The organism is Microbacterium sp. CFBP 8794 (genome assembly GCF_014841235.1).
In the GTDB taxonomy this organism is placed as follows: domain Bacteria; phylum Actinomycetota; class Actinomycetes; order Actinomycetales; family Microbacteriaceae; genus Microbacterium.
Genome location: NZ_JACYTT010000005.1, coordinates 1 through 55,693, shown reverse-complemented (window position 1 = coordinate 55,693; position 55,693 = coordinate 1). Strand labels below are relative to the sequence as shown.

General features: G+C 70.6%; 57 protein-coding genes (1 of these 57 cut by a window edge). 15 read left to right on the top strand and 42 right to left on the bottom strand.

The genetic code is table 11. The features are described from left to right. The 10 genes from pheT to infC all read right to left on the bottom strand — a co-directional run. Nucleotides 1-1,504, bottom strand: the 5' portion of a protein-coding gene (pheT, locus tag IFU19_RS14265) for a phenylalanine--tRNA ligase subunit beta (protein ID WP_192212019.1). The gene continues 1,007 nt to the left of window position 1, outside the view; only the first 1,504 of its 2,511 coding nucleotides appear in the window; its start codon is at nt 1,502-1,504; its stop codon lies beyond the left edge, outside the window. Further along, nucleotides 1,504-2,544, bottom strand: coding sequence for a phenylalanine--tRNA ligase subunit alpha (gene pheS / locus IFU19_RS14260; RefSeq protein ID WP_055835237.1), 1,041 nt, complete (start codon nt 2,542-2,544; stop codon nt 1,504-1,506). The genes pheT and pheS overlap by 1 nt, the downstream gene beginning before the upstream one ends. Before the next feature lie 55 nt (nt 2,545-2,599). Beyond that, nucleotides 2,600-3,499, bottom strand: a complete 900-nt coding sequence (locus tag IFU19_RS14255; RefSeq protein WP_191915358.1) for an amino acid ABC transporter permease — start codon at nt 3,497-3,499, stop codon at nt 2,600-2,602. After that, entirely contained in the window at nt 3,496-4,152 is a 657-nt protein-coding gene (locus tag IFU19_RS14250) for an amino acid ABC transporter permease (protein WP_055835234.1), read from the bottom strand. The genes IFU19_RS14255 and IFU19_RS14250 overlap by 4 nt, the downstream gene beginning before the upstream one ends. A 60-nt stretch (nt 4,153-4,212) precedes the next feature. Continuing rightward, nucleotides 4,213-5,112 carry a glutamate ABC transporter substrate-binding protein gene (locus tag IFU19_RS14245; protein WP_055835231.1) on the bottom strand — a complete coding sequence of 300 codons (900 nt, stop codon included), beginning with the start codon at nt 5,110-5,112 and terminating at the stop codon, nt 4,213-4,215. A gap of 134 nt (nt 5,113-5,246) precedes the next feature. Further along, the gene (locus IFU19_RS14240; RefSeq protein WP_055835228.1) at nt 5,247-6,005 is read right to left on the bottom strand and encodes an amino acid ABC transporter ATP-binding protein; all 759 of its coding nucleotides are present in this window, start codon (nt 6,003-6,005) and stop codon (nt 5,247-5,249) included. A 76-nt stretch (nt 6,006-6,081) separates the two neighbouring features. Further along, nucleotides 6,082-6,879: a TrmH family RNA methyltransferase gene (locus IFU19_RS14235; RefSeq protein WP_055835225.1), complete on the bottom strand. Its 798-nt coding sequence runs from the start codon at nt 6,877-6,879 to the stop codon at nt 6,082-6,084. Between the two features lie 102 nt (nt 6,880-6,981). Continuing rightward, a complete protein-coding gene (rplT, locus tag IFU19_RS14230; RefSeq protein WP_055835222.1) occupies nt 6,982-7,365 on the bottom strand; it encodes a 50S ribosomal protein L20 in 384 nt (127 codons plus the stop codon). Between the two features lie 29 nt (nt 7,366-7,394). Continuing rightward, a complete protein-coding gene (gene rpmI / locus IFU19_RS14225; RefSeq protein WP_055835219.1) occupies nt 7,395-7,589 on the bottom strand; it encodes a 50S ribosomal protein L35 in 195 nt (64 codons plus the stop codon). Between the two features lie 47 nt (nt 7,590-7,636). Next, complete coding sequence (infC, locus tag IFU19_RS14220; RefSeq protein ID WP_374754282.1) at nt 7,637-8,287, bottom strand: translation initiation factor IF-3; 651 nt, start codon at nt 8,285-8,287, stop codon at nt 7,637-7,639. Nucleotides 8,288-8,532: 245 nt separating this feature from the next. Here infC and IFU19_RS14215 point away from each other — a divergent pair, with 245 nt between their 5' ends. After that, the gene (locus IFU19_RS14215) at nt 8,533-8,958 is read left to right on the top strand and encodes a DUF1844 domain-containing protein (protein WP_374754276.1); all 426 of its coding nucleotides are present in this window, start codon (nt 8,533-8,535) and stop codon (nt 8,956-8,958) included. Between the two features lie 308 nt (nt 8,959-9,266). Here IFU19_RS14215 and IFU19_RS14210 read toward each other — a convergent pair whose 3' ends face one another. From IFU19_RS14210 to IFU19_RS14185, 6 genes are read right to left on the bottom strand one after another with little or no spacing between them, the layout of a single operon-like run. Then, nucleotides 9,267-10,121, bottom strand: coding sequence for an SseB family protein (locus tag IFU19_RS14210; protein ID WP_192212018.1), 855 nt, complete (start codon nt 10,119-10,121; stop codon nt 9,267-9,269). Continuing rightward, nucleotides 10,105-10,851, bottom strand: coding sequence for a bifunctional 1-(5-phosphoribosyl)-5-((5-phosphoribosylamino)methylideneamino)imidazole-4-carboxamide isomerase/phosphoribosylanthranilate isomerase PriA (gene priA / locus IFU19_RS14205; RefSeq protein WP_055835208.1), 747 nt, complete (start codon nt 10,849-10,851; stop codon nt 10,105-10,107). Before priA ends, IFU19_RS14210 begins: the two co-directional genes overlap by 17 nt. Before the next feature lie 46 nt (nt 10,852-10,897). After that, a complete protein-coding gene (hisH, locus tag IFU19_RS14200) occupies nt 10,898-11,548 on the bottom strand; it encodes an imidazole glycerol phosphate synthase subunit HisH (protein WP_191926162.1) in 651 nt (216 codons plus the stop codon). Then, nucleotides 11,545-12,159, bottom strand: coding sequence for an imidazoleglycerol-phosphate dehydratase HisB (hisB, locus tag IFU19_RS14195; protein ID WP_192212017.1), 615 nt, complete (start codon nt 12,157-12,159; stop codon nt 11,545-11,547). Before hisB ends, hisH begins: the two co-directional genes overlap by 4 nt. After that, nucleotides 12,156-13,250: a histidinol-phosphate transaminase gene (locus IFU19_RS14190; RefSeq protein ID WP_192212016.1), complete on the bottom strand. Its 1,095-nt coding sequence runs from the start codon at nt 13,248-13,250 to the stop codon at nt 12,156-12,158. Before IFU19_RS14190 ends, hisB begins: the two co-directional genes overlap by 4 nt. 45 nt (nt 13,251-13,295) lie before the next feature. Next, nucleotides 13,296-13,646, bottom strand: coding sequence for a LysM peptidoglycan-binding domain-containing protein (locus IFU19_RS14185; protein WP_055835195.1), 351 nt, complete (start codon nt 13,644-13,646; stop codon nt 13,296-13,298). Between the two features lie 257 nt (nt 13,647-13,903). Between IFU19_RS14185 and lexA the strand changes: the two genes are divergently transcribed. The 3 genes from lexA to IFU19_RS14170 are packed head-to-tail and all read left to right on the top strand — an operon-like array spanning nt 13,904 to nt 17,549. After that, nucleotides 13,904-14,593: a transcriptional repressor LexA gene (gene lexA, locus IFU19_RS14180; protein WP_055835192.1), complete on the top strand. Its 690-nt coding sequence runs from the start codon at nt 13,904-13,906 to the stop codon at nt 14,591-14,593. 38 nt (nt 14,594-14,631) lie between these two features. Further along, nucleotides 14,632-15,663 carry a hypothetical protein gene (locus IFU19_RS14175; protein WP_192212015.1) on the top strand — a complete coding sequence of 344 codons (1,032 nt, stop codon included), beginning with the start codon at nt 14,632-14,634 and terminating at the stop codon, nt 15,661-15,663. Next, the gene (locus IFU19_RS14170; protein WP_192212014.1) at nt 15,663-17,549 is read left to right on the top strand and encodes a S9 family peptidase; all 1,887 of its coding nucleotides are present in this window, start codon (nt 15,663-15,665) and stop codon (nt 17,547-17,549) included. The genes IFU19_RS14175 and IFU19_RS14170 overlap by 1 nt, the downstream gene beginning before the upstream one ends. A 175-nt stretch (nt 17,550-17,724) precedes the next feature. Here the strand turns inward: IFU19_RS14170 and hflX are convergent, their stop codons facing one another. Continuing rightward, nucleotides 17,725-19,242: a GTPase HflX gene (hflX, locus tag IFU19_RS14165; RefSeq protein WP_192212013.1), complete on the bottom strand. Its 1,518-nt coding sequence runs from the start codon at nt 19,240-19,242 to the stop codon at nt 17,725-17,727. A 99-nt stretch (nt 19,243-19,341) separates the two neighbouring features. On the opposite strand from hflX, the gene IFU19_RS14160 reads away from it, so the two are divergent. Continuing rightward, nucleotides 19,342-19,986, top strand: a complete 645-nt coding sequence (locus IFU19_RS14160; RefSeq protein ID WP_191915352.1) for a class I SAM-dependent methyltransferase — start codon at nt 19,342-19,344, stop codon at nt 19,984-19,986. Between the two features lie 85 nt (nt 19,987-20,071). Here IFU19_RS14160 and dapF read toward each other — a convergent pair whose 3' ends face one another. Next, nucleotides 20,072-20,926, bottom strand: a complete 855-nt coding sequence (gene dapF / locus IFU19_RS14155; RefSeq protein ID WP_192212012.1) for a diaminopimelate epimerase — start codon at nt 20,924-20,926, stop codon at nt 20,072-20,074. A 138-nt stretch (nt 20,927-21,064) separates the two neighbouring features. Between dapF and IFU19_RS14150 the strand changes: the two genes are divergently transcribed. Further along, on the top strand, nt 21,065-21,727 hold the full coding sequence (locus IFU19_RS14150; RefSeq protein WP_192212011.1) for a pentapeptide repeat-containing protein: 663 nt from the start codon (nt 21,065-21,067) through the stop codon (nt 21,725-21,727). A 77-nt stretch (nt 21,728-21,804) separates the two neighbouring features. Here IFU19_RS14150 and IFU19_RS14145 read toward each other — a convergent pair whose 3' ends face one another. The 3 genes from IFU19_RS14145 to miaB are packed head-to-tail and all read right to left on the bottom strand — an operon-like array spanning nt 21,805 to nt 24,730. Continuing rightward, entirely contained in the window at nt 21,805-22,254 is a 450-nt protein-coding gene (locus tag IFU19_RS14145) for a GNAT family acetyltransferase (RefSeq protein ID WP_342343431.1), read from the bottom strand. After that, nucleotides 22,251-23,186: a tRNA (adenosine(37)-N6)-dimethylallyltransferase MiaA gene (miaA, locus tag IFU19_RS14140; protein WP_192212009.1), complete on the bottom strand. Its 936-nt coding sequence runs from the start codon at nt 23,184-23,186 to the stop codon at nt 22,251-22,253. The genes IFU19_RS14145 and miaA overlap by 4 nt, the downstream gene beginning before the upstream one ends. Beyond that, nucleotides 23,183-24,730, bottom strand: a complete 1,548-nt coding sequence (gene miaB, locus IFU19_RS14135; RefSeq protein ID WP_070408220.1) for a tRNA (N6-isopentenyl adenosine(37)-C2)-methylthiotransferase MiaB — start codon at nt 24,728-24,730, stop codon at nt 23,183-23,185. Before miaB ends, miaA begins: the two co-directional genes overlap by 4 nt. Before the next feature lie 398 nt (nt 24,731-25,128). On the opposite strand from miaB, the gene IFU19_RS17085 reads away from it, so the two are divergent. Then, nucleotides 25,129-27,567: a LuxR C-terminal-related transcriptional regulator gene (locus IFU19_RS17085; RefSeq protein WP_192212008.1), complete on the top strand. Its 2,439-nt coding sequence runs from the start codon at nt 25,129-25,131 to the stop codon at nt 27,565-27,567. A gap of 190 nt (nt 27,568-27,757) precedes the next feature. Here the strand turns inward: IFU19_RS17085 and IFU19_RS14125 are convergent, their stop codons facing one another. From IFU19_RS14125 to IFU19_RS14075, 11 genes are all read right to left on the bottom strand, one after another. After that, complete coding sequence (locus tag IFU19_RS14125; protein WP_192212007.1) at nt 27,758-28,711, bottom strand: regulatory protein RecX; 954 nt, start codon at nt 28,709-28,711, stop codon at nt 27,758-27,760. Then, nucleotides 28,711-29,766 carry a recombinase RecA gene (recA, locus tag IFU19_RS14120; protein ID WP_191915344.1) on the bottom strand — a complete coding sequence of 352 codons (1,056 nt, stop codon included), beginning with the start codon at nt 29,764-29,766 and terminating at the stop codon, nt 28,711-28,713. The genes IFU19_RS14125 and recA overlap by 1 nt, the downstream gene beginning before the upstream one ends. A gap of 250 nt (nt 29,767-30,016) precedes the next feature. After that, on the bottom strand, nt 30,017-30,241 hold the full coding sequence (locus IFU19_RS14115) for a DUF3046 domain-containing protein (protein ID WP_055835152.1): 225 nt from the start codon (nt 30,239-30,241) through the stop codon (nt 30,017-30,019). Nucleotides 30,242-30,262: 21 nt separating this feature from the next. Continuing rightward, complete coding sequence (locus tag IFU19_RS14110) at nt 30,263-30,571, bottom strand: helix-turn-helix domain-containing protein (protein WP_055835145.1); 309 nt, start codon at nt 30,569-30,571, stop codon at nt 30,263-30,265. A 202-nt stretch (nt 30,572-30,773) separates the two neighbouring features. Next, a complete protein-coding gene (locus tag IFU19_RS14105; RefSeq protein ID WP_055835141.1) occupies nt 30,774-31,301 on the bottom strand; it encodes a CinA family protein in 528 nt (175 codons plus the stop codon). Then, a complete protein-coding gene (pgsA, locus tag IFU19_RS14100) occupies nt 31,298-31,885 on the bottom strand; it encodes a CDP-diacylglycerol--glycerol-3-phosphate 3-phosphatidyltransferase (RefSeq protein WP_055835138.1) in 588 nt (195 codons plus the stop codon). The genes IFU19_RS14105 and pgsA overlap by 4 nt, the downstream gene beginning before the upstream one ends. Beyond that, nucleotides 31,885-34,620 carry a DNA translocase FtsK gene (locus tag IFU19_RS14095; RefSeq protein WP_192212006.1) on the bottom strand — a complete coding sequence of 912 codons (2,736 nt, stop codon included), beginning with the start codon at nt 34,618-34,620 and terminating at the stop codon, nt 31,885-31,887. The genes pgsA and IFU19_RS14095 overlap by 1 nt, the downstream gene beginning before the upstream one ends. A gap of 50 nt (nt 34,621-34,670) precedes the next feature. Next, nucleotides 34,671-35,162: a GNAT family N-acetyltransferase gene (locus tag IFU19_RS14090; RefSeq protein WP_192212005.1), complete on the bottom strand. Its 492-nt coding sequence runs from the start codon at nt 35,160-35,162 to the stop codon at nt 34,671-34,673. Between the two features lie 100 nt (nt 35,163-35,262). Continuing rightward, nucleotides 35,263-36,939: a ribonuclease J gene (locus IFU19_RS14085; RefSeq protein WP_055835128.1), complete on the bottom strand. Its 1,677-nt coding sequence runs from the start codon at nt 36,937-36,939 to the stop codon at nt 35,263-35,265. A gap of 76 nt (nt 36,940-37,015) precedes the next feature. Next, entirely contained in the window at nt 37,016-37,993 is a 978-nt protein-coding gene (dapA, locus tag IFU19_RS14080; protein ID WP_055937074.1) for a 4-hydroxy-tetrahydrodipicolinate synthase, read from the bottom strand. A 108-nt stretch (nt 37,994-38,101) separates the two neighbouring features. Further along, nucleotides 38,102-39,082, bottom strand: a complete 981-nt coding sequence (locus tag IFU19_RS14075; protein WP_192212004.1) for a DUF559 domain-containing protein — start codon at nt 39,080-39,082, stop codon at nt 38,102-38,104. Between the two features lie 80 nt (nt 39,083-39,162). Between IFU19_RS14075 and IFU19_RS14070 the strand changes: the two genes are divergently transcribed. After that, complete coding sequence (locus tag IFU19_RS14070) at nt 39,163-39,699, top strand: NUDIX domain-containing protein (RefSeq protein WP_055937069.1); 537 nt, start codon at nt 39,163-39,165, stop codon at nt 39,697-39,699. A gap of 51 nt (nt 39,700-39,750) precedes the next feature. Here the strand turns inward: IFU19_RS14070 and IFU19_RS14065 are convergent, their stop codons facing one another. From IFU19_RS14065 to IFU19_RS14055, 3 genes are read right to left on the bottom strand one after another with little or no spacing between them, the layout of a single operon-like run. After that, entirely contained in the window at nt 39,751-40,506 is a 756-nt protein-coding gene (locus tag IFU19_RS14065) for an SDR family NAD(P)-dependent oxidoreductase (RefSeq protein WP_191926178.1), read from the bottom strand. A 1-nt stretch (nt 40,507) separates the two neighbouring features. After that, nucleotides 40,508-41,008: a dihydrofolate reductase gene (locus tag IFU19_RS14060; RefSeq protein WP_192212003.1), complete on the bottom strand. Its 501-nt coding sequence runs from the start codon at nt 41,006-41,008 to the stop codon at nt 40,508-40,510. After that, on the bottom strand, nt 41,005-41,865 hold the full coding sequence (locus tag IFU19_RS14055) for a thymidylate synthase (protein WP_249404162.1): 861 nt from the start codon (nt 41,863-41,865) through the stop codon (nt 41,005-41,007). Before IFU19_RS14055 ends, IFU19_RS14060 begins: the two co-directional genes overlap by 4 nt. A 93-nt stretch (nt 41,866-41,958) precedes the next feature. On the opposite strand from IFU19_RS14055, the gene IFU19_RS14050 reads away from it, so the two are divergent. The 4 genes from IFU19_RS14050 to IFU19_RS14035 all read left to right on the top strand — a co-directional run bounded on the left by IFU19_RS14050 (nt 41,959) and on the right by IFU19_RS14035 (nt 44,365). After that, nucleotides 41,959-42,396: a TlpA family protein disulfide reductase gene (locus tag IFU19_RS14050; RefSeq protein ID WP_342343430.1), complete on the top strand. Its 438-nt coding sequence runs from the start codon at nt 41,959-41,961 to the stop codon at nt 42,394-42,396. Continuing rightward, on the top strand, nt 42,389-42,922 hold the full coding sequence (locus IFU19_RS14045) for a DUF4395 domain-containing protein (RefSeq protein ID WP_192212001.1): 534 nt from the start codon (nt 42,389-42,391) through the stop codon (nt 42,920-42,922). The genes IFU19_RS14050 and IFU19_RS14045 overlap by 8 nt, the downstream gene beginning before the upstream one ends. Nucleotides 42,923-43,026: 104 nt before the next feature. Then, entirely contained in the window at nt 43,027-43,452 is a 426-nt protein-coding gene (locus IFU19_RS14040) for an OsmC family peroxiredoxin (protein WP_055835097.1), read from the top strand. Beyond that, nucleotides 43,445-44,365 (top strand): TIGR01777 family oxidoreductase, encoded by a 921-nt coding sequence (locus IFU19_RS14035; protein ID WP_192212000.1) that lies wholly within the window; start codon nt 43,445-43,447, stop codon nt 44,363-44,365. Before IFU19_RS14040 ends, IFU19_RS14035 begins: the two co-directional genes overlap by 8 nt. 72 nt (nt 44,366-44,437) lie before the next feature. On the opposite strand, the gene IFU19_RS14030 is transcribed toward IFU19_RS14035, so the two are convergent. The 5 genes from IFU19_RS14030 to IFU19_RS14010 form a co-directional block, all read right to left on the bottom strand. Next, nucleotides 44,438-44,890, bottom strand: a complete 453-nt coding sequence (locus tag IFU19_RS14030; protein ID WP_070408228.1) for a hypothetical protein — start codon at nt 44,888-44,890, stop codon at nt 44,438-44,440. After that, the gene (dapB, locus tag IFU19_RS14025; protein WP_192211999.1) at nt 44,887-45,699 is read right to left on the bottom strand and encodes a 4-hydroxy-tetrahydrodipicolinate reductase; all 813 of its coding nucleotides are present in this window, start codon (nt 45,697-45,699) and stop codon (nt 44,887-44,889) included. Before dapB ends, IFU19_RS14030 begins: the two co-directional genes overlap by 4 nt. 65 nt (nt 45,700-45,764) lie before the next feature. Further along, complete coding sequence (locus IFU19_RS14020; RefSeq protein ID WP_055835084.1) at nt 45,765-46,367, bottom strand: histidine phosphatase family protein; 603 nt, start codon at nt 46,365-46,367, stop codon at nt 45,765-45,767. A gap of 78 nt (nt 46,368-46,445) precedes the next feature. After that, on the bottom strand, nt 46,446-47,471 hold the full coding sequence (locus IFU19_RS14015) for an aldo/keto reductase (protein ID WP_055835081.1): 1,026 nt from the start codon (nt 47,469-47,471) through the stop codon (nt 46,446-46,448). Between the two features lie 225 nt (nt 47,472-47,696). Continuing rightward, nucleotides 47,697-49,994, bottom strand: a complete 2,298-nt coding sequence (locus tag IFU19_RS14010; RefSeq protein ID WP_191926181.1) for a polyribonucleotide nucleotidyltransferase — start codon at nt 49,992-49,994, stop codon at nt 47,697-47,699. Between the two features lie 301 nt (nt 49,995-50,295). Between IFU19_RS14010 and IFU19_RS16715 the strand changes: the two genes are divergently transcribed. Beyond that, nucleotides 50,296-51,621, top strand: coding sequence for a hypothetical protein (locus IFU19_RS16715; RefSeq protein WP_192211998.1), 1,326 nt, complete (start codon nt 50,296-50,298; stop codon nt 51,619-51,621). Nucleotides 51,622-51,730: 109 nt separating this feature from the next. On the opposite strand, the gene IFU19_RS14000 is transcribed toward IFU19_RS16715, so the two are convergent. Next, nucleotides 51,731-53,695 carry a glycosyltransferase gene (locus IFU19_RS14000; protein ID WP_055835072.1) on the bottom strand — a complete coding sequence of 655 codons (1,965 nt, stop codon included), beginning with the start codon at nt 53,693-53,695 and terminating at the stop codon, nt 51,731-51,733. A 133-nt stretch (nt 53,696-53,828) separates the two neighbouring features. Between IFU19_RS14000 and IFU19_RS13995 the strand changes: the two genes are divergently transcribed. Then, entirely contained in the window at nt 53,829-54,440 is a 612-nt protein-coding gene (locus tag IFU19_RS13995) for a DedA family protein (protein ID WP_192211997.1), read from the top strand. 114 nt (nt 54,441-54,554) lie between these two features. Next, complete coding sequence (locus tag IFU19_RS13990; RefSeq protein ID WP_192211996.1) at nt 54,555-55,337, top strand: DNA/RNA non-specific endonuclease; 783 nt, start codon at nt 54,555-54,557, stop codon at nt 55,335-55,337. A 108-nt stretch (nt 55,338-55,445) separates the two neighbouring features. On the opposite strand, the gene IFU19_RS13985 is transcribed toward IFU19_RS13990, so the two are convergent. Beyond that, nucleotides 55,446-55,664, bottom strand: coding sequence for a hypothetical protein (locus IFU19_RS13985; protein WP_192211995.1), 219 nt, complete (start codon nt 55,662-55,664; stop codon nt 55,446-55,448). Nucleotides 55,665-55,693 lie beyond the last annotated feature (29 nt).

Below are 55,693 nucleotides of genomic sequence, written 5' to 3'. Positions count from 1 at the left end.
GGCCCCGGCCCGAGGGAGGCGTCGGCAGCACCGAGGGGATGCGGTGGTATCCCTCGATGCGGGCGACCTCTTCGGCCAGTGTCCACTTGTCGGTGAGGTCGTGGCGCCACGAGGGGGCGACGACCGACCAGCCCGACTCGCGCTCGTCGACGGTGCATCCGATGAGCCGGAGCGCCGAGACGATCTCGTCGTCGGTGTACTCGACGCCGATCAAGCCCGAGACGAACCCGGCCGGCAGGGTGATCGCGTCGCGACGGTACGCCGACGAGAGCGAACCGCCGAGCTCTGTGTCGAGCGTGCCGCCGGCGAGCTCCACCATCAGCGACGCGACGCGCTCGGCGGCGACGTACGGCACGAGCGGGTCGACGCCGCGCTCGAAACGCCGCGACGCTTCGGAGGGCAGCTTGTGCCGCCGCGCGGTACGCGCGATCGAGACCTGGTCGAACGTCGCCGCCTCGATCAGCACGTTGCGGGTGGCGTCGCTCATCTCGGTGGGGCCACCGCCCATGACACCGGCCAGGCCGATGGGGCCCGACTCGTCGGTGATGAGCAGATCTTCGGCGTTCAGGGTGCGCACCTGGCCGTCGAGGGTCTCGAGCTTCTCGCCGGGCGCGGCGCGGCGCACCGTGATGCCGCCCTGCAGGCGGTCGAGGTCGTAGCCGTGGATCGGCTGGCCGAGCTCGAGCATGACGTAGTTCGTGATGTCGACCAGCACGCCGAGCGAGCGGATACCGGCGAGCGAGAGCCGCGTGATCATCCACGGCGGAGTCGGACGCGAAGGGTCGACGTCGCGAACGATGCGCGCCACGAACTCGGTGGCGCCGTGACGACCACGGATCGGCGCCTGATCGTCGACGGTGATCGCGAAGCCCGAGGGCGTGCGCGAGACGGCCTCGTCGTGGCCGGCACCGGGGTCGCGGAAGTCGGCACCCGTGGCGTGCGAGTACTCGCGGGCGACCCCGCGCAGCGACAGGGCGTAGCCGCGGTCGGGGGTGACGTTGATCTCGACCGCGAGGTCGTCGAGCCCCAGCAGCGCGATGGCATCCGTTCCCACGGGCGCGTCGATGCCGAGGTCGATCAGACGCAGGATGCCGGAGTGCTCGCTGCCGAGCCCCAGCTCTTTCGCCGAGGCGATCATGCCGTCGGAGACGTGGCCGTAGGTCTTGCGCGCGGCGATGGGGAACGGGCCGGGCAGCACCGAACCGGGCAGGGTGACCACGACCTTGTCGCCCTCGAAGAAGTTGCCGGCACCGCAGACGACACCGCGCACTCCCCCGTTGTCGGCGCCGACGTCGACCTGGCACCAGCGGATGGTCTTGCCGTTGGACTGCGGTTCGGCGGTGAACTCCTTCACCTCGCCGACGACGATCGGGCCCGACAGCTCGAAGCGGTGCACGTCTTCTTCTTCGAATCCGACCGAGACCAACGCCGCGAGGACGTCTTCGGGCGTGGCCGTCGCGGGTACGTCGACGTACTCGCGCAACCAGGAGAGAGGGACGCGCATCAGACCACCATTCCGAACTGCTCGCTGAAGCGCACATCGCCCTCGGCCATGTCGCGCATGTCCTGCACGTCGCTGCGGAACATGAGCGTGCGCTCGATGCCCATGCCGAAGGCGAAGCCCGAGTACTCCTCGGGGTCGATGCCGGCGGCGCGCAGCACATTGGGGTTCACCATTCCGCACCCGCCCCACTCGATCCAGCGCGCCCCGCCCTTGAAGGTGGGGTGCCACAGGTCGAGCTCGGCGCTCGGCTCGGTGAACGGGAAGAAGTTCGCGCGGAAGCGCGTCTTGGCCTCGGGCCCGAACAGCACGCGCGCGGCGTGGTCGAGGGTGCCCTTGAGGTGGGCCATCGTGATGCCCTTGTCGATGACGAGGCCCTCGAACTGCGTGAACACCGGCAGATGCGTCGCGTCGAACTCGTCGGTGCGGTACACGCGGCCGGGGCAGAGCACATAGATCGGCAGATCGCGCTCGAGCATGGAGCGCACCTGCACGGGGCTCGTGTGCGTGCGCAGCACCAGATGCCGCGCGACCGGGTCGACGAAGAACGTGTCCTGCATCTGGCGCGCCGGGTGGTCGACGTCGAAGTTGAGGGCGTCGAAGTTGAACCACTCGTGCTCGAGCTCGGGTCCCTCGGCGATCTCCCATCCCATGCCGACGAAGATGTCGGACACCTGCTCCTGCAGGAGCGAGATCGGATGCCGTGCCCCCACGCGTGCGCGCTGCGGCAGCGCGGTGACGTCGATGCGCTCGGCCTCGAGCTGGGCGGCGGTCTCGGCTTCGGCCAGCTCGGCCTCGCGGGCGGCGAGCGCCTGAGTGACCTGGCCGCGGGCCTGACCCACGAGCTTGCCGAAAGCGGCCTTGTGCTCGGGGGCGACGGCGCGCATCTGGGCGTTCAGTCGCGCGAGGGAGGATTGCTCCCCCGTGTGCGCGGAGCGGGCGGCTTTCAGGTCGGCGGTGGTCGCGGCCGCGGCGATGGCCGCGAGTGCGGCTTCGACGGCGGAGGCGACGGCCTCGGGGGTGATCTCGGGTGCGTCGGACACGAGATGAGAGTCTACCGACGGGCGGGGACACTCCCCCGCCCGTCGGCGGATTCGATCAGACCGACGGACCGCCTCGCTGGGCGACGATGAGCGCCGTGTCGGTGCCGCCCTGCTGCGGGGGCTGCACGGGGGCGGCCACCTGGCCGACGCGCGGCGACCGGCGCAGACGCTTCTCGACCAGGGTCGCCACGTACGACAGCAGCAGGCAGAGCGCGATGTAGATCGCACCGACGATGATCGTCGCCGGGATGATGGGCGAGCCCACGCTCGGCTGCGCACCGATGTACTTCGCGTAGAACAACAGCTCGGGGTACGTGATGATGAAGCCGAGAGCCGTGTCCTTCAGGGTCACGACGAGCTGGGCGATGATGACGGGCATCATCGCGCGGATCGCCTGCGGCAGCAGCACGAGGCGCATGACCCCAGCCTTGCGCAGGCCGACGGCGTAGCCCGCCTCGGCCTGCCCGCTGGGCAGCGACTCCACACCTGCGCGGATGACCTCGGCGAGCACCGAGCCGTTGTAGCAGATGAGGGCGATGACGACGGCCCAGTACGGCTCCATGCGGATGCCGAGGACGGGGAAGCCGTAGTAGAGCAGGAACATGAACACGAGCACCGGGATCGCGCGGAAGACCTCGATCACGGCGGTGAACGGCCAGCGCACCCACTTGTGATCGGACAGGCGGCCGATCGCGAGCACGAAGCCCAGGGCCAGCGCACCGAGGGCGGCCACGACGAAGGCGGCGATGGTACGCATCGTGGCCTCGCCGATCTGCGCCCACACGTTCGTGTAGGTGAACGCCGACCACTTCTGGGCAGTGAACTGACCGGTGTCGGCGAGACGCCAGACGAAGAATCCGATGATGCCGAGCACGACCAGGATCGTGACGACACCGAGGACGCGGTTGCGGGCGACGGCCTTGGGACCGGGGACGTCGTACAGGACGCTGCTCATCGTGCGACCCTCCATCGGTTCTCGAGCGTTCGCTGCAGCCATGACAGCAGCAGGACGAGCGCGACGAAGATGACCATCACCCACAGGATGACGACGAACGCGTTCTCTCCGCGCTCACTGAGGTAGTTGCGGACCGAACCCAGGTTCACGATCGAGAAGCCCGCGGCGACGGTCGTGTTCTTGAGCAGCGCGATGAACACGCTCATCATCGGGGGGATCACGGAACGGAACGCCTGCGGCAGCACGACGAGCGTCATGACCTGGCCGAAGCCCAGGCCGAGCGCTCGAGCGGCCTCGGCCTGACCGACGGGGACGGTGTTCACGCCCGACCGGATCGCCTCGGCGACGTACGTCGCCGTGTAGATGCCGAGGGCGCAGATCCCGAGCGTCAGCGAGACGTCGCCCGTCAGACGCAGCCCCAGGAGCGGGGGCAGCGCGAACACGAACGCGAAGAAGACGAGCGTGAGGGGGGTGTTGCGGATCGCGCTCACATAGAACGTGCCGACACCGCGGGCGATCGGCACGGGCGAGACGCGCATGGCGCCCACGATGAGGCCGAGCACGAGGGCCAGCGCTCCGCCCGCGAAGAACAGCAGAAGGGTTCCGCCGAGCGCCTCGCTCCACACGTCGAGGTTGTCGGTGATGACGCCCATGCGTGCTCCTTATCTTGGTCGGGGGTTCGGGGGCGGTGCGGTGCACCGCCCCCGAACGGATCACTCGTCAGCGGTGGGCTGGTCGCCCTTGATACCGGCGGGCGCGAGGTTCTTCTCGAACAGCGCCGTCCAGACGTCGCCGCCGTCGTTGAACAGGGTGTTGATGTGGTCCTTCAGGACGGTGTCGCCCTTGGGCAGGCCGACGCCGTAGCGCTCCTCGCTGAAGGTGTCGCCAGCGATCTTGAACGCGTCGGGCTCCTGGGCGACGTAACCGGCGAGGATCGCCTGGTCGGTGGTCACCGCGTCGACCGAACCCGCGCGCAGCTGCTCGAGGCACTGCGTGTAGGTGTCGTACTCGACGGTGTCGCCGGGGGCGTACTCGTCGCGGATGCGCTGCAGCGGCGTCGAACCGGTGACCGAGCAGACGATCTTGCCGGCGAGGTCGTCGGGGCCGGTGATGTCTTCGTTGTCGGCGGCGACGAGCAGGCCCTGACCGGTGATCAGGTAGGGGCCGGCGAAGTCGATCTGCGCCTTGCGCTTGTCGGTGATCGAGTAGGTGCCGACGTAGTAGTCGACGTTGCCGTTCACGAGCTCCTGCTCGCGGTTGGCCGAGGGGATCGTCTTGTACTCGATCTGGTCCGCGTCGAAGCCGAGCGAGGCCGCGATCCACTGGGCGATCTCGACGTCGAAGCCGCCGCGCTCGTTGCTGACCGGGTCCTTGAAGCCGAGACCGGGCTGGTCTTCCTTCACACCGACGATGACCTTGTCGGCGGCGACCATGCGGTCGTAGGTGGGGCTGCCGTCGAGCGAGACGTCGGAGGCGACCTCCCACAGCTGCGTCGATTCGGTGCCGCCGTCGGCGCCGGGAGCCGCGCCCGGGGTGCCGCTGTTACAGGCCGTCAGGGCCAGAAGGCCGGCGGCGACGATGCTCGCGCCGGCGAGAAAACGTGTCTTACGCATGTGATGTCTCCTTGGTTACGTGTGCTGTGCGGATAAGGGTCGTCGGTGACGGCGCGCGAGATAGACCGGGGGGAACGGCAACCAGGCGGTCGGCGGGAGAACCTCCTCGTTCATCGCCGTCAAGGGGAAGAGCGTCAGTGGGTGATGAGCTTCGACAGGAAGTCCTTCGCCCGATCGGATTCGGGCTTCGTGAAGAACTGCTCGGGCGTCGCCTGCTCGACGATCTGCCCGTCGGCCATGAACACCACGCGGTTCGCGGCCTTGCGCGCGAAGCCCATCTCGTGCGTCACGACGATCATCGTCATGCCGTCTTTGGCGAGACCGACCATCACGTCGAGCACCTCGTTGATCATCTCGGGGTCGAGCGCCGAGGTGGGCTCGTCGAAGAGCATGACCTTGGGCTTCATGGCCAGGGCGCGGGCGATCGCGACACGCTGCTGCTGACCGCCCGAGAGCTGGGCGGGGAGCTTGTCGGCCTGGTGACCGACGCCCACGCGTTCGAGGAGCGCGCGCGCCTCTTTCTCGGCATCCGCCTTCTTCATCTTGCGGACCTTGAGGGGGCCGAGCGTGACGTTCTCGAGGATCGTGAGATGGGCGAACAGGTTGAACGACTGGAACACCATGCCGACGTCGGCGCGCAGCTCGGCCAGGCCCTTCCCCTCTTTGGGAAGCTCCTTGCCGTCGATGGTGATCGTCCCGCTCGTGATGGTCTCGAGGCGGTTGATGGTGCGGCACAGCGTCGACTTGCCCGAACCCGAGGGTCCGATGACGACGACGACCTCGCCGCGGTCGACGGTGAGGTCGATGTCTTTCAGAGCCTGGAACTGTCCATAGTGCTTCTGGACGTCGCTGACGACGACCAGGGGCTCGGTCTTCGGGGGAACGGATGCCATGTCAACACCCTATGAGGATGCTGGGCGCCCGACCACATTCCGGCGCGCGCCTTAACCGATCTGTAACAGCAGGGGTTCAGCGATCGCGCTGCGCGAACGCCGTCTCGTAGAGGCAGACGCTGGCCGCGGTGGCGAGGTTGAGCGACTCGGCCCGCCCGTAGATCGGCAGCCGCAACGCGATGTCTGCGTGCGCCAACGCCTCGTCGTCGAGACCGCGCGCCTCGTTCCCGAACAGCCATGCCGTGGGTTCGGCGAGCATGTCGCGGGATGCCAGGAAGTCACCGCCTTCGACGTCGGCGGCCACCACCCGCATCCCCGCCTCGTGCACCCGCGCGACGACGTCGGCCAGCTCGAGGTCGACGGCGACGGGCAGGTGGAAGAGCGACCCCGTGGTCGAGCGGACCACCTTGGGGTTGTACGGGTCGACCGTCCGACCGGTCAGGATCACCGCGTCGGCTCCCGCCGCGTCGGCCGCGCGGATGATGGTGCCGAGGTTGCCGGGGTCGCGCACCTCTTCGCAGATGGCGATGAGGCGGGGGCCCGCTGCCAGAACGTCCTTCAGGGCGGTCGGCGACTGGCGGGCCACGGCGACGATGCCCTGCGGCGTGACGGTGTCGGCCATGGCATCCAGGACCGCTTCGGTCGTGTACTGCAGGTCGACGCCCGCGGCCTCGGCGGCCTCGCGCAGGTCGCCGTGCTTCTCGAGGGCTGTCGGGGTCGCGTACATCTCGATCACCGTCTCGGGCGCCCACGCCAACGCCTCGCGGGCCGCCTGCGGTCCCTCGAGGAGGAACAGACCGGTCTCTTGACGGGCGGCGCGCTTGCTGAGTTTTGCCACGGCGCGCACCCGGGGCGAACGGGGGTTCTCGAGCACGTCCTCAGTGTATGGCGTCTGCGGTATGCGCTCCGGACGCCGCGCAGGAACGACGAACGGGCGCCCTCCGAAGAGGACGCCCGTTCGACGAGGAACTGCGTATTACGCGGTCTTCGCGGCGTTGACGTCGCTGGGCAGCGCCGCCTTCGCGGTCGCGACGAGTGAGGCGAACACGGCCGGCTCGTTCACGGCGAGCTCGGCGAGCATACGACGGTCGACCTGCACACCCGCGAGGCCGAGGCCCTGGATGAAGCGGTTGTACGTCATGCCGTTCTGGCGGGACGCCGCGTTGATGCGCTGGATCCACAGACGACGGAAGTCGCCCTTGCGCTTGCGACGGTCACGGTACGCGTAGACGAGGGAGTGGGTGACCTGCTCCTTGGCCTTGCGGTACAGGCGCGAACGCTGACCGCGGTAACCGGACGCGCGCTCGAGGATGACGCGACGCTTCTTGTGGGCGTTTACTGCCCGCTTGACTCTAGCCATTTCTTCTTCTTCCTAACGTGCGTCGGCGCTCAGAGGCCGAGGAGCTTCTTGGCGACCTTGGCGTCACCCTTGGCCAGGACCTGCTCCTGGTTCAGGCGACGGGTGCGCTTGGACGCCTTGCCCTCGAGGTTGTGCCGCATGCCGGCCTGCTGCTTCATGAGCTTGCCGCTGCCGGTCAACTTGAAACGCTTCTTGGCACCGGAGTGGGTCTTCTGCTTCGGCATGTCTCTTCCTTCGTTGTGTTTCCCGCCGGGCGGGAGTCTGGGGGGCCTTACTCGGCGGGGGCCGAGGTGGGCTGGTCTGCGGGAGCCGCGGTGGGCTCGCCCTCGGAGTCCGAGTCGCCACGGGCGGCGCTCCGCGCTGCTTCACGGTTCGCCGTGCGCTGCGCGTTCTGCTCGGTCTTGACCTCGGACTTGTTCTTGTGAGGCGCGACCACCATGACCATGTTGCGACCGTCGATCGTGGGGCTGGACTCCACGGTGCCGAACTCGGCGACGTCTTCCGCGAACTTGCGGAGCAGACGCACGCCCTGGTCGGGACGCGACTGCTCGCGACCACGGAACAGGATCATGGCCTTGACCTTGTCGCCCGCCTGGAGGAAGCCCTCGGCGCGCTTCAGCTTGGTTATGTAGTCGTGCGCTTCGATCTTCAGGCGGAACCGAACCTCTTTGAGCACGGTGTTGGCCTGGTTGCGGCGCGTCTCCTTGGCCTTCTGAGCGGCCTCGTACTTGAACTTGCCGTAATCCATGATCTTGACCACGGGCGGCTTCGAGCTCGGCGCAACCTCGACCAGGTCGAGGTCCGCTTCCTGGGCCAGGCGCAGCGCAGCTTCGATGCGGACGATGCCGACCTGCTCGCCGTTGGGTCCGACGAGACGGACCTCCGGGACTCGGATGCGCTCGTTGGTGCGGGGATCGCTGATGCGGAACTCCTCTTGTCTACGGATGACGGCCGCCGCGATCCAAGGGAATCGCGGGCGAAGAGGAGAAACACGCCACCCGGCACAGTGCTACCAGCACCGGCTTCTGCACCCAGACAACCCCGTGCGAAACGGAGCGGAGTGCGGGAACCCGGTAGCCTGGAGCGGCAAGCGCGGGTGGGATGTCATCCTCTTTCGTCCGGAGTGAAGCACTCCGAAGCCCGCCATAGTCTAGCAGAGAGATTCACGTGGACACGATCCCCCCCGACCAGCCCGCCGACGACAGCGCCGCACACCGCCACGGAGCCGAAGACGAGCGCCTCGCCCGCTGGGAGGAGCAGGAGCGCGCCTCCGCCTCCGCCACCCGCGACATCGCCGACGTCCCCGCCGTCGAAGTCATCACCACCGCCGCCGTGCACCTCATGAGCGCCGCCGCCGTGAAGACCGGCCTGGCCGACAACCCCGCGCAGCAGCTCGACCTCGACGAGGCCCGCAAGCTCATCAACTCCCTCGCCGGCCTCATCACCGCCGGAGCCCCCGAGATCAGCGACATGCACGCCCGCTCCCTGCGCGACGGCCTCCGCTCCCTGCAGCTCGCGTTCCGCGAGGCGTCGGTGATCCCCGACCCCATCGGTAAGGGGCCGGGCGAGAAGTGGACGGGGCCCGTCACGTAGGTCGTTCGTTCTGGGGGTACCGGGCTCCGGGATGCCATCCTCCCGAGGCAAGAACGGGGCCCCTTCCCCGATTGCCTCGGGAGGATGCCATCCTTGCGCCCTGTGCCGCAGGCCGACTCCACCGTGACACCCCCAGGGGTATGGGGCGTTGCCCCTTCCCCGATTGCCTCGGGAGGATGGCATCCCTGCGCCCTGTGCCGCAGGCCGACTCCTCCGTGACACCCGGGAGGTGGGGGGGGCAGCGGCCCCCACCCCGATCGACGACGCCGCCCACTCCCGGCAGGCAGGCTCCCGGAAAAACGCGGGACTCAGGCCTCGGTGCTGCGGTGCAGCTTGACCGTCAGGGAGTCGACGAGCACGGCGATGCGGTCGTCGGCGGCCCAGCGGCGGGCGACGCGGGCGAGCACGGCATCCAGTTCCTCCTGCGCGAGACCCGACATCAGCTGCAGATGCACCACCAGCTCGGGACCGCGCAGGCGTCCGGTCGGGTCTCCCGCCTCGACGGCCAGGTCGAGCACGGCCAGCTCGCCCGAGATGCTCTCCTGCAGGCCGGTGAAGATCGTGGGAGACGTGTGCGCGGGCTCCCACGCCTCGCCCTGTGCGATCGCCCAGACGGCGGGGCGGCGGATGACGAACTCCGTTTCCGACCCCGGATCGACGACGATGAGCTCGGTGTCCTCGGAGGCTGCGGCCAGGGCCGTGCGACGCCCGTCGGCGGGAACCGGTCGGGCCAGGGCGTCCCAGGTCTGCAGCGCCGTCACCGACGTGAACACCGGCAGGACCTTGCGGCCGTCGGGAGCGGCGACCGTCACGATCGACAGCTCCTGCGTCTTGTCGACCTCGAGGCCGTGCGCGCCGATGCCGTGGTCGCCCTTCTCGGCGACGAGCGGGATCAGCAGGCGCGCCTCGCGGTAGGCGTCGACCACCGCACGCGCGTCTCCCTCACCGGCGCGGAACGCCAGAAGAGCTGCGAGTAGGGCGGGGTCGGCAGAACCGTCGTCACCCGAGTGCGGGTTGGACTGGAAGCTGCGTCCCTCCCACGGGACGCCGGCGGAATCCGCGTTCGCGGCATCCGAATGGAGGGCGTCCGTGTGCGGAGCGTGCGCACACTGGTCGTGCCCGTGCGCGCCGTGGCCGTGCGGACCGTCAGTGTCCGGCGACATCCAGTGCCTCAGCGAGCGTGAACTGCCCCGCGTACAGTGCCTTGCCCACGATCGCGCCTTCGACGCCGAGCGGTACCAGGTCGCGCAGCGCCGCGATGTCGTCGAGGCTCGACACCCCGCCCGACGCCACGATCGGCTTCGGGGTGCGCTGCGTCATCTCGCGCAGCAGTTCGATGTTCGGGCCGCGGAGCGTGCCGTCTTTGGTGACGTCGGTGACGACGTAGCGGCTGCAGCCGGCGTCTTCGAGCCGGTCGAGGACGGTCCACAGGTCGCCGCCGTCGCGGGTCCAGCCGCGCGCGGCGAGCGTGGTGCCGCGCACGTCGAGGCCGACGGCGATCGCCTCGCCGTAACGATTGATGACATCGGCGGCCCACTCGGGGTTCTCGAGCGCGGCCGTGCCGAGGTTGATGCGGCTCGCGCCGCTCTCGAGGGCGGCCTCGAGGGAGCGGTCGTCGCGGATGCCGCCCGACAGCTCGACCTGCACGCCCTTGACCTGCTTGATGACCTTGCGCATCACCGCGGCGTTGTTGCCGCGACCGAAGGCGGCGTCGAGGTCGACGAGGTGGATCCACTGCGCGCCCTGGCGTGCGAAGTCCGCGGCGGCGTCGACGGGGTCGCCGTAGCTGGTCTCGGTGCCGGCCTCACCCTGGGTCAGGCGGACGGCTTTGCCGTCGGCCACATCGACCGCGGGAAGCAGGACAAGTTCGGGCGTCGACGCGAAATCGTTCATGGCTCCTCGCACCCGTCAGCGCACTTCGCCGAGCCTGGGCACGAGGTCACACAGTAGTCGTGCGCAGCCCGTCGATCCAATTGGCCAGGAGCCGGATGCCGGCCTCACCCGACTTCTCGGGGTGGAACTGCGTCGCCGACAGCGGGCCGTTCTCGACCGCCGCGAGAAACGGCGCACCATACGTGCACCACGTCAGAACGGGCTCCGGGAACGGCGGCGTGACCTCGAGTGACCACTGCTGCGCCGCGTACGAGTGCACGAAGTAGAAGCGCTCCTTCTCGATGCCCTGGAACAGGCGCGACCCGTCTCCGGACGCCACGGTGTTCCAGCCCATGTGCGGCAGTACGGGTGCTTCGAGCTCGTCCACCGTGCCCGGCCACTCACCGAGCCCGGGGGTGTCGGCACCGCGCTCGACCCCCCGCTCGAACATCACCTGCATGCCGACGCAGATACCGAGCACCGGGCGGCCTCCGGCGAGCCGCCGGTCGATGATCTCTCCCCCGCGGCTGGCGTTCAAGGCGCCCATGACCGCGCTGTATGCACCCACACCGGGCACGAGGAGCCCGTCGGCGTCGAGGAGCAGCGCGCGGTCGGAGGTCAGTCGCGCATCGGCACCGGCTTCGATGAGCGCCTTGACGGCCGAGTGGACGTTGCCGGAACCGTAGTCGAGGACCGCGACGACGGGCTTGCGCGTCACAATGCACCCTTGGTGCTGGGGATGCCGTCGACCAGCGGGTCGAGGGCCTTGGCCTGACGGAAGGCGCGCGCGAACGCCTTGTACTCGGCCTCGGCGATGTGGTGCGGGTCGCGCCCACCCAGAACGCGCACATGCACGGTGAGGCCGCCGTGGATCGAGATGGCCTCGAACGTGTGACGCACGAGCGAACCGGTGAAGTGTCCGCCGATGAGGTGGTGCTCGAAGCCCGCGGGCTCACCGGTGTGCACGAGGTATGGGCGACCGCTGATGTCGACGACCGCCTGCGCCAGCGCCTCGTCGAGGGGAACGAGCGCGTCGCCGTAGCGGGCGATCCCCGACTTGTCGCCCAGGGCCTGACGAATCGCCTGACCGAGCACGATCGCGGTGTCCTCGACCGTGTGGTGGGCGTCGATGTGGGTGTCGCCCGTCGCGCGCACCCGCAGATCGGTCAGCGAGTGCTTGGCGAAGGCCGTGAGCATGTGGTCGAAGAACGGCACCGTGGTCTGGATGTCGCTGACCCCGCGACCGTCGAGGTCGAGTTCGAGTTCGATGTGCGACTCGCTCGTCTCGCGCGTGATCGAGGCGGTACGGGGCGTGGCGGGGCCGGTCATGACCGCGATCCTACCGAGGCGAGGGCGTCGAGGAACGCGGTGGTCTCGTCGTCGGTACCGGCCGTGACACGCAGGTGGTGCGCGATGCCGACGTCGCGGATGAGCACGCCGCGGTCGTACAGCGCCTTCCACGTGGCGGCGGGGTCGTCGACGCCGCCAAAGAGCACGAAGTTCGTCCACGACTCGTGGGCGGTGTAGCCGAGGGCGGCCACGGTGGCCGAGATGCGGTCGCGCTGCGCGACGATCTCGTCGACCATCGACAGCATCGTCTCGGCGTGCACGAGGGCCGCCGTCGCGGCGGCCTGCGTGAGCGCGCTCAGGTGGTACGGAAGACGGACGAGTCGCAGCGCGTCGACCAGAGCAGGATCGGCCGCCAGGTACCCCACGCGTGCGCCGGCGAAGGCGAAGGCCTTACTCATGGTGCGCGACACCGCCAGACGCGGGCGACCGGGCAGCAGCGACACGGCCGAGGGCTCGTCACGCGGAGCGAACTCCTGGTAGGCCTCGTCGACGATCACGATGCCGTCGGTCTCGGCGTACACGGCCTCGATCACATCGAGACGCAGCGGGGTACCCGTGGGATTGTTCGGCGCGCAGAGGAAGACGATGTCGGGGCGGTGCTCACGCACCTGGGCCGCGGCGGCCTCGGCGCTCAGCGAGAAGTCGTGCGCGCGTTCCCCGGCGATCCATCGCGCGCCCGTCGCACGGGTGAGGATCGGGTACATCGAGTAGGTGGGTGCGAAGCCCATGGCCGTCCGGCCCGGTCCACCGAAGGCCTGCAGGATGTGCTGGAGCACCTCGTTGGAGCCGTTGGCCGCCCAGATCTGCTCGCGCGTCAGGCCATGACCAAGGTATGCGGCGAAGCTCTCTCGGAGAGCGGTGAACTCGCGGTCGGGATACCGGTTGACGTCGCGCAGGGCCCGAGCCACGGCGTCGAGGATGTCATCGGCCACCTCGGGCGGAACCGGATGCGTGTTCTCATTCACGTTGAGAGCCACGGGCAGGGCGGCCTGCGGGGCTCCGTAGGGGGTCATCCCCCGCAGATCGTCGCGAAGAGGCAGGTCGTCGAGGCGTACGGTCACCCCACCCATCGTAGGCGGCGTGCCGAGGAGCGGCTCATCGCGCACCCGCGGAGGTCAGCCGGCCTGGATGTACTCGGTGGGGATCGCGATGCGCTGACCGGCCGCGAGCGAGCCGCCCTGGAGGGCGTTCAGACGCGTGATCTCGGCGACGACGTCGCGCGGATCGGCCGCGGGGGCGATGTCTTCGGCGATCGACCACAGGGTCTCGCCGCTCATGACCGTGATCTCCGTGAACGAACCGGCCGGTGCGCCGGCGTCGCCCGAGGCGAGTGCTGCTCCCCCACCGACGGCGGCGACGCCGAGGGCGACGGCGAGCGGGAGGGCGACGACGAAGGCGACGACACGGCGCCCGCGGGCGGTGATACGCAGGCGGGTCGTCGAGGCGGTGGAGGTGATGCTGCTCATGGTGTGCTCCTTGGTGGGGAGAGATTCGCACCCCGCCCTCGGCCGGGAGGGCGGTGTGCGAATCTGTATTCCGAATCTATCTTCGATACTGCGACGGTGTCAACACACCGGTTGTCGGAAACGAATCGAACGCGACACGCGTGCGGCTCCGTGTCATTCGTGTCGTCGACCGGATACGGTTTCGACACGGAGACCTCATCACCAACCTCCGACATTCGAATTTCCGCCGCCCTTCCCGCGGCGCGAGGGGAGCACAGATGACCGACGCGACGACCGCCGCAGGGCGTGAACGACCGCAGACGCGACGGCGCAAGAACCTCAGCGACAAGCAGCTCGCGATCCTCGAAGTCATCCAGCGCTCGATCGCGCGGCACGGCTATCCGCCGAGCATGCGCGAGATCGGCGACGCCGTCGGCCTGAAGTCGCTGTCGAGCGTCACGCATCAGCTGAACCAGCTCGAGCTCAGCGGCTATCTGCGCCGCGACCCGGGCAAGACCCGCGCCATGGAGGTGCTGATCGACCTTCCCGGCACCGCCGCCGAGAACCCCGCCGACTCCGCCCCCGCGGTGGGCGACGCCGCCCTCGTGCCCCTGGTGGGCCGGATCGCGGCGGGCGTGCCCATCACCGCCGACCAGCACGTGGAGGAGATCTTCCCCCTCCCCCGCCAGCTCGTCGGCAAGGGCGAGTTGTTCATGCTGAAGGTCTCGGGCGACTCGATGATCGATGCGGCGATCTGCGACGGCGACTGGGTGGTCGTGCGCTCGCAGGCGAATGCGGAGAACGGCGAGATCGTGGCCGCGATGCTCGACGGCGAGGCCACGGTGAAGACGTTCCGTCGCCGTGACGGCCACACCTGGCTGCTCCCCCGCAACAGCGCGTTCGAGCCCATCCTCGGCGACGAGGCCGTCGTGCTCGGGCGCATCGTGGCGGTGCTGCGCGCGGTGTGAACCGTGCGTCGCGGCGGCGGGCGCACCACAATGGCGCCATGACCGTCGGCCCGCCCTCGACCGCATCGACCTCGACGAAACGCGTCGCGAAGCCGTCACCCGTGGTGCGCGTCACGGCATCCGTCGTGGTGCTGATCGTGGTGGCCCTGCTGACGCCGGTGGCCCTCGTCGCCTCCTGGGTGCGCGTGCAGCTCGTCGATGAGGACTCCTTCGTCGCCACGCTCGCGCCCCTCTCGTCCGACCCCGCCGTGCAAGACCTCGTCATCGCCGAGACGACGAGCGCCATCTCGGCGTCGGTCGACTTCTCGGCGATCGCGGGCGCGGGCGTCGACGGTCTCGTCGCCCTCGGCGTGCCGCAGGAAGCGGCGCGCGTCCTCGGCCTGGTCGCGCAGCCGTCGGCCGACTCGCTGCGCTCGATCACGCAGCAGGCGGTGACCGACGTGGTGCACTCCGACCGGTTCTCCGACGTCTGGTCGGGGGTCGTGCGCACCGCGCACCGCGCCTTCGTCTTCGGAGCCACCTCCGACGGTGGCGGCATCATCGTGCAGACCCCGGACGGCCTGGGCGTGCAGATCGGCGGGGTGGTCTCGGCGATCGTCGCCGAGCTGGACCTGCAGGGATCGCCCGTGGCCGCGCTGGTCCCCCCGATCGACCGGGTCGTGGTCCTCGGCGACGGAACGACGCTGCAGGCCGTGCGGTCGGCGTACGCCGCCGCCACCACGGCGGGAGTGGCGGCACCCCTGCTCGTGGGCGTGCTCCTGGTCGGCGGGGTCGTCATCGCTCCCCGCCGGCGACGCGCACTGATCGGCGCCGCCATCGCGGTCGCCGTCGGCTCGGCCACGGTGCTCGTGGCGGTCGCCGTGGGCGCGGCGCAGGCGCACCGCACCGCCGTTCTGCGGGGCTTCGACGCCGCGGGGATCGACGCCGTGGTGCGGCAGCTGTCGTCCGGTCTCGTGGGCACCGCGAGCGCGGTTCTGGGCATCGGCTTCGTCGCGGGCATCGCGGGCGTCCTGCTCGTCCGGCGTGCCCGACCCCGACGGATGTCGGAGCCCCGGCCTACGCTGGAGTGATGGCAGACACCCTCCCCTACGGTTCCTGGCCCTCCCCGATCACTCCCGAGTCGGTGGCGCGATCCTCCCCCCGCATCGACGGCGCGCTGTTCGTCGGCGATGAGGTGTGGTGGGCGGAATCCGTGCCCGCCGAGGCGGGTCGCGTCGCGGTGAAACGGCGCCGCGCCGACGGTGCGGTCGAGACGGTGCTGCCCGCACCCGCCAACGCCCGTTCCGCCGTCCACGAATACGGCGGCGGGGCCTGGACCGCCTCCGACGACGGGGAGCTGTTCTACGTCGAGAAGGCCGACCAGCGCGTCTACGCCCTTCGGCCGGGCGGCGAGGCGCGCGCGCTGACGCCGGCCGACGACACGGTGCGCCACGGCGGGTTGCGGTTCGAGCACGGCACCCTGCTCGCCGTTCGCGAGACGCACGAGAGCGACCGCGTCCCCGCACGCGCCATCGTGCGCATCTCGCTCGACGGCGCCGTCGACGTGCTCGCCGAGGGCAGCGACTTCGTCGCGCAGCCCGCGCTGTCGCCCGACGCCCGGTCTCTCGCGTGGGTGGCGTGGAACCACCCCGACATGCCCTGGGATGCCACGACCCTGCGCGTGACCGAGATCGGCACCGGCGAGGTGCGCGAGATCGCCGACACCCCGCGCCGCGCCCCGCTCCAGCCCGTGTGGCTCGGCGACGACGAGCTGTTGTACGCCGACGACCCCGACGGCCGGTGGAACCTGTTCCGCCGTCCCCTCGACGGCGAGCCGCAGCCGGTGTCGCCGGTCGACGCCGACACGGGCGGCGGGCTGTGGGTGCTCGGGACGCGGTGGTTCGGAGCGACCGACGACGGGCGCATCGTCGCCGTCCGCACCGACGGTGCCGACGAGATCGTCGAGATCGCGCCGTCCGGCGTGCGCCCGGTGGACGTGCCCGTCGTGGCCGGCGCGGCGATCGATGACGTGCGCGGGCACCGCGTGCTCGTGTCGGGCTCCGACGCCGGCGGCCGCTCGGGGCTGTGGGCGGTCGACCTCGACGCCGGCACCGTCGACCTGGTGACCGGTGGATCCGGGGCCTGGGGCGACGAATGGATGCCGACGGCCCGTGCCCTCGAGACCGAGGGGCCGCACGGACCCGTGCACGCTTTCGCCTACGCGCCCACGAACCCCGACGTCGCCGCGCCCGAGAACGAGCGCCCGCCCTACGTCGTGCTCGTGCACGGTGGCCCCACCTCGCACGTGGGTCCGGCGCCGTCAGCCAAGACGGCGTTCTTCACGAGCCGCGGCATCGGCGTGCTCGACGTGAACTACGGCGGTTCCACCGGATACGGTCGCGACTACCGTGACCGGCTGAAGGGTCAGTGGGGCGTGGTCGATGTCGATGACGTCGCCGCCGCGGCCTCCGCCCTCGCCGAGGCGGGTCTGGCCGACCGCGAGCGCCTGGCGATCGCCGGGGGCTCCGCCGGCGGATGGACGGTGCTCGCCGCCGTGACGAACACCGACGTGTTCTCGGCCGGGATCTCGCGCTACGGCGTGGGCGACGCCCGTGCCCTCGCCGAAGACACTCACGACTTCGAGGCCCGGTATCTCGACGGCCTGATCGGACCGCTGCCCGAGGCCGAAGCGGTGTACGTGGAGCGCTCGCCTCTGAGCCATCCCGAGCGCTTCCGCGTTCCCCTGCTCATCCTGCAGGGAAGCGAGGACCGGGTCGTGCCGCCGTCGCAGGCCGAGGCGATCCGTGACGCCCTCGCGGCGCACGAGATTCCCCACGCGTACGTCCTGTACGAGGGCGAGGGCCACGGCTTCCGCCGCGCCGAGACGGTAGTCGACTCCCTGCGACGCGAACTGGGCTTCCTCGGGGCGGTTTTCGGCTTCGAGACCCCCGGTATTCCGCCGCTCGAGCTGAGCTGAGGCTGTCGCGCGGCTGAAGCGGGCGATGCAGGCTCTCGGTGCGGAAGAAGCCGAGGCGTCGGCGCGCGCGCCGGGAGAGCGTCGGGGGCGAGGTCGGCGTCGACGGTGCGCGCCCCCGAACCGCACGCCGACAGGCCCCCACCGCGATCGGAGGGGGCCCGTCGTGCGACGGCCGTCAGGCCGCGAACTGCTCCAGCTCGGCCGCCAGGCGCGCCCCCACGTGAGCGTGCAGGAACGTCCCGGTGTCGCGGTGCTCCTGCGCCACGATCAGTCCGCTCTCGTGCACGGCCGACACGAGGTCACCGCGGTCGTACGGGACGACCGCCTGCACCTCGACGGCGGGCAGGGGCAGGGCGTCCTCGATGGCGGCGCGAAGCTCCTCGATCCCCTCGCCCGTGCGCGACGAGACGAACTTCGCGTTCGGGGCGAGGCCGCGCAGCACCAGGCGTTCGTCCTCGGTCACGAGGTCGGCCTTGTTGAAGACGACGATCTCCTGACCGAAGTTCGCGTCGACATCGCCCATCACGTCGCGCACCGTCATCAGCTGCGCGGCCGGATCGGGATGCGACGCGTCGACGACGTGCAGGATGACGTCGGCGTCGCCGACCTCTTCCAACGTCGAGCGGAACGCCTCGACGAGCTGGTGCGGCAGGTTGCGCACGAAGCCGACCGTGTCGGTCAGCGTGTACACGCGCCCGTCGGTCGTCTCGGAACGGCGGACCGTGGCATCCAGGGTCGCGAACAGCGCGTTCTCGACCAGCACGCCCGCGCTGGTGAGGCGGTTGAGCAGGCTGGACTTTCCGGCGTTGGTGTACCCGGCGATCGCGACCGACGGGATGGTGTGACGCTTGCGCTCGGCACGCTTGGCCTCGCGCGCCGGGGCGAAGTCGCGCAGCTGCTTGCGCAGCAGAGCCATCTTCGTGCGGATGCGACGACGATCGAGCTCGATCTTCGTCTCACCCGGACCGCGCGAGCCCATGCCCGCGCCTCCGGCACCGACCTGTCCACCGGCCTGGCGCGACATCGAGTCACCCCAGCCGCGCAGACGCGGCAGTAGATATTCGAGCTGCGCGAGCTCGACCTGCGCCTTGCCCTCGCGGCTCTTGGCGTGCTGGCTGAAGATGTCGAGGATCACCGTGGTGCGGTCGATCACCTTCACCTTCACGACGTCCTCGAGCGCGCGACGCTGGCTGGGGGCGAGCTCGGTGTCGGCGATCACGGTGTCGGCGCCGACGGCGGCGACGATGTCGCGCAGTTCGGCGGCCTTGCCGCGGCCGACGTACGTCGCCGGGTCGGGATGGGGACGACGCTGCAGAACGCCGTCGAGCACGACGGCCCCGGCGGTCTCGGCCAGCGCCGACAGCTCGCGCAGGGAGTTCTCGGCATCGGCCTGCTCGCCCTGCGGGTGCACGCCGACGAGAACGACGTTCTCGAGGCGCAGCTGGCGGTACTCGACCTCGGTGACGTCTTCGAGCTCGGTCGACAAACCGGCCACGCGGCGCAGCGCTGCGCGTTCCTCGCGGTCCCACTGCTCGCCGTCGGCGTCGCCGCCGTACGCCGTGGAGGCGTCTTGGAGCGCCTGCGCTGCACCGAAGACCCGGACCCCGCGGTGCGCTTCGGCGCGCGACAGCACGCGGTCCACCGGGTCGACCGGCGTCGCGTCCGTGCTCGGGGGTGTGGTCTGTTCGGTCATGTGTTCCTTCCGTCCGCGGGTGTTCCCGCGGTTTTTCCTGGTGTTCTCGCACTTTAGCCGCCCGCGGCGTCGCGCGGCCGGGTCGGATATTCTGTGGGGATGGGGAGCGAGCACTACTTCAGCGCGGCGCCGTCGAGTCCCGAACAGCTCCGCCGTATCCGAGTGACACTCGCGGGGCGCGAATTCGAGGCCGTGACGGCGGGTGGCGTCTTCAGTCCCGATCACGTGGATGCCGGAACCTCGGTGCTGCTGCACAACACCCCTCCCCCTCCCGCCGGCGGGGACTTCCTCGACCTGGGGTGCGGGTGGGGTCCGATCTCGTTGTCGCTCGCGCTCGCCTCACCGCACGCGACCATCTGGGCGGTCGACGTCAACGAACGTGCTCTCGATCTCGTGAGGCGGAACGCGCAGTCCCTCGGCCTCACCAACATCAACGCGGTGCGACCGGAAGATGTTCCCGACGACGTGTCGTTCCGGACCATCCGGTCGAACCCGCCGATCCGCGTGGGCAAGAGCGAACTGCACGGCATGCTCGAGCACTGGATCCCGCGGCTCACCGAGCGCAGCGACGGGTGGTTCGTCGTGCAGCGCAACCTCGGCTCCGACTCGCTGCAGCGCTGGCTGTCCACGACGTTCGAGAACGGCTACAGCGTGCAGCGGGCCGCCACCGGGCGCGGTTTCCGTGTGCTCCGGGTGCGCCGTCACGGCTCGCCACCGAGCGAGCCGATCGACATCATCGCCTGAGTCGCCGTCGTTCAGGCGCAGCGACAATCCCGACCGTCGGCCGGATGCCCCTCGGCTCGCGCCGGACCGCGGCCCATCGACGGGCTCAGGCCAGTGCGACCTCGCCGGTGAACACCAACGATGCCGGCCCCGACAAGAACACGCGCCCCTCGGCGACCCGCACCCCGAGCGTGCCGCCGGGGGTGTCCACGACCCACGAGTCGGGAGCAGCCGCCCCCGCCCAGTGCCGCACGGCCAGAGCGGCGGCCGCGACGCCGGTGCCGCAGCTGAGCGTCTCGCCGACGCCGCGTTCGAAGACGCGCAGGCGGATCGCGCCGACGCCGTCATGCACCAGCGGATCGGCGGGAACGACGAACTCCACGTTCGCCCCGTGCCGCGGCGCGGGATCGAGCACCGGCTGGAAGGCGAGCTCGAGGCCGTCGAGCTCGGCCTCGGACGACAGCGCGACGACGACGTGCGGGTTGCCCACGTCGATGCCCACGCCCGGTCGCGCCACCGGAAGCCCCTTCGCGCGGACGAGGGCCTCTTCCGCCTCGATCGCGTAGGCCCCCAGATCGACCTCGAAGCCGCGATCGCTGCGGGTGAGGGTCTTGACCCCCGCGCGGGTGCCGATGCGCAGGCCCCCCTCGATCGAGGCGAGGCCGGTGTCGGTGAGGTAGCGGGCGAACACGCGTGTGCCGTTGCCGCACATCTCTGCCGCGGACCCGTCGGCGTTGCGATAGTCCATGAACCACTCGGCGCCGGATGCCATGGCATCCGCCCCCTCGTCGATCGCCGAGGAGCGCACCACGCGCAGCAGACCGTCGGCACCGATGCCGAAGTGGCGGTCGCAGAGCGCGGCGATCTGCGCGGCGGACAGGTCGAGCTCGCCGTCGGGGTCGGCCACGACCACGAAATCGTTGCCGGAGCCGTGGCCTTTGGTGAACGCGAGAGTCGCCATGCGACCAGTCTAGGAGCGGGCGTCGGGGTCGCTTCCCGGGGCGTCTGCGAAACGGCACCGCGCGGGTGACGGCACGCGCTCCTCGCGGCGGTCGCTAGGCTGTCCCAGCCCTCCGCCCCGTCCGTTTCGAGGAGACCCATGCCCAAGCCCGCCGCCCTGGTCCCGCCCTCGTTCGATCGCCCTCCGCTGGACGATCTCGATCCGGGAGAGCCCGCGGCCCTCGCTCCCCGGGCGGCCCTGGAGGGGCTGTCGTTCCGCGACCTCCGCGTCGACGGTCTCGACCTCGAGAGCGCGGAACTGACGCTGTGCCGCATCGAGGGCCTCCGCGCGCCCGAGGTCACGCTGCGGTATGCGCACCTGTCCGAATCCGCGCTGTCGGGCTGGGACGTGCCGATCGTCCGGTCGGCGCGGACCACGTGGCGCGACGTCGAGATCGAGGGTTCGCGGACGGGATCGCTCGAGGCCTACGAGTCGACCTGGAACGGCGTGCATTTCGTCAACTGCCGACTCGGATTCGTGAACCTGCGCGGGTCGCACCTGCAAGACGTCGCCTTCACCGACTGCACGATCGACGAACTCGACCTGGGGCAGTCCCGGGTCACCCGCTTCGCCGCGAGCGGCACCCGGATCTCGCAGCTCATCGTCGAGCAGGCGACGCTGCAGCACACCGACCTCCGCGGCGCCGAGCTGGAAGGCCTCGCGGGTCTGTCGGCGCTGCGAGGCGCGACCATCTCGTCGATACAGCTGCAGCAGCTGGCCCCGCTTCTGGCCGCGGACCGTGGCATCACCGTCCGGGACTGACACGAGCGGGCGCGGGTCGGCGATAGACCCGTGGGCCCGACGCGTGAGGCCCGCGCCGGGAACGCAGACCGCCGCGCTCAGCCGGGTGGCGGCGGTCCGCCCGGTCCGTCGACGACGAGCCTCTTCCCGGTGGCCCACGTCTCGAACGGTTCGTACCCCAGGGCGTCGTAGAAGCCCCGGGCGCCCGTGTTCTCGGGACGCACCATGAGCTGCACCTTCGGACAGCCGAGCGCCTCGAGCAGCCGCTCCGCCTCGGCCACGAGCAGGCGACCGACACCTCGACCGCGGTGCGACGCCGCCGCGGCCAGGTAATAGAGCCATCCGCGATGGCAGTCGTAGCCCGACATGACGCTGCCGACCACCGTGCCGCCGTCGACGGCCACGAGGAACAACTCCGGCTGCACCGTGAGCTTGCGGCGGATGTCGGCTCGGGGGTCGTTCCACGGTCGGGTGAGACCCGCCTCCTCCCAGAGGGCCACGACGGCGTCCTCGTCGTCGAGCTCGAAGCTCCGCACGACGATGCTCACTCCCCCACCTCGCCCGCGGACACCAGGGTCGTGGCATCCACGGTGCGGGCGTCGACCCATCGAGCCTGGGCGTAGCGGCGGAACCACGACACCTGTCGCCGCGCGTACCGACGAGTGAGGGCCTGCGTCTCGGCCACCGCCTCGTCTCGTGTCAGGTCGCCGCGGAGCTGCGAGAGGGCCTGTGCGTACCCGATCGCCCGTGCGGCGGTGACCCCGCGCTCGAGCCCGTCGCCGCGCAGCCGCTCGACCTCGTCGACCATGCCGGCGGCCCACATGCCCTCGACGCGGGCGTCGAGGAGCGGCACGAGCTGTTCGCGGTCGACGGTCGTCGCGATGATCCGGGTATCGGGATGCCAGAACTCCGGCGCGGAGGGAAGGGCGCCGCCGTGCGTCTCGCCGCCCTGTGCCAGCACCTCGAGCGCCCGCACCACGCGGCGACCGTTGCGCGGATCGATGCGCTCGGCTGCGGCGGGATCGGCCTCGCGCAGGCGCGCGTACAGCGCACCCGCGCCGAGACGGTCGAGCTCCGCCTCGAGCCGCGCCCGGACGGCCTCGTCGCGCGGGGGGAACCGGAAGTCCCACAGCACTCCCGAGACGTACAGGCCGGAGCCGCCCACGAGGATCGCGTCGGCTCCGCGCCCGTGGATCTCGGCGATCGCCGCGCGGGCGGCATCCTGATACCAGGCCACCGCCGCCTCGTCGGTCACGGCGAGAGCGTCGAAGAGGTGATGCGCAATGCCGCGTCGGTCACCGACCGGGAGTTTCGCGGTCCCGATGTCCATGCCCCGGTACAGCTGCATGGCGTCGGCGTTCACGATCTCGGCCGCGCGTCCCCGGGCGGCGAGGGCCTCGGCGAGATCGAGGGAGAGCCCCGTCTTGCCGGTGCCGGTGGCCCCGACGACGGCCCACAGGCGCGGCGCGGCGGAACTCACACTCCGACGCGCAGGGACGGCAGACCGAGCGAGACCGCGCGCGGGGTCGCGGCGTCGCCCGCCGGCGCCGGGACGCCGCAGGACTCCGCCTGCGAACGGTCCCAGGCATCTCCCGCGCGCGTCCGACGGATGCGCAGGGGGGCGGCATCGGGCGCGTCGGCCAGCAGGTGGAAGGGCGCGGCGTGCGTCACGGTGACCGAGACCACGTCGCCGGGACGCGGGACGGGAGAGCCCGCCGGCACCTCGAAGTGCACGAGACGATTGTCTTCGGCGCGACCGGTGAGGCGGTGCGTCGCGGCGTCCTTCTTGCCCTCACCCGCCGACACGAGCACCTCGAGCGTGCGTCCGAGCTGCTTCTGGTTCTCTTCGGCCGCGATGCGGTCCTGCAGCGCCATGAGCCGCTCGTAGCGCTCCTGCACGACGGCCTTCGGGACCTGGTCGGGCATGGTGGCCGCCGGCGTCCCCTCGCGGATGGAGTACTGGAACGTGAAGGCGGTCGCGAACCTCGATGCCTCGACGACCCGCAACGTCTCGAGGAAGTCCTCCTCGGTCTCGCCGGGGAAGCCCACGATGATGTCGGTGGTGATCGCCGCGTGCGGCATGCGCTCGCGCACCCGATCCAGGATGCCGAGGAACTTCTCGCTCCGATAGGACCGGCGCATCGCCTTGAGCACGCGGTCGGACCCGGACTGCAACGGCATGTGCAACTGCGGCATGACGGCGGGCGTCTCGGCCATCGCCGCGATGACGTCGTCGGTGAACGCGGCGGGGTGCGGGCTCGTGAACCGGATGCGCTCGAGGCCCTCGATCTCGCCGGCCGCGCGCAGGAGCTTGCCGAAGGCGAGGCGATCGCCGAATTCGACGCCGTAGGAATTGACGTTCTGGCCCAGCAGAGTGACCTCGATGGCACCGTCGTCGACCAGCAGGCGGATCTCGTTCAGGATGTCGCCGGGGCGACGGTCCTTCTCTTTGCCGCGCAGGCTCGGCACGATGCAGAACGTGCAGGTGTTGTTGCATCCCACCGAGATCGACACCCAGCCGCTGTGCACCGAATCGCGCTTGGTGGGCAGGGTGGAGGGGAAGATCTCGAGCGACTCGAGGATCTCGAGCTCGGCCTCGCCGTTGTGGCGGGCGCGCTCGAGCATTCCGGGCAGCGATCCCATGTTGTGCGTGCCGAAGACGACATCGACCCACGGCGCCTTCTGCTGCACGGCGTCCTTGTCCATCTGCGCCAGGCACCCCCCGACCGCGATCTGCATGCCCGCGTGGGCGTCCTTGCGGGACTTCAGGTGCCCCAACGTCCCGTACAGCTTGCCGGCAGCGTTGTCGCGCACGGCGCACGTGTTGATCACGACGACGTCGGCCTCGGACCCGACATCGGCGCGGACGTACCCCGCGCTCTCGAGCGATCCCGACAGGCGCTCCGAATCGTGGACGTTCATCTGGCATCCGAAGGTGCGCACCTCGTAGGTGCGGGCGCCCGTCTCGCCCTGTGCGGCGGGAGAGGGAGCGATGAGCGTCGGGGAGGAAACGGGGGTCGTCATGATGCGAGCAAGTCTAAGCGCCGGGGCGGGACGAGCCTCGGGCCGGACTCGGCGTCACTCCGACAGGCGCGGAGCGACCGTGGTCGCCGGAGACTACCGAGAGGCACTACTGGTCGATGGCCGCGGACTACCGGTGTGCCACATTTAGCGCAAAAGGCGCATACGCTTCGGTTAAAGGCCGGACGACGCTGTGCTCAGTAGGTAGCCTTTTGGTCGTACGCCATAACCCGTCCGCCTGCGGGTTTTTCCGGGGGGAGATGGGCATGCGGAAAGAACGATCGAGGGAGTGGGCGAAAGCCCTCGTGGGGGCAGATCGGAACGCCGGCGTGCTGGCATCCCGACTGCGAGAGGGGACCTCTCTCGTGCTGGCGGGGCCACGAGGAAGTGGACGGAGCTACGTGCTCCGCACCGTCGCCGCCGAGCTCGAACGCTGGGGGTCCGCGCCCGTCGTGCTACGGCCGTCCGCCCTCTTGAGCGACATCCCGTTCGGCGCGGTCGACGCCACCGACGACCCGCGAGCCTCAGCTCTGCGGGACGGCCCGCCACCCGACTCCGACCGCACCATCGTGATCGTCGACGACGTCGACGCGCTCGATACCGCCTCTACGACCGCGATCGTCCGCGCGGCGGCCGCGCGGCGGATCACCCTGCTCATCGGCGTGCGCACCGCGCGGGCGCGGGCAGCCCGCCCCACCGCAGAATCCGACGCGCAGCGCCTCGCCCTGGGACTGTGGCACGACGGCTTCGCGAAGCGGATCGATCTCGGCGAGCTCATCGCCCCCGACGCCGAGGAGCTCGTGGCCCTCTTCCCCGGGAGCGAGACTCTCGACAGTGCCACCCGCGCGGGGCTCGTGTGGCGCGCCGACGGCTCCCGCACGCTTTTGCGGCGCCTGCTTCTCGAGGCCCTCTCGGCCGTGGCCGCGGGACGTGATCCCCTGCGCGCGCTCGAGAACATCGCACCGCAGAGCCGCCTGGCCGTCGCCGTCGAGAGTCACGTCGCCGACATCGCCCCCGACGACCTCATGTGCCTCTCCGTCGTCCACCGACTCCCCCACCTCGAGCTCAGCGTGGCGACACGCCTGTTCCCGACCGACACCGTCGGCGGCCTGGTGGCCGGTGGACTGATGCACGCCGACGGCACTCCGGCTCGGCGCCTCACGGCGAACGATCTCATCGCGCGCGAGGCCGAACGCCAGCTCGGGTCGGCGTGCGTGCGCGCGGTCATCGACGCCGCCTGTGAACGCATGCTGGCCGAGGCAGAAGAATGGTGGAGCCTGCCGATCTCGCTCCACGTGGCCGAGAAGTGGCATCGTGACGGTTCCTCTGCGGCCGACGCCCCGCCGGTCGATCCCCTCGTCCGCGCGCGGATCGCGCTCGACGCGGCGAGGATCGCCAACGATCGAGGCGACTCCGCTCATGCGGCCGCACACGCCGCGCGGGGCCTGCGCGCCCACGATCATCCCGACCTGCGACTGGAGGCAGTGCTCGCCTCCGGGGGGTGGAACGATTCCGCGTCCGGAGTCGACGCGGTCGACGCGTCGGATCGCGACGTCCTCCGGCGACTCGCTCGGCTGCGCGCGCGACCGCGCGACGGAGCCACTGACTCCGCAGCCCCGCGTGACGAGGGTGACGCGGACACTCAGATCGAGGTCTTGCTGGTGCGATCCGGCCAGGCGGGCGACGCCCTCGACTGGGCTGGGGCCGCCGACCTTGCGGCCCAGGCCGTGGCGGTCCAGGCTGCGTCGCCCGAAGCGCGTCTGCGCGCACTCATCACCGCCGGAACATCGGCGACCTTCCATGGCGGGTGGAGCGCGGCATGCCGGTACTACCGCGCCGCGGAAAGACTCCTCGACTCCCGCCAGAAGATCACGGGGATCGCCGCCAAGGACCGATTGTCAGCCGTGATGTTCATGCTCGCCGGGTATCAGGTGGCGGGGGCTGACGGCAACGACGTGCGCCAGCGGCTCGACGAAGAGCTGCGTACCGCGGCACGCGAGGGCGGGGCAGCAGAGCTGACGCTCGCGGGGGCTGCGGCCTCCATCGCCTTCGCCGGCGAGGGCCGACCCGTCGAGTCGCAGCGGGAGTTGGAGGCGGCGCTCGGCCGGCAGCCGCTCGCCGTCACGGACGCGAATGCCGCCATGATCGAGCTGGGCGTCGCCGAGGAACTCGCGATGAGCGGGCGCACGAAGGAGGCACGCGCCTCTTTGGCGAGTCTCGACCTGGAAGCCAGCCCGATGCTCCTTCACGGCATGCGGTACGTCGAAACGACCATCCTCGCGGCCGAAGGGCGAGACGAGGAGGCGCGGGCGACCGCTCGCGCGGCGGCCGAAGTGACGGCCGGGACGACCGCTGCGGCGCTGCGGATCCGCGACCTCTTCCGCCTGTCGACCCTGGGAGCAGCCACCCGGGAAGAGACCGACGAACTCATCCAGCTCGCCGCCACCACAGACCTCCCCCTCGCCACCGAAGCGGTGCGGCGGTTGTCGGCCCGTTCGGTGGAAGAGGAATCGACTCCCGTCGACGAGCTGCGCTTGCACAACCTGTGGACCGCGGATCACGGCGAGCGGTGGACGGAACCGGGAGGGATCGAGCGGCTCCCCGCGCACTCCCCTGCCCTGGCCTCGGGCGAAGAACTGACCCGACGCGAGCACGAGATCGCCGTGCTGGTCGTCGAGGGCCTGACGAACCGAGAGATCGCGACACGACTGTTCCTGTCGGTACGCACGGTCGAATCGCACGTGTACCAGGCGCGCTTGAAGGTGGGAGCGGCGAGTCGACGCGATCTGGGCCGTATGGTGGCCGCCGGTGTGGTGCCTGTGCCGCCCGGGGTGCGGTAGCAGGCCCGCCGCGCGTGCGGCGAGCGGACCCGCCGGGCGTGCGGCGAGCGGACCCGCCGGACGTGCGGCGAGCGGGCCCGCGGTGGGCGGACCCGCGGTGGGCGGACCCACGGTGAGCGAGCCGCCCGGGCCGCGGTGAGCGGGCCCGCCGACGTCTGGCGTGCGCGACCCGTCGGGCGACGCGCGACACTCAGTCGTCGGGTGTGAAACGAACGCTCGTCGACGGCGAAGACCGGAACGTCGAACGGCTGCGGCCCAGTCCGGCCTCGTCGAGCGCCGTCCGCGCCGCCGTCAACGCCACCGACGAGGGGTAGCCGCGTCGCGCGAGCTGGCCGACCAAGCGGCGCAGATCGGTGTCGAAGTCTTTGCCGCCCACCGACCGCACCTTCGATCGAGCGAAGTCCAACGCTCGCTCGGCGTCGTCGTCGGGCATCTCGGCGATCGTCGCCTCCGCGACATCGCGCGAGATGCCGCGCTTGCGCAGAGTCTCGGCCACCGCACGACGACCCTGCCCGCGGCGCTCGGTCGCCGACATGGCCAGCTGCTCGGCGAACGATGCGTCGTCGAGATAGCGGAGGTCGAGGAAATGATCGATGATCTCGGCCGTGATCGCGTCGTCGACGCCGTCGACACCGCGCAGAACCGTTCGCGCCTCAGATAACGACAGCGAGCGGGAGTTCAGCTTGCGCAGCAACACGGATTCGGCACGCTCGCGGATCTCTTCGGGGCTCGGCGCAGCCTCTTCGGGGACAAGACCTTCGTCGGCGTCTCCGGGGCCGTCGACTCGTGAGAACCCTCGTCTCGATCCTCGTGAGCCGCGTTGCGCCGGGTGCTCGTTCCGGTCGCGCCAGGACGACGATCCGGCGGGAGCGTCGCCCGATCCGCCTCGCGAGGGGTGCGCCCCTTCGCCGTTCCCGAAAAGCGGGATGACGGGAGCGAGGGTGTCGTCGTCCAGGGCGCGCAGCGCGGGCCGCGCACCCCGTGCGTCGTCGACGCCGAGCGCGGCCTCGTCGCTCGACGCGACCTCACCGACGGAGCCCGAATCGACGGCGCCCAGGTCCCGGTCGTCGATATCGTCGGGGTTCTGGTCGCCGCCCGCCCGTGTGAACGGACGAAGACCAGAACCCGATTCGCGTTCCGTCATCAGGCCGGGCGGCGGGCAGCCAGCTCATCGTCAGCGGGAGCTTCGGCGACAACGGAAGGTGCGCCGATGCCCGTCTTGTTCTTGATCTTCGTCTCGATGTCTCCGGCGATGTCGGGGTTCTTGATCAGGAAGTTTCGGGCGTTCTCTTTACCCTGACCCAGCTGTTCGCCGTCGTAGGTGTACCAGGCTCCGGACTTCTTGACGATGCCGTGCTCGACACCGAAGTCGATCAAGCTGCCCTCTCGCGAGATGCCCACGCCGTACAGGATGTCGAACTCGGCCTGCTTGAACGGCGGAGCCATCTTGTTCTTCACGACCTTGACGCGCGTGCGGTTTCCGACCGCCTCGGTGCCGTCCTTGAGCGTCTCGATACGACGGATGTCGAGGCGAACCGACGCATAGAACTTCAGCGCCTTACCCCCGGCGGTCGTCTCGGGCGAACCGAAGAACACGCCGATCTTCTCGCGCAGCTGGTTGATGAAGATCATCGTCGTGTTGGTGGTGTTGAGCCCACCCGTGAGCTTGCGCAGCGCCTGCGACATCAGACGAGCCTGCAGACCGACGTGCGAGTCGCCCATCTCGCCCTTGATCTCGGCCTCGGGCACGAGAGCGGCGACCGAGTCGATGACGACGAGGTCGATGGCTCCGGAACGGATCAGCATGTCGGCGATCTCGAGCGCCTGCTCACCGGTGTCGGGCTGCGAGACCAACAGCGCGTCGATGTCGACGCCGAGCTTCTTGGCGTACTCGGGGTCGAGCGCGTGCTCGGCGTCGATGAACGCGGCGATGCCGCCGGCGCGCTGCGCGTTGGCGATCGCGTGCAGGGTCAGCGTGGTCTTACCCGAGGACTCCGGGCCGTAGATCTCGATGATGCGGCCGCGAGGCAGTCCGCCGATACCCAGAGCGACGTCGAGGGCGACGGAACCGGTGGAGATGGTCGCGATGGGCGCACGGTCGTCGCTGCCCAGGCGCATGACCGAGCCTTTTCCGAACTGCCGGTCGATCTGGGCGAGGGCTGACTCGAGGGCCTTTTCGCGCTCTGCGGGTGAGGGCATGACGTCTTCTTTCTGCTCGCGTTCCGGTCGCCTATAGGCTGTCGCGCTCCCCATCGACGATGGGGCTGCCCGACAAGGCGTTCAGAGTGTCGTTCGACGTTGTCCACGTTAGGGAGGGCCTCCGACATTGGCGGAGGAGAACCTCCCCGATGGGGATGAACGCGTCGCAATCGCTCTTGTGAAGGAGCCTACCGATAATCGAACGAAGGTTCGATGACCGCCGCGCCCGGCGTGTCCGACTCCCGAAACCTCAGTGTCGTCGCGGTTCGAGGCGACCGACGCCGTACCGACGGTCGGCGGGCACGTCGGTCTCGGCACACAACGCCAGCCAGACGTCGCGCGGGTCGACTCCCGCCGCCAACGCGTCGACGCTGGTGCGGCCGCCGACCGCGGACAGGACGAGGTCGGTCAGCAGAGAGCCGCCGCGTGCGCCGAATTCATCTGCCACGGCGCGATCGAACTCGCTACGACGCATGGAAGACGACGAGTCGGCTGCTCAGCGCAGCGAGAGCTCGGGTTCGACCGATGCGACGAGCTCGTCGGGAACGACGTCGGGGAACGTCTGGAGCCCCTCGAGGACGGAGAGTCGGTCTCCGACTTCGCGCATGATGGTGGAGATGGGAACGTCGAGGGCCTCGGCCACCGAGGCGAGGATCTCGCTCGACGCCTCTTTCTGGCCACGCTCGACTTCGCTGAGGTACCCGAGGGCCACGCTCGCGCGGCTCGCGACCTGGCGGAGGGTGCGACCCTTCTGCTGGCGGAGGTCACGCAGGACTTCGCCGATCTCTTGACGAACCAGGATCATTTCGGGCCCTCCTCACTGCTGATTCCGTCGCTGTCCGGGTGGACAACTGTAAACACCGTCTGTGTCACCCTAATGCCGCGCGCTGTGCACCGGATGGGAATCGCTAGACGAAACCGGGATGTGCGACCATTTGTTCCCGCGAATTCGGGCGGGTTCTCGCGACGGCTCGCGGACGGTCTCGGCGTCCGGTCGCGAGTCGCCGTCACAGCGCCGCCAGAGCCCGTCGGATCGCCTGGTGGGCCGTCTCGTGACGGATGCGATCACGATCTCCCGCGATCACGAGCGAGTCGACTCGCGTTCCCAGGGGCGTGGAGACGGCGATGTGCACGGTACCCACCGGTTGTCCGTCTTGCTCGTCGGGACCGGCGACGCCGGTGGTCGCGATCCCCACCTGAGCCGCCGCGCCATCGATGCCGAGCACGTCACGGACACCGCGAGCCATCTGGCGCGCCACGCGGGGATGCACGGCCCCGTGCGCCTCGAGCAGAGCCGCATCGACGCCCAGCACGCTGTGCTTCAGATCGGTCGCGTACGCGACGACTCCGCCCCGCACGACGCGTGACGCCCCCGGCACATCGACCAGCGACGACACCACGAGCCCACCCGTGAGCGACTCGGCGACCGCGACGGTCCACCCCAGCTCCACCAGCCGCTCGATCAACGACGCCGCACTCTCACGAGGGTCTCGGACGAAGGTCTCGTCGAAGTCCTCGGGAACGCCGTCGATCATCGGGCGACTCGGCCCTTGCGCGCCGCTCTGATCTCGGTGACGACGTAATCGAGGCCCGAGGCGATGGTCAGCACGACCGCGATCGTCATGGTGATCACGCTCACCCACCAGACGGTGTTCTGCCACGCGCTCGCGTCGGACAGACCGGCGAACGGAACCAACGCGATCGAGAGCGCCACGGCCTGGGCCACGGTCTTCAGCTTGCCCATCCAAGCGGCCGCCAGCACGTGGTCGCTGACGACGATGAAGCGGTAGATCGTGATGCCGATCTCTCGGATCAGCACGATGATCGTCACCCACCAGGGCAGTTCGCCGAGCAGAGACAGACCGACGAACGCCACGCCCGTCAGAGCCTTGTCGGCGATCGGATCGAGGAGTTTGCCGAGATCGCTGACGATGTCGTACCGACGGGCGATGTACCCGTCGATGCCGTCGGTCGCGATCGCGACGATGAAGACGACCGCGGCCGCCCACCGGAGTCCTCCGCCCCGTCCGTCATCGGCCAGCAGCAACCACAGGAACACCGGCGCGCACAGGATGCGCGCGATGGTGATCGCGTTGGGGAGTTGGGGGTGCACTGCCATCAGTCGCGTCCTGTCAGCTGCCAGGCGTCTTCCGAGCCTTCGTCGTCGTCGCTCTCGACGACCGGGAGGCCATCGTACTGAGACGCGATGGCATCGGTACCGTAGCGGTCATCATCGGCGAGGGCCGATGCCGCCGACGGAGCCGCTGCCGGCGCGGGTGCCGACGGGGCGTCGTCGCCGCGCAGACGAGCGATCACCGCGGGAAGCTGCTCGTTGGTGACGAGCACGTCGCGGGCCTTCGATCCCTCGGACGGTCCCACGATCTCTCGGGATTCGAGCAGGTCCATCAGGCGGCCGGCCTTCGCGAAGCCGACGCGGAGCTTGCGCTGCAACATCGAGGTCGACCCGAACTGCGTCGAGACCACGAGCTCCGCCGCAGCGAGCAGCAGCTCGAGGTCGTCGCCGATGTCGGCGTCGATCTCTTTCTTCTCGGCGGCCACCTGCACGTCGGACCGGTACTCGGGCCGCGCCTGCTGGGTGACGTGCGCGACGACCTTCTCGATCTCTTGCTCGCTGACCCACGCCCCCTGCACGCGGACGGCCTTCGAGGCCCCCATCGGCAGGAAGAGCCCGTCGCCCTGACCGATGAGACGGTCGGCGCCCGGCTGGTCGAGGATGACGCGAGAGTCGGTAACGCTCGTCACGGCGAACGCGAGACGCGAAGGCACGTTGGCCTTGATGAGACCGGTGACCACGTCGACCGACGGACGCTGCGTGGCGAGGACGAGGTGGATGCCGCTCGCACGGGCGAGCTGCGTGATGCGCACGATGGAGTCCTCGACGTCACGGGGCGCCACCATCATGAGGTCGGCGAGCTCGTCGACGACCACGAGCAGGTACGGGTACGGCTTGAGCACCCGCTCGCTGCCCGCGGGCAGCGTGATCTCGTTGTTGACGACGGCCTTGTTGAAGTCGTCGATGTGACGGAAGCCGAACGACGCGAGGTCGTCGTAACGCATATCCATCTCTTTCACGACCCACTGCAGCGCTTCGGCGGCCTTCTTGGGGTTCGTGATGATGGGCGTGATGAGGTGCGGAACGCCGGCGTACGACGTCAGCTCGACGCGCTTGGGGTCGATGAGCACCATGCGCACGTCGGAGGGCTTGGCCCGCATCAGCAGGCTCGTGATCATCGAGTTGACGAAGCTCGACTTTCCGGATCCGGTGGAGCCGGCCACCAGGAGGTGGGGCATCTTCGCGAGGTTCGCCACGACGAATCCCCCACCGACGTCCTTGCCGACGCCGATCGTCATCGGGTGCGTGGACGACGTCGCCGCATCGGAGCGCAGGATGTCGCCGAGCGTGACGATCTCGCGGTCGGCGTTGGGGATCTCGACACCGATCGCGCTCTTGCCGGGGATGGGCGCGAGGATTCGCACTTCGTTCGAGGCGACGGCATAGGCGATGTTGTTGGTGAGCGCGGTGATGCGCTCCACCTTCACGCCGTGCCCGACCTCGATCTCGTACTGCGTGACCGTGGGGCCGCGCGAGAAGCCCGTCACCCGGGCGTCGACCTTGAACTGCTCGAGGACGCTCTCGATGGCCTTGACCACCGCGTCGTTGGCGGCCGAACGCGCCTTCGGCGGGGTTCCGGCGGCCAACGCCGTGACCGCCGGCAGACGGTAGTTCGCCGCGGGCGGGGCCCCCGCATTGTCGCCGCCGAGGCCCGAGATGCCGGGCAGTTCGTGGTCGGGTGCGTCGTCGACGGGCGAGTCGTCGTGCAGCCCCCGACCGGCGGCGGCTCCGGCGAGGGCGCGCGCGTCGAACACCTCGGTGAGGGCATCGGGCGCGGGGGTCGACGGCACCGGCGGACGAAGGGGGGCGGTGACGGGCTCAGGTGCCACGACCGCGGATTCGAAGCCGCCCTGCGTGGTGCCGGGGCTGAGCAGGGTCGTAAGGTCGTCCGATCCCAGGGCGCCGTCGGTGTCTTCTTCGCGACCGGACTTGTTGCGCCGCCACCAGGGCAGCGACTTCTCGGCCGGCTCGTCGTCATGATCGTCGACGGGGAGGACCTTGGTGGTCGCGTCGCGCTCGACGCGCTCGGCGCCGAACATCCAGGCGTAGAGGTCGCCGAGGCGACGGCCGATGCGGTTGGGCGGCGTCTTGGTGAGGATGAGGACGCTGAGCACGGCCAGCAGGGACAGGGCGATGTACGCGCCCACCTCGGTCAGCAGGGTGAGCGGTTCTCCGACGATCCAGCCGGCGATCCCCCCGGCGCGGCTGAGGACCGGCGGTCCGCCCTCGTTGGGGGCTGGTCGGCCGCCCGCGACGTGACAGAAGCCCGACACGGTGACGACGAACAGGCCGAAGCCGATGCCGACCCGGCCGTTGTCGTGGACGGAGGAGGGATGCCGGAAGAGCCATCCCGCCAGAAGCAGCAACAGCACGGGGAGCACGAAGGCGACCCGCCCGAAGAGGAGCCCGAAGCTGTACGCGCTGATCAGCGCCGCCGCCTCGGTTCCGATGAAGAACCATTCCACGACGGCACCGACGACGGCGAGCACGACGAGGAAGAACGGGAAGCCGTCTCGACGCTGATCCCGCTCGAGGTTCTCGGGGCCGAAGGTGCGGAACATCCCGCCGACCCCGTGGGCGAGCGCCATCCAGGCGCGGACGGCGGCCGAGGGCTTCTCGGGCTCGTCGACGTAGCGCTTCGGCGCCGGGGCCGAGGCTTTCGATCGCGGAGACCCCTTCGCGGGGGCGCGACCGCCGGTGGGGGACGAACTGCGAGCCATGCCTCCACGGTAGGCGGGACCCCCGACATTCGCCCGCACCGACGCGGGGTTCAGCCCAGGCGCTTCACCATCACGTCGCGTCCGATCCCGGGGCGCGTGACCGCGAAGCCCTCGGATCGGTACAGGCTGACGGCGTAGTTCCCGCGCTCGACGCTGAGGCTGATCCGGGCGTAGCCCTGCGCACGGGCATGATCGACGAGGCGCTGCAGGAGCGCGCGCCCGACGCCGTGGGCACGCCAGACGGGCCGGACGCCGATGATCAGCTCGGGTACCCCGGTGCCCACCCACCCGAATCCGGGTTCGTCGCGCGGCAGCATCCGGTACCAGGCCGCGCCGACGGCTTCTCCCCCGGGCGACTCGGCGATGAAGCCGGCGTCTCCGGGACGCATCCATCCCGCGATGTACCGGCGGTACTCGGAGCTGCTCACGATCTCGTGACGAGCACGTGCCGCTCCCGCGCGCCACAGGGCGGCCTCGACCGTCATGTCGGCGAGGAAGGCGCCGTCGGAGGCGACGGCCGCGCGGATCGGGAGACCGGGCATGCCCGAATGATAGCGGCGGCGCGCCGCTCCCGCGCCGGGTGAATCGACGAAGCGCCGCCGGCGAACCCGAGGGTCGTCCGGCGGCGCTTCGGAACGCGGGTCAGGCCTCGATGACCATCGGCACGATCATCGGCCGACGGCGCAGCGACTGGTTGACCCAGCGACCGATCGTGCGGCGCACGACCTGCTGCAACGCGTGGTTGTCGCGGACGCCCGACTTGGCGGCTTCGGCCAGGGCTGCGGCGATCTTGGGCTTGACGCTGTCGAAGACCTTGTCGTCTTCGGCGAAACCACGGGCGTGGATCTCGGGACCCGAGATGATCTTGCCGGTCGCCGAGTCGACGACGACGATCACCGAGATGAAGCCCTCCTCGCCCAGGATGCGACGGTCCTTGAGGTCGGCATCCGTGATCTCGCCCACCGACGAGCCGTCGACGTAGACGAAGCCGATGTCAATCTGACCGACCACGCGGGCGACACCGTCGCGCAGGTCGACGACCGTGCCGTTCTCGCCGAGGATCGTGTTCTCTTCGGGGATCCCGGTCTCGCGCGCGAGCTTCGCGTTGGCCATGAGGTGGCGGTACTCGCCGTGCACGGGCAGGACGTTCTTGGGCTTGAGGATGTTGTAGCAGTACAGCAGCTCGCCCGCGGCGGCGTGACCCGACACGTGCACCTTGGCGTTGCCCTTGTGCACGACGGTCGCGCCGAGCTTGGTCAGCCCGTCGATCACGCGGTAGATCGCGTTCTCGTTCCCCGGGATCTGGCTGGAGGCCAGGATGATCGTGTCGCCCTCGCCCGGCTCGATCGCGTGGTCGAGGTTGGCCATGCGGCTGAGCACGGCCATGGGCTCGCCCTGCGAACCGGTCGACATGTAGACGATCTTGTCGTCGGGCAGGTCGCGGGCCTTCTTGTAGTCGATCAGCACGCCGTCGGGGACGTTGAGGTACCCGAGGTCGGCGGCGATGCCCATGTTGCGCACCATGCTGCGACCCAGCAGCGCCACGCGCCGACCGTTCGCGTGCGCGGCGTCGAGCACCTGCTGCACGCGGTGCACGTGGCTCGAGAAGCTGGCGACGACCACGCGGCGCGGAGCGCGCGCGATGACCTGATCGAGCACCGGACCGATGGCCCGCTCAGTGGGCGTGAACCCGGGGACGTCGGCGTTGGTGGAATCGACGAGGAACAGGTCGACGCCCTCTTCACCCAGGCGGGCGAACGCGCGCAGGTCGGTGATGCGGCCGTCGAGCGGAAGCTGATCCATCTTGAAGTCGCCGGTGGCGAGCACGAGGCCGGCGGGCGTGCGGATCGCCACGGCGAGCGCGTCGGGGATGGAGTGGTTCACCGCGATGAACTCGAGGTCGAAGGGCCCGACCTTCTCGTGCTGCCCCTCTTTCACCGTCAGGGTGTAGGGGCGGATGCGGTGCTCTTTGAGCTTCGCCTCGATCAGCGCCAGCGTGAGCCCCGACCCGATGAGGGGGATGTCGCCCTTGAGCTTGAGCAGGTAGGGAACCGCGCCGATGTGGTCTTCGTGTCCGTGCGTCAGGACGACGCCGACGATGTCGTCGAGACGGTGCCTGATCGGCTCGAAGTCGGGCAGGATCAGGTCGACGCCGGGCTGGTGCTCCTCGGGGAACAGCACGCCGCAGTCGACGACGAGCAGCTTGCCCTCGTACTCGAAGACGGTCATGTTGCGTCCGACCTCGCCGAGACCGCCGAGCGGGACCACGCGCAGCGTGCCGGGCGCGAGTGCGGGGGGATCGTAAACAGTCGTGGGCATAAGTGCCTCCTCGGATGCCACCGCGTGGCATCCCCTCGTGTGGCGTCCCAGGCCGCGGATCGGCGGACGCCCATGTCTATCTCGTGGTGCCGTGCACCTTCGGCAGGGCACCGCCGGCGGCCGCGTTGCGGTCGGGGCGGAAGTTGGAGAAATCGGCACCCGCGACGTCGGCGACCAGGGCGAGCTCGTCTTCGATCACCGCGGCCTCCCACTCTTCGGGGCCGACCAGGGGCAGGCGCACGCGCGGGCTGGCGATGCGCCCGAGGCCGTGCAGGATGTACTTCGCGGCGACCGTGCCGGGCACGTGCGTCATGACGGCGCGCACGAGCGGCTCGAGGCCCCGGTGTGCGGCGGTGGCCGTGGCGAGATCGCCGGCGTTCACGGCATCCACGATCGTGCGGTAAGGCGCGGCGGCGATGTTGGCCGTCACGCCGATGAGCCCGCTCGCACCGATCGACAGGTGCGGCAGCACGTTGGCGTCGTCACCCGAGAAGTACATGAGGTCGGTCTGGTTGAGCACCCGGCTGACCTCGCTGAAGTCGCCCTTGGCGTCTTTGATCGCGAGTATGTTGGGGTGCTTCGCCAGGCGCAGGATCGTCTCGTACTTGATGGGCACACCGGTGCGGCCCGGGATGTCGTACAGGATCACCGGGAGGTCGGTCGCGTCGGCGACGAGACGGAAGTGCGTCAGGATGCCGGCCTGGGTGGGCTTGTTGTAGTACGGCGTGACGATCATGATGCCGTCGGCGCCGGCCTTCTCGCTGGCCTTGTAGAGCTCGATCGCGTGCGCGGTCTCGTTGGACCCGCCGCCCGTGAGGATCTTGGCGCGGCCCGCCGAGACGTCTTTGCCGACCTCGACCAGACGCAGCTTCTCGGGGTCGGTCAGGGTGGAGGTCTCACCGGTGGTGCCGGTGACGACGATGCCGTCGGCGCCCGCGGTGATGACGTCGTCCATGTGCTTCTCGACGGCGGGCCAGTCGACTTCGCCGTCGGCGGTCATCGGGGTGATGAGCGCGACGAGCACCTGACCGAAGGGATTGCCGGAGTGCGTCATGCACCCAGGATATCGGTTCGCGGCCCGCTCTCCGCGGCGTCCATCTGCATGATCGGTGGGGCAGCAGTGAACATCGGGCGTCGAAGTGCCCCCGCTGCATGATGCCGGTCATGCATACCGACCACCGCGCGCGTGTGCGCGGCGCGCCAGGACCGCCGCCTCCACCAGATGCCATTCGTGCAGCACCATCGCGTAGTCGAAGCGCAAGGTCTCGAAACCCTGCGCCGCGGCAGTCGCGTCCCGGCGCAGATCTTTGTGCCGCAGCGACACCCCGTCATGGTTCTCGCGGCCGTCGACCTCCAGGATGATCCGCCCGTCGAGCAGGAAATCGACCACGCCGACGCCGGGAATGCGTACCTGACTCTCCAGGCGGATGCCGAGACGACTCAACCGCAGCCGAAGGATCGACTCGAGGCCGCTGTCGGCATCGGGACGCGCGAGGTCGACGAGCCATCGTCGTCCAGCGCGCAGTCCCGCCCTCACCTCGGCCCGTTGTGCACGATCGATCAGCCCCTTGCGCCATGCGGACTCGAAGGCGGCGAAGAAGACCTCGTCTCCGAGGCAGGTCGCCACTTGCACGAGAGCCTGAACGACCGACACGACACCGAACGAGGCAGTCCCGGCATCGTGGTGGTTGACGCACCGGCATCCGGGATGACCGTGGCGGCGACCCGAGGTGCCCAGCCACACGTGGACGCGCGCATCGTCCTCCCACAACCAGACCCCGTACCGGCGGAGGGCGGAGGCGCACGCGACGGATCCGCCGTGCATCGCCGCCGTCGCGACGAGCGGATCGGTCTCGGGCAGAGCGAGCACGCCGTCGCGCAGGCGTTCGAACACCTCGCCCCGCACGAATCGGCGGACGTCGGCATGCGTGGCGCCGCGGCGGATCAGGTCGGCACGCCGCATCACGCCCCCGGCTCGCGCCACGAGTTCGATGGCGGTGGATGTGCGCACTCGTGCAGCGTGCCCGAGCGCGACCCGCGCTCGCGCACCTCCGGGCGCGGCTGTGGGTAACAGCCCGCCTGCCCGGCGGGCGGGGGGCGCGGTGGGCGGTCGATATGCATGATCGCTGGTGCGTCTGCGCACAGATGTGGCGAATGGAGCCGTCGCGCCCAGCCCGCTCCTGCATCTGAACCACGGCACGAGCCGCGCCGTAGGGTGACCTCATGGCCTGGACCACCCGCGCATCGCGCACCGTCTACGAGAACCGCTGGATCCACGTGCGCGAAGACGAGGTGACGGGGCCCCACGGCGACGGTATCTACGGGGTCGTCCGCGTGCAGCACCCGGCGGTGTTCGTGATCGCCCTCGACGACGACGAGCGCGTGTGCGTCATCGAGCTCGAGCGCTACACGACCGGGCGTTCGCTCGAAGTGCCCGCGGGCGGCTCCGACGGCGAGGATCCGCTCGAGGCCGCGAAGCGGGAACTCCTCGAGGAGACCGGGGTCACGGCATCCGAGTGGCACTACCTCGGCCGCATGAACGCCCTCAACGGCATCGCCGACGCCCCGGAGCACGTGTACCTCGCGCGGGGTCTCGAGACGACGGATGCCACGGCGTCCCAGCACGAGGAGGGGATCGACCAGGTGCGATGGATCCCGTTCACAGAGCTGCTGGCCCTCGTGGCCGACGGCACCGTCTCGGACGGCGAGACGATCGCCGCCCTCGCGTTCGCCGGCATCCACCTGGGACGCTTCCGCTGAGCAGCGACCCGGCCGTCGCGGTGGCCCGAGCCGGCCGCGGCTCAGGGAGTTTCAGCGCCCTCGGGCGGCGGCGCGCACGACCAGCCCGTCGGGCAGCAGCCGCGACGCGGCGACCAGCGCCTTGTACCGCAGCGACGGCACCGACACCGCGCGTCCGCGCGCGGCATCGCGGAGTCCTTCGCGCACGACGTCTGTGGCCGTCAACCACATTCCCGGCGGCACCCCCTCTTCGCCGGGAGGCAGGCCCAGACGCTCGTGGAAGTTCGTGTGCACGAACCCCGGGCACACCGCGGTGACGCTGACGCCCCGCTTACGGTAGGCGACGTTGGCCCAGCGGCTGAAGGAGATCAGCCACCCCTTCGCCGCGCCGTAGGTGCCGCGCGGCACGAAACCCGCCACCGAGGCGACGTTGACGATGCGTCCACTCCCCCGCGCGAGCATCGCCGGCAGCGCGGCGTGCGTGAGACGCAGGGCGACCTCGACGTGCAGACGCAGGTGACGCACCTCGTCGTCGACGGCGTTCTCGTCGAACGCGAGGTCGAGTCCGAAACCGGCATTGTTGACGAGGATGTCGACGCCCGCGGCCACCCGCCTCTCGACGAGGGCCACGGCGTCGTCGTCGAGAAGGTCGGCGACGACGACCTCGACCCCGACGCCGTGCGCGGCACGCACGTCGGCGGCGACGGCCTCGAGTGCCTCGCGATTGCGGCCCACGAGCACGACGTCGGCTCCGCGGGCGGCGAGCTGACGGGCGAACTCCGCGCCCAGACCGGAGCTCGCGCCCGTGATGAGAGCGGTGCGCGTCATCTCAGGCGCCCCGGCGCTCGTAGGTCTCGAAGCGGTACCGGATGCCGCTTCGCGATACGTGCCATCCCTCGACAGGGGCGGCGGCGACACGCGACCATCCGTCGAGGCTCGGAGCGTGGGTGTCCCCGTCGACGGCGACGTCGAGGCGGGTGAGCTCGATGCGGTCGGCGTGGCCGATCGCCTCGGCGTAGAGCTGCCCGCCCCCGATGACCCACGCACGCTCTCCCTCGGCGCGGTCGAGTGCTGCGTCGAGCGACCCCGCGCGATCGGCACCCTCGGCGGACCAGTCGTCGGAGCGCGTGACCACGATGTTGCGCCGGCCGGGCAGCGGCCGGAAGCGCGGCGGGAGCGATTCCCACGTACGCCGACCCATGATGACGTCGGACGACCCGGTGACCTCGCGGAAGTGCGCGAGGTCTTCGGGGACGTGCCAGGGCATTCCTCCGTCGGCGCCGATGACGCCGCCGTGGGCCTCGGCCCAGACGAGCCCGATCGAGGTCATACCGCGACGGCTCCCCTGATGGCGGGGTGGTGCTGGTAGCCCTCGACGATCACGTCGTCGTAGCGGTAGTCGAAGATCGAGTCGGGCGTGCGGGCGAATCGCAGCGTGGGCAGGGCGTACGGCTCCCGCGTGAGCTGCTCCTGCACCTGCGCGCGGTGGTTGTCGTAGACGTGGCAGTCGCCGCCCGTCCAGATGAACTCGCCGGGCTCCAGGCCGGTCTGCTGAGCGACCATCAGGGTCAACAGCGCGTAGGAGGCGATGTTGAACGGCACCCCCAGGAACATGTCGGCGCTGCGCTGGTACAGCTGGCACGACAGCTTTCCGTCGGCGACCGAGAACTGGAACAGCGCGTGGCACGGCGCGAGTGCCATGTCGGGGATGTCGGCGGGATTCCACGCCGACACGATCAGCCGACGGGAGTCGGGGTCGCGCCGGATCTGCTCGACGACCTGTGCGATCTGATCGATCGTGCCGCCGTCGGCGGTGGGCCAGGAGCGCCACTGCACGCCGTACACGGGTCCGAGCTCGCCGTCGGCGTCGGCCCATTCGTCCCAGATCGAGACGCCGTTCTCTTTCAGCCAGCCGACGTTGGACTCACCGCGCAGGAACCACAACAGCTCGTACACGATCGACTTGAGGTGCACGCGCTTGGTCGTGATGAGAGGGAACCCGTCGGCGAGATCGAACCGGATCTGTCGGCCGAAGACGCTCGTGGTGCCGGTGCCGGTGCGATCGGACTTGTGCGTGCCGTTCTCGAACACGTCGCGCAGCAGGTCTTCGTACGGGGTGAGGATGTCGGCGGTCACGCGCTTCACGATACCCGCGCGGGGCCCGCGACGACCCTGCCCGTACGGCATCGCGGACATCCGCTATCTGGGGAGGAGGGGTACTCCCGTCACGCGACGACTCATCCGCCCCGGTGTCGGTGGCGGCGGCTACCGTTGACGATCGTGGACCTGACCCTCGCCCTCGTGATCGCCGCCGCGCTTCTCGCGGCGACCGCCGCGGTGGGCCTGCTCCTGCGGCGCGGTCAGGGGCGCGTCCGCGCCGTCGACTCCGCCGAGTCGATCGACCCGCGCACGCTCGGCACGGGTCCCCTGGGCGAGAACGCGACCCTTCTGCAGTTCAGCACCGAGTTGTGCTCGCTCTGCCCGGGCGTCCATCGTCTGTTGTCGGCGGTCGCCGACGAGCGCACCGGTGTCCGCCACCTCGACGTCGATCTCACCCATCGCCCCGACCTCGCCCAGCGGTTCCGCGTGCTCCAGACCCCCACGACCCTCGTGCTCGACCGCACCGGCACCATCCGCACCCGTATCGCCGGCGCACCGACCCGCGCCGTCGTCGAAACCGAACTCGATCGTCTGCACGAAGAGGCCCCGCATGTCTGAGAACGCCCGCATCGACGTCCGCGGCCCCCGGTTCGCCGCGTCGATCACCGCCGTCCTGTTGCTGATCGCCACGGTGCTCAGCCTGACCGGCGTCGCGACGGCGCACGAGACGTCCTCCCCCAACGGCTGGCTGCTGCCGCAGGTCTCGGTCGTCGCGCGGATCGTCGATCCGGGCTTCCTGCTGCTGCTCGTCATCGCACTGCTTTTCGTCTGGGGGGTCGCCTCCCCGCGCACCGCCCCCTGGGGTGTGCTCTTCCGCCGGGTCGTCCGACCGCGCCTGTCGCCGCCGACCGAGTTCGAAGACCCGCGTCCCCCGCGGTTCGCCCAGGGCGTCGGCCTGTTCGTCACCGCGGTCGGTCTCGTCCTGCACCTCGCCGGGGTCCCCTGGGCCCTGCCGATCGCCGCCGCCATGGCCTTCGTCGCCGCCTTCCTCAACGCCGCGTTCGGGCTGTGCCTCGGATGCCAGCTCTACCTCGTTCTGCAGCGCGTCGGCCTCATCGGGCGCCGGGGCACGGCATCCGCCTGACAGCCACCTTCGCGGAGGCTGTCAAGACCCGAGCGGTGTGGCAGACCCTCGTTAGGCTGGCCGCGTCGCGGTCGCTCCGACCGCGCGTGATGATGGAGGTCCCCATGGCCGTCACGAGCGAAGCAGCCACCGCCTGGAAGGGCAGCCTGTTCGAAGGTTCGGGTGAGGTGACGTTCACCTCGTCCGGCATCGGCACCTTCGGTGTGAACTGGAAGGCCCGCAGCGAGGGGTCGAACTCGGTCACGACCCCCGAAGAGCTTCTCGCCGGTGCGCACTCGGCGTGCTTCAGCATGGCGCTGTCGAACGCCCTCGCCGAGAACGGCACCCCTCCCGAGTCGGTCGACGCCACCGCGTCGATCACGTTCAAGCCCGGCACCGGCATCACCGGCAGCCACCTGAACGTCAACGCCGTCGTGCCCGGTCTCGACGCCGCGACGTTCGAGAAGATCGCCGCCGATGCGAAGGCCAACTGCCCCGTGTCGCAGGCGCTCGCAGGCATCGACATCACCCTCGAGGCCACGCTTGCCTGAGTCTTCGGCCCGACGCGTCGTCATCGCCGGCGCGTCGGGCCTCATCGGCTCCGCTCTGGCCGATTCGCTGCGCTCCGACGGCGTCGAGGTCACCGCTCTCGTCCGACACGAGCCACGCGACGCAAACGAGGTGCAGTGGCTCCAGAACGCCGCCCCGCTCGATCCCGACGTGTTGGCCGGAGCCGACGCGGTCGTGTGCCTGAACGGCGCATCGATCGGGCACTTCCCCTGGACACCGTCGTACAAGAGCCAGCTGCTGTGGTCGCGCGTCACGCCGACGCGCACCCTCGCCGCGGCCGTACGCGCGTTGGGCGACGACGCTCCGGCTCTGATCAACGCGAGTGCCACCGGGTTCTACGGCTCGCAGCCCGGCGTCGTACTGACCGAGACCTCTCGGTCGGGTCGGGGTCTGCTCGTCGACATCTGCGTCGAATGGGAGGCCGCGGCCCGCGGGGCGGGCGACAAGGCGCGCGTCGCGTTCCTGCGCACGGCTCCCGTCGTGCACGAGCAGGGGGTGCTCAAGCCCCTGCTGCTGCTCACCAAACTCGGCATCTCGGGCCCCATCGGCCGCGGCACTCAGGTGTGGCCGTGGATCACGCTCGAAGACGAGGTGCGCGCCATTCGGCACGTCATCGACTCCGACCTCGACGGTCCGGTCAACCTCACCGGTCCCACGCGGGCGACCGCCAACGATCTGGGGTTCGCCCTCGCCCGACGCATGAACCGGCCCTACGCCCTGCGCGCCCCGATCTGGGGCGTCAAGCTCGCTCTCGGCGCCGACGCCACCGAGGCGCTGCTGACCTCTGACGCCGACGTGCGTCCGACCGCCCTCGAGAACGACGGCTTCACCTTCACGCACCGCACGGTCGACGAGGCCGTGGCCTCGGCCGTCCCCGCCCACGCCGCCGCCTGAGACGCCCGCGCCGGGCAGTGCTTCTCGCCCGGCGCGGTGCGGTCGCGGCGCCGTCGGCGCCCCGGCTGCGACTCAGCGCGCGCGGCGCTCCGCGCCCTCGAGTCGGATCGCCGTGCGCACCGACTCGCGTGCACGGCGTCGATCACCCGCCGCGTCGTAGGCGAGGGCCAGGCGGTATCGGGCCCGCCAGTCTTCGGGGTGCGCCTCGACGTCGGCGCGGTACTGCGGAAAGAGGGCGTCGCCGTCTTCGCGCTCGATGCGCCCGCTGGGACGCACCGGCAGGTCTTCGTCGGGCAGCCCGCCCTCGGCATCGAGGCGCTCCCCCAGGCGCTGCGCGCCCACGCCGAACCACAGCTCCCGGCCGATGGCCCAGAGTGCCAGCAGCGGAAGCACGAGGAGCGCGACGCCCATCGCGATCCCGACCCCGTCGCCGCTCGTGAGCAGCACGATCGCCCGCTGTCCGGCCAGGACCACGTACAGCAGAAGCAGCACCGTCATCACGGCGACGGCGATGCGCGTTTTCATGCGCTGGTGGCGCCCGCCACCTGGCCCGAGACGTCGCCGTCGGCGATCGGGGCCCCCGGCTCGATCGGGCGGGTGCGCACGCCGATGTCGATGAAGCTGTCGAGCCCGACGATGACGCCCCGCGCCTCGCGCGCCGCCGCGAGGGCGATGCGGATGCCGGGGGCATAGGCCGTGGCGGGCTCCACCGTGTCGTGCACGATCGTGAGCGACTCACCGGCCCCCGACAGCACGGTCTCTTGGCGAGCGACCACGCCCGGTCGCCGCAGCGAGTGGATCGGCACGGAGGCCACCCGCTGACCCCGTGCGCGCTGGTCGACGTGCGGCGAGTCGACGGGACCGACCTCGGCGCGCGCCGCGGCGATGAGCTCGGCGGTTCGTACGGCGGTTCCACTCGGCGAGTCGATCTTGGTCTCGCGGTGGGCCTCGACGATCTCGATCGACGGGAAGAACGGGGCGGCCGCGGCCGCCAGCGCGCTGCCGATGACGGATCCGAGCGAGAAGTTGGGGATGAACACGGCACCCGTGCCACTGGCCTCGACGAGCGAGCGGACGAGGGCGATGCGCTCGTTCGACCAGCCCGACGTTCCGACGAGCACGTTGATGCCGCGCTCGATCGCGGCGCGCACGACATCGATCGAGACGGCGGGGGTCGAGGCATCGACGACCAGGTCGGCGCCGTCGAGTTCGCTGAGGTCGGAGGTCGACGTCAGGATCGCCGAGACCTCGTACCCGTTCCCGGCCTCGACGACCTCGCGGATCACCCCGCCCAGTTTGCCGGTACCGCCCACGATGGCCACACGCGTCGTCATGCGTCCAGCCTAGGCGGCGCGCACACGTTCGACGCGCTGTCCACAGATGTACGGTGCGCGGTCCGTCAGACCGGGAGCGGGTCCATCAGCCCCGTGCGCAGCTCGACCGGCAGGTGCGCCAGGTCGTTGTGCGAGAGCAGCGTCCAGGGGCGGCCCTTCTTCTGCGCGATGACGGTCAAGCCGCAGTAAGCCTGATTGATCGTCATCCAACGCCAGTCGGGGGCCTGCAGCACCTCGCGGACGAACCACGAGATGACGAAGTTGTGGGTGATGACGAGCTCGTGCACCTCCCCCGCCTTGCGGGCGAGGAACTCGGCGGTGGCGTCGGCCATCTGCGCGCGGCCGGCCTCGATCTCGGCCTCGGAGACCGACCCGAAGAACGACTCGTAGGCCGCGGGCGTTTCGGGCGTCATCCCCGTGGGTACGCAGTCGAACAGCAGGGCCGACGACTCCGGAGCCACCGACGGCAGACGCTCGGCGACGGCTCGCGCCGTCTGCGCCGCACGCTCGAGCGGGGAGTGCCACACCGCGTCGAGCGGAAGCCCCGACAGCCGGTCGGCCAGCAGGGCCGCCTGACGCTGACCACGCGGAGACAGGGGGCCGTCGGTGAGCCCGTGCTCGGCATCCTGGTGCTCGCCGTGGCGCACCAGATAGATGTAGTGCGTCACGTCAGCTCACCTCGTCGTCGATCTGCCGTCCCCCGGCCCCGTGTTCCAGCCTACGTCACGCTCTCGCGCGCGGGCCGGTCACTCGGCGGCGCGTGCGATATCCGCCAGCTGCGCCCGGCTGAGGCGCACGCCCACGGCGCGCATGCATTCGACGACGTGACGAGGCGCGAAGGCGTTGACGATGGGGGCGGTGACGATCTTCTGCGCGAGCAGCCAGGCGACGGCCACCGCGGCATCCGGGATGCCGAGCTCGGTGCCGACGGTGTCGAGGGCGCGCAGCACACGAGTCCCCCGGCGGTTCAAGTTGGCGGCCAGTTGGAACCCCCGCACCGACTGCGACGACTGGTCGCGCGTGCGGGTCTCGCCGGAGAGGAAACCGTGCGCCAGGGCGTGCGACGGCGTCACGGCCATCCCCTGCGCCGACGCGATCAGTCGCAGGTCGCCGTCGAACTCGTTCCGGCGCAGCACGTTGTAGGGAACGTCGAGCACCGAGATGCGCGGGTAGCCCGCCGACGACAGGATGCGGGCCTCGACGAGCTGCGCGGCGGTGTACCCGTGCGCACCGATGGCCCGGACCTTGCCCGAATCGACGAGCCACTCGCTGGTGGCGAGCGTGTCTTCGAGCAGGGCCGTGTCGCCGCGGGCGGCGTCGAGCGACAGCACGTCGATACGGTCGGTGCCCAGGCGCGTGAGCGACGCCTCGACGGCACGCACGAGGTTGACGGAGTCGAGCCCGGGGTTGTCGGGGTGTCCTCCGATGCGCACGGTGACCACGGCCTCGTCGCGCATGCGCCGGGTGCGCAGCCACTCACCGATGATGAACTCGCTGCGGCCGGCCGCGTAGCTGTCGGCGGTGTGCAGCGCGTTCCCACCGAGCTCTGCGTAGGCGTCGAGGATGTCGTGGCTGGCGCCGGCGTCGACGTTCCAGCCGAACTCCCCCCCACCGAGGAAGAGCGGGAAGACCTCGAAGCCGGTCTCACCGAGCGGAACCCGCACGTGGGAGCCCAGACCGGGCCCCTGCAGGGTGATCGGAGAAGAGGGGTGCGACGCGCGATCACGACGCAGGCGTGGCGAGGCCGTCTCGTCGACGCCCGGGCCGCTCATGGTGAATCCCCTCGATGCCGGGCGACGGTACGGCGAACCCGTAACTGCACGCCCCCCGACGTACTTCGAGGCTAAAGCTTCGCCCGCGGTGGGCCGCCGATTCGCCCGCCCCGGCGATAAACATTGCGTAACGCTTGTGCACCGATCACCCCATGCGTCACACCCGTCACACGACGGATGCCCGCCCCGCGAGAAGCGGGACGGGCATCCGATCAGACGAGAGGATCAGCCTTCGGCGGGAGCCTCGGGGCCCTCGCTCGCGGCGGCCGAGCTCTGCGTGTCGGCGGGCTCGGTCGCGTCAGCGGCCTCGTCGACGACGGGCTCGAGCGACAGCTTGCCGCGGTCGTCGATCTTCGTGATGCGCACGAGGATCTTGCGACCGACCGACAGCACGTCTTCGACGTTCTCGACGCGCTTGCCACCGGCGAGCTTGCGGACCTCGCTGACGTGCAGCAGTCCGTCCTTGCCGGGCAGGAGCGAGACGAACGCACCGAAGGTCGCGATCTTGACGACCGTGCCCAGGAACTGCTCGCCGACCTCGGGGTTGGTCGGGTTGGCGATCGCGTTCACCTGCGCACGGGCAGCCTCGGCCGAGGGGCCGTCGGTCGCGCCGATGTACACGGTGCCGTCGTCTTCGATCGAGATCTGGGCGCCGGTCTCGTCCTGGATGGAGTTGATCGTCTTGCCCTTGGGTCCGATGAGCTCACCGATCTTGTCGACCGGGATCTGCACGCTGATGACGCGGGGCGCGGTGGGCGCCATCTCGTCGGGGGCGTCGATGGCCGAGTTCAGGACGTTGAGGATCGTCAGACGAGCCTCCTTCGCCTGGGTGAGGGCAGCGGCGAGCACCGACGACGGGATGCCGTCGAGCTTGGTGTCGAGCTGGATCGCCGTGATGAACTCCGACGTACCCGCGACCTTGAAGTCCATGTCGCCGAGGGCGTCTTCGGCGCCGAGGATGTCGGTCAGGGCGGCGTAGCGCGTCTGTCCGTCGACCTGGTCGGTGACCAGGCCCATGGCGATACCGGCGACGGGAGCGCGCAGCGGCACACCCGCGTTCAGCAGCGACAGGGTGGAGGCGCAGACGGAGCCCATCGAGGTGGAGCCGTTGGACCCGAGGGCCTCGGACACCTGACGGATCGCGTACGGGAACTCCTCGCGGCTGGGCAGCACGGGCACGAGCGCGCGCTCGGCCAGGAAGCCGTGCCCGATCTCGCGACGCTTGGGGCTGCCCACGCGACCGGTCTCACCGGTCGAGTACGGCGGGAAGTTGTAGTGGTGCAGGTAGCGCTTGCTCGTGATGGGCGACAGCGAGTCGATCTGCTGCTCCATCTTGAGCATGTTCAGCGTGGTGACGCCCAGGATCTGGGTCTCGCCGCGCTGGAAGATCGCCGAGCCGTGAACGCGCGGGATGACCTGCACCTCGGCGTCGAGCGGACGGATGTCGGCCAGACCGCGGCCGTCCATGCGGACGCCCTCGGCGAGGATGCGACCGCGGACGATCGTCTTGGTGACCGACTTGTACGCGGCGCTGAACTCGAGCGTCGCGACGGCGGGCAGCTCACCCGACTCGACGGCGGCGACGAGCTCGGCCTTGACCGAGGTCTTGATCTCGTCGTCGGCGTTCTGACGATCCTGCTTGTCGGCGATCTGGTACACCGGCACGAGGCGGTCGTAGGCGCGACCGGCGACGAAGTCGTACGTCTGCTGGCTGTAAGCCGGGAAGACGGGGAACGACTGGATCTCCTTGGCCGCCGTGCGGGCGACCTCGTTCTGCGCGTCGACCAGCTGGCGCAGGAACGGCTTGGCCGCTTCGAGGCCTTCGGCCACGACCTGCTCGTTGGGCTTGGTGGCGCCGCCCTTGATCATGTTCCAGCTGCCCTCGGTGGCCTCGGCCTCCACCATCATGATGGCGACGTCGCCGTCGTCGAGCACGCGGCCCGCGACGATGAGGTCGAAGACGGCCTCTTCGAGCTGCGTGACGGTCGGGAACGCGACCCACTGGTCGGCGTTCTCACCGTGGCCGGGAATGAGCGCGAGGCGCACACCGGCGATGGGACCCGAGAAGGGCAGACCCGAGATCTGGGTCGACAGCGACGCGGCGTTGATCGCGAGGGCGTCGTAGAACTCGCCGGGTGCGATCGACAGCACGGTGACGACGATCTGAACCTCGTTGCGCAGGCCCTCGACGAACGAGGGGCGCAGCGGGCGGTCGATGAGGCGGCAGACGAGAATGGCCTCGGTCGAGGGGCGACCCTCGCGGCGGAAGAACGAGCCGGGGATCTTGCCGGCGGCGTACGAACGCTCTTCGACGTCGACGGTCAGCGGGAAGAAGTCGAAGCCTTCACGCGGGTGCTTGCCGGCGCTGGTGGCCGACAGGAGCATGGTCTCTTCGTCGAGGTAGGCGGCAACGGCGCCCTGGGCCTGCTGAGCGAGGCGTCCGGTCTCGAAGCGGATGGTGCGGGTGCCGAAACGGCCGTTGTCGAGAACGGCTTCAGCGGCGGTGATTTCTGGACCTTCCAAGAGGTCCCTCCTTCTTTGTTTAGGCTCGCCGCCCCGTGTGGGCGACGAGCTGCATGCGAAGGAGCAGGAACAGGCAGAAAGGGCGCGCCGACGTGTCGGCCCGGAAATCCCGGCGACTGGCCACCAGTAGACGACCACCCGGCAAACGACGGGGAGTCCACCACAGGGGACCAGCGTCTGCCGGCCTGCTCCGTGAGCTCATGTGTAATTGAGCGGATGCCAAGACGGCATCGTCCTCACCCTACCAGCGCCGCGCGGAACGGGGTGGTCACCGCACGGCTTCGTGCTTTAGCGTGACCTCATGGGCATCATCCGTCGCAGCAGTCACACGCTCCTCGTGTGCGTGCCCCTCGGCGCGGCGATGGCCCCCCTGTCGGCCGCCGCCGCCTCACCCGCCTCCGCGACGAGGGCCGTGACCGCCGCCGTCGATGAGGCGGCCGTCGCCCAGGTGAAGCAGGCGCTGGATGCCGCGGAGCAGTCCGCCGCGTCGGCGTCGCGTCGCGCGCTCGACACCTCGGCGACCGCCGAGCGCACCCGACTGCTCGCGGAGTCCACCGCCGCCCGCGCCGAGACGCTGACGGCGCAGAGCACCGCCGCCGACGCGCACCTCTCGTCCACCCGCACCCGGGCGGGCGCCAGCGCCTCACGCCTCTACCGCACCACCGGGAGCGGCCCCCTCGTGGCGCAGCTGCTGACGGGCGCCGATCCCGACTCCCTGCTGTCGCGTCTGGGCATCCTGGATCGGATGGCGACCGTGGCGGCGCGCACGGCCGGCCAGGCCCGCAGCGCGGCCGACGTCGCCACGTCTCTGCGCACCCAGGCAGAGCAGGCCCGCGCCGAGGCCGCACGCCTGGCAGCCGAAGCGCAGACGACGGCGGCCACCGCCGCCGCCGAGGCCGCGACCGAGACGGCGACCGTCGCCGCCGCCCAGGCCCAGCTGAACGACCTGTACGCGCAGCTGGCCGAGTTGCGGCGCACGACCGCCGAGCAGGAGCGCGCAGCGCGCGAGCGCGAGAAGGCCGAACGCGACGCCGCCGAGCCCGGCGGATCGACCGGCGGCGGTCCGGGCTCCGGGGACGAGGGCGGTGGGTCCGGCGGCGGCTCGGGCTCGGGCGGCGGCGACTCGGGCGGCGGGTCCACTCCCGGCGGCGGGTCCGGCGACGGCGGCGGCTCCGGGAGCGGGTCGAATCCCGACGGGAACGGCAACGGCTCCGGAAGCGGCGGCGGGAACTCCGGCGGAGGCGGGAACTCCGGCGGAGGCAGCGGCGGAAATGGCGGCGGCTCGGACGGCGGCACGACGGCCCCCGCCGGCCCGGTGATGAGCCCGAGCGAGGCGCGCACCCATGCGCGCGGAGCGATCAGCGGCTACGGCTGGGGTGACGACCAATTCTCGTGCCTCGTGTCGTTGTGGAACCGCGAGTCGGGCTGGCGGGCCGACGCGCTGAACCCCTGGAGCGGTGCCTACGGCATCCCCCAGGCCCTTCCCGGCGAGAAGATGGCCTCGGCGGGTCTCGACTGGCGCTCGAACGCGGCGACGCAGATCTCGTGGGGCCTGCGCTACATCGCCGACCGCTACGGCAGCCCCTGCGGCGCATGGGCGCACTCGGAACGCACCGGCTGGTACTGACGCGGCCCCGCCGCCCGCTAGCTCACGAGACCACCCGTCCTTCGCGAACGCACGGGTCGTGGCGTGCGCTCTCGACGACGCCACCACGACGTCCGCGACAAGGCAGTCGTCAGACGGCGCGGGTACGCTCGCGATCGCCGCGGGTGGGCAGCTCGACGTAGCCCGCGTGCTTCGCCAGAATGCCGTCGCCCGCGGTGCGTCCGCGGACGCGGCGCCACACCCACGGCAGGGCGTCGCGCGTGAGCCAGGCGCCGTGCGGGGCGTCGTCGTCGGCGTGCAGCGCCTCGTCGAGTCCGAGCAGCGCCGACGCGTCGGGTACTCCCAGGGCCTCGGCCGCGCGATACGCCACGAGGCGATGCCCGGCCGAGCGCAGGTGCACCAGATCGTCGGCCCAGTGCGGCAGCTCGCCGAGGTCGGCGACGGCCTCGAGGTCGAGCAGGATCGCACCCTGCTCCTGCGCGATGCGACGCAGCTCGACGTTGTACGTCGCGAAGCGGCGCGCGAAGATGCGGGCCGCCGCGCGCCGGGGCAGGAAGGTCGTCACCAGGAGCACGTCGGCGCCCGTGCGGCGGATCGCGCGCACGGCGGACTCGACCTCGGCGACGATGGCCGGGATGACGGGCGCCGGTCCCACGAGGTCGTTGGCGCCGATGAGGATCGACACGAGGTCGGGCTCGAGGGCGAGCGCCGCGGGGACCTGCTCGTCGATCAGGTGACGCACCCGACGGCTGCGCACGGCCAGGTTGGCGTAGCGGAAAGGACCCGCGTCGCTGGTGTGCGCCAGCAGCTCGGCCAGACGATCCGCCCACCCGCGGTACTGCCCCGCCGGCATGCGCGACGCGTCGCACAGGCCCTCGGTCAGCGAGTCGCCGAGCGCGACGAAGCGCGTCCACCGCCCCCGGGTGCGGGATGCCGACAGGGTGGCCGGTCGCGTTCCCCCGCGCAGCAGCATGCTGTCGTCGACGGCGCGGAGGGCGACGGCATCCTGGTAGTGCCCGACCAGGTCGCGGGTGAGGGCCTGCCAGGTGCGCCCCTGTACCGCCTCGCGCGCGGCGCGGGCGAACGCGCGGCGCTTCGACTCGTCGCCGACGAGATCGGCGACGCGGGCGCGCAGGTCGTCGAGGTCACCGGGACGGTACAGCCAGCCGTCGACGCTGGAGCGCACCAGGTCGAGCGGCCCGCCCACGCCGGTCGCCACCACGGGAACGCCGCTGGCGAGGGCCTCCTGGATGGTCTGGCCGAACGTCTCGCTCTCACCCGGGTGCACGAAGACGTCGAAGCCCGCCATGGCCTGCGCCAACGCCGCACCCGACAGGTGCCCGGTGAAGACGGCATCCGGAATCGCCCTCTCGAGCGCGGGCCGCGAGGGGCCGTCGCCGACGATCACCAGGCGCGTGCCGGGTACGTCGGCGAGCGCGCGCAGGTCGTCGACCTGCTTCTCGGGGGCGAGGCGCCCGACGTACCCCACGATGCGTTCACCGTTCGGGGCCACCTCGGCCCGCCACGCGTCGTCGCGGTGCTCGGGCGCGAAGCGGACGGCATCCACTCCCCGACCCCAGCGGCGGATGCGGTCGACGCCCAGACCTTCGAGCTGGCGCGTCGACGCCGACGACGGGGCGAGGGTGAGCGTGGCGCGGCGGTGCAGGCGGGCGACGTGCCCGGCGACGAGCGCCGTGGCGTGGGGCAGGCCGTACTTCTGCGAGTAGGCGACGACGTCGGTCTGGTACACCGCGACCGAGGGGATCCTCAGCGCGTCGGCGGCGGCGAGCCCCTGCCAGCCGAGCACGAACGGGGATGCCAGGTGCACCACGTCGGGATCGAAGTCGCGCAGGAGGGCCCCGAGGCGGGCGGCCCGGGCGAACACCACGCGCACCTCGGGGTACGACGGCAGCGGCACCGAGCGCAACAGCTCGGTGCGCGCGCCGTGCAGATCGGCGGTGACATCGCCCGACTTCGGAGCGATGACCAGGGTCTCGTGCCCCGCCTCGGCCAGATGGCGCAGCACGTGCAGAACGGAACCGGTGACCCCGTTCATGTGGGGGAGGAAGGATTCGGCCAGCAGCGCGACTCTCACGTCTCCAGGGTGAGACCTCGGGCGGGCCGGTGGGGGCCGGATCGGGGCCAGGTTCGCGATGTTCACCCGATGCTCCGCTGGGCGTCACCGCCGCGTGGGCGGGGCGTCTCGATCGGCGGCGGAGAGTGACGGAATGGACGGTGTCGACGGGTGGCTGCAGGCGATCGCCGCGAGCCCGTGGGCCCTGCTCGGCATGGCGGTCCTCGTGTTCGCCGACGCCTTCCTCGTCGTCATCCCGGGCGAGGCGGCCGTCACCGCCTTCGGGGCACTGGCGGTGTCGCACGGCACGCCGCCGCTCCTCGGGGTCGTGCTCGTCGCCGCAGCCGCGGCCTTCGCGGGCGACGCCTGCTGCTACCTGGTCGGTCGCACGGTCGGCGTCGAGCGCTGGGCGTGGATGCGCCGCCCCCGCGTGCGCGCCGCCCTCGACTGGGCACGGGCGCGCCTGGAACGCAACGCCGCCGTGGTGCTGTTCACCGCGCGGTTCGTGCCGTTCGCGCGCCTCGCGGTCAACCTGGCCGCGGGCGCCGCGCGGGTGGCTCCGGCGCGCTACCTCGGGGTGGCGGCGGGCGCGGCGCTCGCCTGGGCGGCGTACCAGGCCGTGATCGGCGCGATCGTGGCCGCGGTGGTGCCGGGCGGGCCGGTCGTCGCGGTGGTCGTGTCGATCGTCGTGGCGGTGGGGATCGGCGTGGGGATCGATTCCGTGCTGGCGCGTCGCGCGAAGCGCCGGGTGGCGTCGCGGGGCTGATCGTCGGCGGCGGATGCCGGACCCCGGGCGCGACGCCGACGCGGGCCGGGTCTTCATACGATGTTCTCGGCACGCGTCTGTCGCGATGTCGGAGGCCCCGGGCAGCATGGGGGCATGAGCGACGGCTACGACCCGGACTTCCTCGGCATCCCCCTGCCCCTCCCCTCCCCCACCGCGCCGGTCACCCGGCTCGACTACCCGCGGTTCTCGGTGCTCCTCGACGAGGAGCGTCGGTTCGCCGCCGTCACCGGGGTGGTCGTCGACGGGGCGACGCTGCGCGAGCAGCCGCGCACGGGCGAGTGGCGGCTCGATCCGCGCGTCTCCGCCGACGCGCAGGCGGGACCCGAGGTCTACAGCCGCAATGACCTCGACCGCGGCCATCTCGTGCGGCGGCGCGATCCGGGCTGGGGCTCGGCGTCCGAGGCTCGAGCTGCCACCGAGGCGACGTTCTTCTACACGAACGCCGCTCCCCAGGCTGCGGGTTTCAACCAGTCGAAAGAGCTCTGGCTGGGCCTCGAAGACCACGTGCTCGCCTACGCCGAGACGACCGACCGGCGTCTCGCGGTGTTCACCGCCCCGGTGCGGGGCGCCGACGACCCGCCGTATCGCGGCATCCGCGTGCCCCTGCGGTTCTGGAAGATCGCCGCCTGGCGCGACGGCGACGCCCTGGCCGCGGCGGGCTTCGTGCTCGATCAGAGCGCGCTCGTCGACACGCGGCAGGCTCTGACGGTGGCACCGCTCGGGGCGTTCCGCACGTTCCAGGTGCCCATCGCCGACATCGCGGCCGAAGCGGGGGTCGACGTGGGGCCGCTGCAGGCCGCCGACACGTTCGTGCGGCGGGGGCTGCGCCCGGTCGCGGCGCGCGAGCTGCGCAGCGCCGACGACATCGTGCTGTGAGGCGAGCGCTCGCGCCGACGCCTCGCTACCCCGCGCAGCACGGCGGCGCGCCCATCGACGCCTCCGCGAGCGACGACCCCGCGACGTCGGGGCCGCCGACCCGGCGCGTCAGCCCACCCGCACCGCGTGCAGAAGGGTGTCGATCGCGGCCGAAGCGTGCCCGCCCCGCAGCTCGGCATCGGCGCTCGTGCGCGTGATGCGCTCGCAGCGCTCGATGCGGAACCTCTCGTCGAGGGCGCTGCGCAGCAGTTCGGGCGTGTACAGGATCGCGGGGTCGGTCGGTCCGTGACCACCGGCGGCGATGTTGTCGACATCGTGACCGATCACGACGAGCGACCCCCCCCCCCCCCCCCCCC

Bases quoted from the DNA above. Each gene is read 5' to 3' on its own strand.
- IFU19_RS14255 (WP_191915358.1), bottom strand. From the start codon at position 3,499: ATGAGCAGCGTCCTGTACGACGTCCCCGGTCCCAAGGCCGTCGCCCGC.
- IFU19_RS14250 (WP_055835234.1), bottom strand. From the start codon at position 4,152: ATGGGCGTCATCACCGACAACCTCGACGTGTGGAGCGAGGCGCTCGGC.
- IFU19_RS14245 (WP_055835231.1), bottom strand. From the start codon at position 5,112: ATGCGTAAGACACGTTTTCTCGCCGGCGCGAGCATCGTCGCCGCCGGC.
- IFU19_RS14240 (WP_055835228.1), bottom strand. From the start codon at position 6,005: ATGGCATCCGTTCCCCCGAAGACCGAGCCCCTGGTCGTCGTCAGCGAC.
- rplT (WP_055835222.1), bottom strand. From the start codon at position 7,365: ATGGCTAGAGTCAAGCGGGCAGTAAACGCCCACAAGAAGCGTCGCGTC.
- rpmI (WP_055835219.1), bottom strand. From the start codon at position 7,589: ATGCCGAAGCAGAAGACCCACTCCGGTGCCAAGAAGCGTTTCAAGTTG.
- IFU19_RS14210 (WP_192212018.1), bottom strand. From the start codon at position 10,121: ATGTCGCCGGACACTGACGGTCCGCACGGCCACGGCGCGCACGGGCAC.
- priA (WP_055835208.1), bottom strand. From the start codon at position 10,851: ATGAACGATTTCGCGTCGACGCCCGAACTTGTCCTGCTTCCCGCGGTC.
- hisB (WP_192212017.1), bottom strand. From the start codon at position 12,159: ATGACCGGCCCCGCCACGCCCCGTACCGCCTCGATCACGCGCGAGACG.
- IFU19_RS14190 (WP_192212016.1), bottom strand. From the start codon at position 13,250: ATGGGTGGGGTGACCGTACGCCTCGACGACCTGCCTCTTCGCGACGAT.
- IFU19_RS14185 (WP_055835195.1), bottom strand. From the start codon at position 13,646: ATGAGCAGCATCACCTCCACCGCCTCGACGACCCGCCTGCGTATCACC.
- lexA (WP_055835192.1), top strand. From the start codon at position 13,904: ATGACCGACGCGACGACCGCCGCAGGGCGTGAACGACCGCAGACGCGA.
- IFU19_RS14175 (WP_192212015.1), top strand. From the start codon at position 14,632: ATGACCGTCGGCCCGCCCTCGACCGCATCGACCTCGACGAAACGCGTC.
- IFU19_RS14170 (WP_192212014.1), top strand. From the start codon at position 15,663: ATGGCAGACACCCTCCCCTACGGTTCCTGGCCCTCCCCGATCACTCCC.
- hflX (WP_192212013.1), bottom strand. From the start codon at position 19,242: ATGACCGAACAGACCACACCCCCGAGCACGGACGCGACGCCGGTCGAC.
- IFU19_RS14160 (WP_191915352.1), top strand. From the start codon at position 19,342: ATGGGGAGCGAGCACTACTTCAGCGCGGCGCCGTCGAGTCCCGAACAG.
- dapF (WP_192212012.1), bottom strand. From the start codon at position 20,926: ATGGCGACTCTCGCGTTCACCAAAGGCCACGGCTCCGGCAACGATTTC.
- IFU19_RS14150 (WP_192212011.1), top strand. From the start codon at position 21,065: ATGCCCAAGCCCGCCGCCCTGGTCCCGCCCTCGTTCGATCGCCCTCCG.
- miaB (WP_070408220.1), bottom strand. From the start codon at position 24,730: ATGACGACCCCCGTTTCCTCCCCGACGCTCATCGCTCCCTCTCCCGCC.
- IFU19_RS14125 (WP_192212007.1), bottom strand. From the start codon at position 28,711: ATGACGGAACGCGAATCGGGTTCTGGTCTTCGTCCGTTCACACGGGCG.
- recA (WP_191915344.1), bottom strand. From the start codon at position 29,766: ATGCCCTCACCCGCAGAGCGCGAAAAGGCCCTCGAGTCAGCCCTCGCC.
- IFU19_RS14115 (WP_055835152.1), bottom strand. From the start codon at position 30,241: ATGCGTCGTAGCGAGTTCGATCGCGCCGTGGCAGATGAATTCGGCGCA.
- IFU19_RS14110 (WP_055835145.1), bottom strand. From the start codon at position 30,571: ATGATCCTGGTTCGTCAAGAGATCGGCGAAGTCCTGCGTGACCTCCGC.
- IFU19_RS14105 (WP_055835141.1), bottom strand. From the start codon at position 31,301: ATGATCGACGGCGTTCCCGAGGACTTCGACGAGACCTTCGTCCGAGAC.
- pgsA (WP_055835138.1), bottom strand. From the start codon at position 31,885: ATGGCAGTGCACCCCCAACTCCCCAACGCGATCACCATCGCGCGCATC.
- IFU19_RS14095 (WP_192212006.1), bottom strand. From the start codon at position 34,620: ATGGCTCGCAGTTCGTCCCCCACCGGCGGTCGCGCCCCCGCGAAGGGG.
- IFU19_RS14090 (WP_192212005.1), bottom strand. From the start codon at position 35,162: ATGCCCGGTCTCCCGATCCGCGCGGCCGTCGCCTCCGACGGCGCCTTC.
- IFU19_RS14085 (WP_055835128.1), bottom strand. From the start codon at position 36,939: ATGCCCACGACTGTTTACGATCCCCCCGCACTCGCGCCCGGCACGCTG.
- dapA (WP_055937074.1), bottom strand. From the start codon at position 37,993: ATGACGCACTCCGGCAATCCCTTCGGTCAGGTGCTCGTCGCGCTCATC.
- IFU19_RS14070 (WP_055937069.1), top strand. From the start codon at position 39,163: ATGGCCTGGACCACCCGCGCATCGCGCACCGTCTACGAGAACCGCTGG.
- IFU19_RS14065 (WP_191926178.1), bottom strand. From the start codon at position 40,506: ATGACGCGCACCGCTCTCATCACGGGCGCGAGCTCCGGTCTGGGCGCG.
- IFU19_RS14060 (WP_192212003.1), bottom strand. From the start codon at position 41,008: ATGACCTCGATCGGGCTCGTCTGGGCCGAGGCCCACGGCGGCGTCATC.
- IFU19_RS14055 (WP_249404162.1), bottom strand. From the start codon at position 41,865: ATGCCGTACGGGCAGGGTCGTCGCGGGCCCCGCGCGGGTATCGTGAAG.
- IFU19_RS14045 (WP_192212001.1), top strand. From the start codon at position 42,389: ATGTCTGAGAACGCCCGCATCGACGTCCGCGGCCCCCGGTTCGCCGCG.
- IFU19_RS14040 (WP_055835097.1), top strand. From the start codon at position 43,027: ATGGCCGTCACGAGCGAAGCAGCCACCGCCTGGAAGGGCAGCCTGTTC.
- IFU19_RS14030 (WP_070408228.1), bottom strand. From the start codon at position 44,890: ATGAAAACGCGCATCGCCGTCGCCGTGATGACGGTGCTGCTTCTGCTG.
- dapB (WP_192211999.1), bottom strand. From the start codon at position 45,699: ATGACGACGCGTGTGGCCATCGTGGGCGGTACCGGCAAACTGGGCGGG.
- IFU19_RS14015 (WP_055835081.1), bottom strand. From the start codon at position 47,471: ATGAGCGGCCCGGGCGTCGACGAGACGGCCTCGCCACGCCTGCGTCGT.
- IFU19_RS16715 (WP_192211998.1), top strand. From the start codon at position 50,296: ATGGGCATCATCCGTCGCAGCAGTCACACGCTCCTCGTGTGCGTGCCC.
- IFU19_RS13995 (WP_192211997.1), top strand. From the start codon at position 53,829: ATGGACGGTGTCGACGGGTGGCTGCAGGCGATCGCCGCGAGCCCGTGG.
- IFU19_RS13990 (WP_192211996.1), top strand. From the start codon at position 54,555: ATGAGCGACGGCTACGACCCGGACTTCCTCGGCATCCCCCTGCCCCTC.